The 56,995-nt window shown below is 73.7% G+C and carries 48 protein-coding genes and 1 pseudogene (1 of these 49 cut by a window edge); 22 read left to right on the top strand and 27 right to left on the bottom strand.

The genetic code is table 11. From position 1 onward, the window contains the following. Positions 1–53 precede the first annotated feature (53 nt). The gene (locus ACIRST_RS33020) at positions 54–2,771 is read right to left on the bottom strand and encodes a DUF6493 family protein (RefSeq protein ID WP_402806934.1); all 2,718 of its coding nucleotides are present in this window, start codon (positions 2,769–2,771) and stop codon (positions 54–56) included. Then, entirely contained in the window at positions 2,768–4,195 is a 1,428-nt protein-coding gene (locus ACIRST_RS33025; RefSeq protein ID WP_402806937.1) for an SWIM zinc finger family protein, read from the bottom strand. The genes ACIRST_RS33020 and ACIRST_RS33025 overlap by 4 nt, the downstream gene beginning before the upstream one ends. A gap of 136 nt (positions 4,196–4,331) precedes the next feature. Between ACIRST_RS33025 and ACIRST_RS33030 the strand changes: the two genes are divergently transcribed. Continuing rightward, positions 4,332–5,240 (top strand): acyl-CoA thioesterase, encoded by a 909-nt coding sequence (locus ACIRST_RS33030; protein WP_402806939.1) that lies wholly within the window; start codon positions 4,332–4,334, stop codon positions 5,238–5,240. A 136-nt stretch (positions 5,241–5,376) separates the two neighbouring features. Next, positions 5,377–6,027: a TetR/AcrR family transcriptional regulator gene (locus ACIRST_RS33035; protein ID WP_350525531.1), complete on the top strand. Its 651-nt coding sequence runs from the start codon at positions 5,377–5,379 to the stop codon at positions 6,025–6,027. A 130-nt stretch (positions 6,028–6,157) separates the two neighbouring features. Here ACIRST_RS33035 and ACIRST_RS33040 read toward each other — a convergent pair whose 3' ends face one another. Beyond that, complete coding sequence (locus ACIRST_RS33040; RefSeq protein ID WP_402806941.1) at positions 6,158–7,405, bottom strand: sulfite oxidase; 1,248 nt, start codon at positions 7,403–7,405, stop codon at positions 6,158–6,160. 346 nt (positions 7,406–7,751) lie between these two features. Between ACIRST_RS33040 and ACIRST_RS33045 the strand changes: the two genes are divergently transcribed. The 4 genes from ACIRST_RS33045 (at position 7,752) to ACIRST_RS33060 (ending at position 9,848) form a co-directional block, all read left to right on the top strand. Continuing rightward, complete coding sequence (locus tag ACIRST_RS33045) at positions 7,752–8,534, top strand: alpha/beta fold hydrolase (protein ID WP_402806944.1); 783 nt, start codon at positions 7,752–7,754, stop codon at positions 8,532–8,534. A 111-nt stretch (positions 8,535–8,645) separates the two neighbouring features. Then, positions 8,646–9,017, top strand: coding sequence for a MerR family transcriptional regulator (locus ACIRST_RS33050; protein WP_402806947.1), 372 nt, complete (start codon positions 8,646–8,648; stop codon positions 9,015–9,017). A 238-nt stretch (positions 9,018–9,255) separates the two neighbouring features. Further along, on the top strand, positions 9,256–9,441 hold the full coding sequence (locus ACIRST_RS33055) for a hypothetical protein (RefSeq protein ID WP_350525527.1): 186 nt from the start codon (positions 9,256–9,258) through the stop codon (positions 9,439–9,441). A 161-nt stretch (positions 9,442–9,602) separates the two neighbouring features. Next, the gene (locus ACIRST_RS33060) at positions 9,603–9,848 is read left to right on the top strand and encodes a hypothetical protein (protein ID WP_402806950.1); all 246 of its coding nucleotides are present in this window, start codon (positions 9,603–9,605) and stop codon (positions 9,846–9,848) included. A gap of 197 nt (positions 9,849–10,045) precedes the next feature. On the opposite strand, the gene ACIRST_RS33065 is transcribed toward ACIRST_RS33060, so the two are convergent. Then, positions 10,046–11,881, bottom strand: a complete 1,836-nt coding sequence (locus tag ACIRST_RS33065) for a DUF2398 family protein (protein ID WP_402806952.1) — start codon at positions 11,879–11,881, stop codon at positions 10,046–10,048. A 307-nt stretch (positions 11,882–12,188) separates the two neighbouring features. Between ACIRST_RS33065 and ACIRST_RS33070 the strand changes: the two genes are divergently transcribed. Beyond that, a complete protein-coding gene (locus ACIRST_RS33070) occupies positions 12,189–12,956 on the top strand; it encodes a lysoplasmalogenase (RefSeq protein ID WP_402806955.1) in 768 nt (255 codons plus the stop codon). 150 nt (positions 12,957–13,106) lie between these two features. Here ACIRST_RS33070 and ACIRST_RS33075 read toward each other — a convergent pair whose 3' ends face one another. The 7 genes from ACIRST_RS33075 to ACIRST_RS33105 all read right to left on the bottom strand — a co-directional run bounded on the left by ACIRST_RS33075 (position 13,107) and on the right by ACIRST_RS33105 (position 20,985). Continuing rightward, entirely contained in the window at positions 13,107–13,712 is a 606-nt protein-coding gene (locus ACIRST_RS33075) for a hypothetical protein (RefSeq protein ID WP_402806958.1), read from the bottom strand. A gap of 190 nt (positions 13,713–13,902) precedes the next feature. Beyond that, positions 13,903–14,706, bottom strand: coding sequence for an exodeoxyribonuclease III (locus ACIRST_RS33080; RefSeq protein WP_350525522.1), 804 nt, complete (start codon positions 14,704–14,706; stop codon positions 13,903–13,905). A 222-nt stretch (positions 14,707–14,928) separates the two neighbouring features. Next, the gene (ggt, locus tag ACIRST_RS33085; RefSeq protein WP_350525521.1) at positions 14,929–16,719 is read right to left on the bottom strand and encodes a gamma-glutamyltransferase; all 1,791 of its coding nucleotides are present in this window, start codon (positions 16,717–16,719) and stop codon (positions 14,929–14,931) included. Between the two features lie 258 nt (positions 16,720–16,977). Beyond that, on the bottom strand, positions 16,978–18,084 hold the full coding sequence (locus ACIRST_RS33090; RefSeq protein WP_350525520.1) for an ROK family glucokinase: 1,107 nt from the start codon (positions 18,082–18,084) through the stop codon (positions 16,978–16,980). Then, on the bottom strand, positions 18,081–18,926 hold the full coding sequence (locus ACIRST_RS33095; RefSeq protein WP_402806962.1) for an ATP-binding cassette domain-containing protein: 846 nt from the start codon (positions 18,924–18,926) through the stop codon (positions 18,081–18,083). The genes ACIRST_RS33090 and ACIRST_RS33095 overlap by 4 nt, the downstream gene beginning before the upstream one ends. Further along, a complete protein-coding gene (locus tag ACIRST_RS33100) occupies positions 18,923–19,969 on the bottom strand; it encodes an ABC transporter permease (RefSeq protein WP_350525518.1) in 1,047 nt (348 codons plus the stop codon). The genes ACIRST_RS33095 and ACIRST_RS33100 overlap by 4 nt, the downstream gene beginning before the upstream one ends. Beyond that, entirely contained in the window at positions 19,966–20,985 is a 1,020-nt protein-coding gene (locus ACIRST_RS33105) for a sugar ABC transporter substrate-binding protein (RefSeq protein ID WP_350525517.1), read from the bottom strand. The genes ACIRST_RS33100 and ACIRST_RS33105 overlap by 4 nt, the downstream gene beginning before the upstream one ends. A 361-nt stretch (positions 20,986–21,346) precedes the next feature. Between ACIRST_RS33105 and ACIRST_RS33110 the strand changes: the two genes are divergently transcribed. Continuing rightward, the gene (locus ACIRST_RS33110) at positions 21,347–22,423 is read left to right on the top strand and encodes an alpha/beta hydrolase-fold protein (RefSeq protein WP_350525516.1); all 1,077 of its coding nucleotides are present in this window, start codon (positions 21,347–21,349) and stop codon (positions 22,421–22,423) included. A 106-nt stretch (positions 22,424–22,529) separates the two neighbouring features. Here ACIRST_RS33110 and ACIRST_RS33115 read toward each other — a convergent pair whose 3' ends face one another. Further along, positions 22,530–24,122, bottom strand: coding sequence for a helix-turn-helix domain-containing protein (locus tag ACIRST_RS33115; RefSeq protein ID WP_350525515.1), 1,593 nt, complete (start codon positions 24,120–24,122; stop codon positions 22,530–22,532). A 409-nt stretch (positions 24,123–24,531) separates the two neighbouring features. On the opposite strand from ACIRST_RS33115, the gene ACIRST_RS33120 reads away from it, so the two are divergent. From ACIRST_RS33120 to ACIRST_RS33145, 6 genes are all read left to right on the top strand, one after another. Next, positions 24,532–25,419 carry an FAD binding domain-containing protein gene (locus ACIRST_RS33120; RefSeq protein ID WP_350525514.1) on the top strand — a complete coding sequence of 296 codons (888 nt, stop codon included), beginning with the start codon at positions 24,532–24,534 and terminating at the stop codon, positions 25,417–25,419. After that, positions 25,416–25,901 (top strand): (2Fe-2S)-binding protein, encoded by a 486-nt coding sequence (locus tag ACIRST_RS33125; protein ID WP_350525513.1) that lies wholly within the window; start codon positions 25,416–25,418, stop codon positions 25,899–25,901. Before ACIRST_RS33120 ends, ACIRST_RS33125 begins: the two co-directional genes overlap by 4 nt. Then, a complete protein-coding gene (gene pucD / locus ACIRST_RS33130) occupies positions 25,898–28,264 on the top strand; it encodes a xanthine dehydrogenase subunit D (protein ID WP_350525512.1) in 2,367 nt (788 codons plus the stop codon). Before ACIRST_RS33125 ends, pucD begins: the two co-directional genes overlap by 4 nt. 247 nt (positions 28,265–28,511) lie before the next feature. Further along, positions 28,512–29,993, top strand: a complete 1,482-nt coding sequence (locus ACIRST_RS33135; protein WP_350525511.1) for an NCS2 family permease — start codon at positions 28,512–28,514, stop codon at positions 29,991–29,993. A 142-nt stretch (positions 29,994–30,135) separates the two neighbouring features. Next, complete coding sequence (locus ACIRST_RS33140) at positions 30,136–31,344, top strand: XdhC family protein (protein ID WP_402806970.1); 1,209 nt, start codon at positions 30,136–30,138, stop codon at positions 31,342–31,344. 80 nt (positions 31,345–31,424) lie between these two features. Then, the gene (locus ACIRST_RS33145) at positions 31,425–31,718 is read left to right on the top strand and encodes a hypothetical protein (protein ID WP_350525509.1); all 294 of its coding nucleotides are present in this window, start codon (positions 31,425–31,427) and stop codon (positions 31,716–31,718) included. A gap of 43 nt (positions 31,719–31,761) precedes the next feature. Here ACIRST_RS33145 and ACIRST_RS33150 read toward each other — a convergent pair whose 3' ends face one another. From ACIRST_RS33150 to ACIRST_RS33205, 12 genes and pseudogenes are all read right to left on the bottom strand, one after another. Next, the gene (locus ACIRST_RS33150) at positions 31,762–32,382 is read right to left on the bottom strand and encodes a LysE family translocator (protein ID WP_402806973.1); all 621 of its coding nucleotides are present in this window, start codon (positions 32,380–32,382) and stop codon (positions 31,762–31,764) included. Between the two features lie 152 nt (positions 32,383–32,534). Further along, entirely contained in the window at positions 32,535–34,277 is a 1,743-nt protein-coding gene (locus ACIRST_RS33155; RefSeq protein WP_402806976.1) for an SDR family oxidoreductase, read from the bottom strand. Further along, complete coding sequence (locus ACIRST_RS33160; RefSeq protein WP_402806979.1) at positions 34,274–35,224, bottom strand: M24 family metallopeptidase; 951 nt, start codon at positions 35,222–35,224, stop codon at positions 34,274–34,276. Before ACIRST_RS33160 ends, ACIRST_RS33155 begins: the two co-directional genes overlap by 4 nt. A gap of 17 nt (positions 35,225–35,241) precedes the next feature. Continuing rightward, complete coding sequence (locus ACIRST_RS33165; protein WP_402806982.1) at positions 35,242–36,348, bottom strand: PDR/VanB family oxidoreductase; 1,107 nt, start codon at positions 36,346–36,348, stop codon at positions 35,242–35,244. 204 nt (positions 36,349–36,552) lie between these two features. Next, a complete protein-coding gene (locus tag ACIRST_RS33170) occupies positions 36,553–37,470 on the bottom strand; it encodes a metal-dependent hydrolase (RefSeq protein WP_350525504.1) in 918 nt (305 codons plus the stop codon). A 254-nt stretch (positions 37,471–37,724) separates the two neighbouring features. Further along, a complete protein-coding gene (locus ACIRST_RS33175) occupies positions 37,725–38,504 on the bottom strand; it encodes an IclR family transcriptional regulator C-terminal domain-containing protein (RefSeq protein WP_350525503.1) in 780 nt (259 codons plus the stop codon). Positions 38,505–38,845: 341 nt separating this feature from the next. After that, entirely contained in the window at positions 38,846–40,306 is a 1,461-nt protein-coding gene (locus ACIRST_RS33180) for a catalase (RefSeq protein ID WP_350525502.1), read from the bottom strand. 294 nt (positions 40,307–40,600) lie between these two features. Further along, positions 40,601–41,710 (bottom strand): annotated as a pseudogene (alc, locus tag ACIRST_RS33185) (allantoicase); the annotation flags it as partial. Beyond that, the gene (gene allB / locus ACIRST_RS33190; protein ID WP_402806986.1) at positions 41,658–43,091 is read right to left on the bottom strand and encodes an allantoinase AllB; all 1,434 of its coding nucleotides are present in this window, start codon (positions 43,089–43,091) and stop codon (positions 41,658–41,660) included. The pseudogene alc and the gene allB, both read right to left, overlap by 53 nt. A gap of 183 nt (positions 43,092–43,274) precedes the next feature. Further along, a complete protein-coding gene (locus ACIRST_RS33195; protein WP_350525500.1) occupies positions 43,275–44,417 on the bottom strand; it encodes a glycerate kinase in 1,143 nt (380 codons plus the stop codon). Between the two features lie 468 nt (positions 44,418–44,885). After that, positions 44,886–45,773 carry a 2-hydroxy-3-oxopropionate reductase gene (locus ACIRST_RS33200; RefSeq protein ID WP_350525499.1) on the bottom strand — a complete coding sequence of 296 codons (888 nt, stop codon included), beginning with the start codon at positions 45,771–45,773 and terminating at the stop codon, positions 44,886–44,888. Positions 45,774–45,845: 72 nt separating this feature from the next. After that, positions 45,846–46,691, bottom strand: coding sequence for a TIM barrel protein (locus tag ACIRST_RS33205; RefSeq protein WP_402806991.1), 846 nt, complete (start codon positions 46,689–46,691; stop codon positions 45,846–45,848). Positions 46,692–46,906: 215 nt separating this feature from the next. Here ACIRST_RS33205 and ACIRST_RS33210 point away from each other — a divergent pair, with 215 nt between their 5' ends. The 7 genes from ACIRST_RS33210 to ACIRST_RS33240 all read left to right on the top strand — a co-directional run bounded on the left by ACIRST_RS33210 (position 46,907) and on the right by ACIRST_RS33240 (position 52,923). Further along, positions 46,907–47,152 carry a thiamine-binding protein gene (locus ACIRST_RS33210; RefSeq protein WP_396548013.1) on the top strand — a complete coding sequence of 82 codons (246 nt, stop codon included), beginning with the start codon at positions 46,907–46,909 and terminating at the stop codon, positions 47,150–47,152. Further along, positions 47,149–47,529: a helix-turn-helix domain-containing protein gene (locus ACIRST_RS33215; RefSeq protein ID WP_350525496.1), complete on the top strand. Its 381-nt coding sequence runs from the start codon at positions 47,149–47,151 to the stop codon at positions 47,527–47,529. Before ACIRST_RS33210 ends, ACIRST_RS33215 begins: the two co-directional genes overlap by 4 nt. 226 nt (positions 47,530–47,755) lie before the next feature. Next, positions 47,756–48,259, top strand: a complete 504-nt coding sequence (uraD, locus tag ACIRST_RS33220; RefSeq protein ID WP_350525495.1) for a 2-oxo-4-hydroxy-4-carboxy-5-ureidoimidazoline decarboxylase — start codon at positions 47,756–47,758, stop codon at positions 48,257–48,259. Positions 48,260–48,403: 144 nt separating this feature from the next. Further along, positions 48,404–48,739: a hydroxyisourate hydrolase gene (gene uraH, locus ACIRST_RS33225; protein ID WP_402806995.1), complete on the top strand. Its 336-nt coding sequence runs from the start codon at positions 48,404–48,406 to the stop codon at positions 48,737–48,739. A 32-nt stretch (positions 48,740–48,771) separates the two neighbouring features. Further along, on the top strand, positions 48,772–49,692 hold the full coding sequence (gene pucL, locus ACIRST_RS33230; protein ID WP_350525493.1) for a factor-independent urate hydroxylase: 921 nt from the start codon (positions 48,772–48,774) through the stop codon (positions 49,690–49,692). A 303-nt stretch (positions 49,693–49,995) separates the two neighbouring features. After that, positions 49,996–51,459, top strand: coding sequence for a nucleobase:cation symporter-2 family protein (locus tag ACIRST_RS33235; protein ID WP_402806999.1), 1,464 nt, complete (start codon positions 49,996–49,998; stop codon positions 51,457–51,459). A gap of 78 nt (positions 51,460–51,537) precedes the next feature. After that, a complete protein-coding gene (locus ACIRST_RS33240; RefSeq protein ID WP_350525491.1) occupies positions 51,538–52,923 on the top strand; it encodes an 8-oxoguanine deaminase in 1,386 nt (461 codons plus the stop codon). Between the two features lie 190 nt (positions 52,924–53,113). Here ACIRST_RS33240 and ACIRST_RS33245 read toward each other — a convergent pair whose 3' ends face one another. Then, the gene (locus ACIRST_RS33245; protein WP_402807002.1) at positions 53,114–54,418 is read right to left on the bottom strand and encodes an MFS transporter; all 1,305 of its coding nucleotides are present in this window, start codon (positions 54,416–54,418) and stop codon (positions 53,114–53,116) included. 55 nt (positions 54,419–54,473) lie between these two features. On the opposite strand from ACIRST_RS33245, the gene ACIRST_RS33250 reads away from it, so the two are divergent. Further along, the gene (locus ACIRST_RS33250) at positions 54,474–55,493 is read left to right on the top strand and encodes a helix-turn-helix domain-containing protein (protein ID WP_402807005.1); all 1,020 of its coding nucleotides are present in this window, start codon (positions 54,474–54,476) and stop codon (positions 55,491–55,493) included. 148 nt (positions 55,494–55,641) lie between these two features. Here the strand turns inward: ACIRST_RS33250 and ACIRST_RS33255 are convergent, their stop codons facing one another. Together ACIRST_RS33255 and aceB are read right to left on the bottom strand one after the other, a co-directional pair. After that, positions 55,642–56,043: a gamma-glutamylcyclotransferase gene (locus tag ACIRST_RS33255; protein WP_350526239.1), complete on the bottom strand. Its 402-nt coding sequence runs from the start codon at positions 56,041–56,043 to the stop codon at positions 55,642–55,644. 143 nt (positions 56,044–56,186) lie between these two features. Beyond that, positions 56,187–56,995: the 3' portion of a malate synthase A gene (aceB, locus tag ACIRST_RS33260; RefSeq protein ID WP_402807008.1), read on the bottom strand. Its footprint extends 874 nt past the window's final position; 809 of the gene's 1,683 nt are visible here — the last part of the coding sequence; the start codon falls outside the window, past its right edge — the gene reads right to left on this strand; the stop codon is at positions 56,187–56,189.

The raw sequence follows: 56,995 nt of genomic DNA on the forward strand, positions 1-56,995 counted from the left end.
TCTGTTTGCTGTCGGCTGTCGGCTGCCGGCCGTGAGCCGCCCCCACCCCCACCTCACCCCGCGAGGACGTCCCGCAGTGCCCGGGCCTCCTTGACCAACCGGCTCGACCCGGCGCGCTCCGCCAGCGCCGTCACCTCGGCCAGCGGCCCGCGGGCCCCGGTGCGCCGGGCGCAGTCGGCGGCCAGCGCGACCAGGTCGCCCAGCCCCCGCAGGGACGGTTCGGCCCCGCCCAGCAGACCCGGCAGGGCCGGACCGAGCACCGACCACACCGTCGCCCGGGCACCGGTCTCCGCCGCCAGGGTGAGCGCCGCGCCCAGCCGGGTGGCCAGGACCGTACCGCAGGCCACCAGCCCACCCAGCTCCCGCCCGAGCAGGTCGCCGTCGAGCTCCCCGCGCGCGGCGAGCACCAGGAGCGCGTCCACCGCCGCCGTCCGGTCCTCGGCGTACCGGGCGCCCAGGCCGTACGCCAGTGCGAGGTGCAGCGCCGGCCCGGCCGGGCCGCCCGACTCGGCGAGCAGCGGCAGGTAGCGGCCGGTGCCGCGCTCGTCCCGGTCGGCGCCCGCGGCGAAGGGGTCGAGCCAGCGCGCGGCCAGCTCCTCCCGGTGCCAGGGCAGCATCGCGAACCAGTGCGCCAGGGGCCGCCGGCTCCAGTCGTACACCTTGCGGGCGCGGGCGACGCTGGGCTCGGTGGCCTCCAACAGGGCCCGCAGCTCGGGCCGGAGGCGCTCGCCGTCCGGCCCTGCGGGCCCGGTGCCGATGCCCGGCTGGGCGACGGCGGTCCGCTGGACGTCCTCCCACCAGCGGTCCCCGTACACGTTGGCCCGCCGCACACCCCGGCCGGGGGCGAACACGACCCGCTCGGACGGCTGTCCGGGCAGGCCACCGGTGCGCAGCCAGTGCGCCAGCCGGCGTCCGGCCGGGGAGGTGAGCGCGTCCGCCGCCCTCACCACCGCCCCGTCCGTGCGCACACCGACCCGCAGCAGGGCGGCGGACAGGTCGACCTGCCCCGGCGCGACGCCCGCCGCCTCGTACCCGGCGAGCCGTTCGACCAGTACGGCGGCGTCCAGCGCGCCGGTGGCGTCCGTCGGGGTGGCCAGCAGGTACGGCGGCCGGGTGGCGGTCACCTGCCAGGCCGCCTCCTCCAGCCGGGCGGCGATGACGGTGCCGTGGACGGTGACGTGCGCGCCGCGCAGCGGGGAGCCGCCCCGTCCGCGCAGGGCGTCCCAGAGCCGGTGCGGCGGCGTCTCGCCCGCCACCGCGGCCACCACGAACAGGACGTCCCGGGGCTCGCAGTCCCCCCACTGGTCGGTGCCGCTCCACGGGTGCGCGCGCCGGACCGGTTCCAGGGCCTCGATCAGCGCGGCCCGGTCGAGGTGGGACTGCCGGACGAGCCCGTCCAGCACCCGTTCGAAGGCCGCGACGCCGGGCTCCCGGGACGCGAGCAGGGCGGACAGCTCCTCCGCGAGCTCGGCCGCCGAGGCGAGCGGCGCGCCCAGCGGGCTCGGCACGGGGACGGGCGGGAGGACTTCGGTCCACCCGGTGTCCGGGGCGTCGTCCTCGCCGCTTCCGACCGGTGCGCCGAACAGTTCGCCCGCCCGGCGGTGGTGGACCGGGTTCAGGGCCTCGGCCGCGGACCGCAGCTCCGGCAGCACCTCCCCGCCCGCCGCCCCGAGGTGACGGGCCACCACGTTCAGCGCCCGCTCCTGGATGCCCGGGTCCGCGTGGCCGAACGCCCGGGCCGCCGCGAGCACCACCGGCCCGGAGCGCTCGGGGGCCCGCCGGGCGGCCCGCTCCAGCCGGCCGAGCTGGGCCCGCACCAGCTTCTTCTCCGTCCGGAACAGCACCACCTCCGAGGCCTCGTGGAGCACCTCGGGCTCGATCAGCCCGGCCTCGTCCAGCTCCGCGAGGACCTCCTGGGCGTGCCCGGCGATCACCGACGGCCCGTCCAGCAGGGCCACCACGTCCCGCACCCGGGCCGCGTACTCCCCCGGTGTCGGGGCGAGCGCCCGCAGCACGTCCAGGAAGGCCCGCTGGTCTGCCGGTTTGCCCCCGCGCAGCAGCCGGGCCACGCAGCGGTCGAGCACCGCCGCCCGGTCCAGCAGCCCGGCCGCGGCCAGCTCGCCGAGCGCCTCCGTCCAGACGTCGCCGGGGCGCGGGCTCAGCCGGGACATCAGCGGGTGGCCGACGTCGGCGAGTTCGAACAGCTCGGGGAGCAGCACCGGGGCGAAGGGGTCCGTGCGTGCCTTGTCGGCCAGGGTCGGACGGGGGCCGCCGGTTTCGAGGGTGCGGTTCAGCCAGGCCCGGACGAAGGCCTCGCCGCGCGGCACCGCGCAGCCGGTGCGCCGGACCACCGCCTCGATGAGCGGGTACATCGACCAGCCCCACCGGTGCGCCGGCCGGGCGGCCAGCCGGGTGACGACCTCGACCTGCCACTCCTGGGGCTGGGCCTCGACGACCGCGTTCAGCACGGGGTCGCGGGCCCAGTCGCGGACGCCGAGGTCGGCGGCGCCCAGCCAGACGGCGGCGCCGGCCGGGCCGGCGTGGCAGGCGGCCCCGGCCACCAGCAGTCGACCCTTGGTCTCGGCCGCGTCCTGCGACCAGTCCTGGCGCAGCTCCTTGCGCAGTTCCTTGAGCCCGGGCAGGCAGGCCCGCCGTTGCGCGGCGTCCAGCCCGGCCAGCAGCTCCGGTATCCGCGCCGACCGCCCGGACCGCACGGTGGTGAGCAGTTCCTCGACCGGGCCCGGCCGCCCGGTGTCCGTGGTCGTCCTCACGCTCCGGCCCCCTGCGTCTCCGCGGCCTGCGCCCCCGCCGGCTGCGCCACCTGCGACGCCCGCACCATCCCGACCGCGAGCGCGTGCTTGCACGGCCCGCGCCCGCCGCGGTACTTGCCCCACCACAGGCAGGTGCAGCCGGTCCGCCCCGCCTCGTCCGTCCGGACCCGCTGGATGTGGTCGTCGACCGTGACCACGGCCGTCGCGCCGCCCTCCTCCAGTCGCACCGCTCCCGCCTCGACCAGCGCCCGGGCCGCCCGCAGCCGCGGGTTGGCGGCCTCGGCGTGCCCGGCCTCGTAGGGGAGCTGACGGTGGAAGTACGCGGCTTCGGCGGTGTCGTACCCGATCTGCCCGCCGGTGCCGAGCCTGGTGAGCGCCGCGCGCACCCGCTCGGGGCTCAGACCGGACTGCTCGGCGAGGTCCCCGACCTCGATCCGCGGCTCCCAGGCGAGCAGGACCGACACCAGCTCGGCGTCCCGCTCGGCCGTACCGGTGGCGAGCGCGTCCAGCACCCCGCCCTCGCCGGAGAAGCCCCGCGAGGCGTCGGGCGACAGCGTCAGGGTGAGCCGCATGCCGGGCAGCACCACCTCCCAGGCGGAGGCGGTCGGCTCCCCGGTGGCCACCGGCGCGTACACCCGCAGGGCGAGCGCGTGCCGCAGCACCCTCCCCCCGCCTCCGGCCGGCGCCCCCAGCAGTGCCGCCAGCCGCTCGGGCCCGGGCAGGCAGACCGCGCCGGGCACCGGCCGGGTGGTCGGCCGCAGCGACCGCCCGGCCGGGACGACCCAGCCGACGCCGCCGCGCCCACCGCGCGGCAGCGAGCGCAGGAACCGCACCGCCTCGGCAGCGGGCAGTTCGGCGCGCAGCTCGAACCCGGCTGCGACGACCTGGGTCTCGGCGAAGCCGCGCAGCCACCGCTCCGGCAGCGGCACCTTCTTCTCGACCAGCGGGCCGTCGAAACTCGTGACCTCCAGCGCGTCCGGCCCGACCGCGAGGTGCAGCGGGTCGGCGGGGCCGATCCTGGTCAGCGCCTCGCGCAGCGGGTTGTTGACGTCCACGTTGGTGGTGCCGTGCCCGATCTCGCCGCCGTCGAGCCCGGCCTGCAGCACGTCGAGCCGGGCGTAGACGCCGCAGCAGCCGGAGAAGGACTCGAAGCGCAGCCGGTCCCCGTTGGCCGTCACCACCGGGTCGAGCGAGGCCCGCAGCTGCGGCTGGTGGTAGCGCGCGGCGGCGACGTCCGCGACCGCGAGCAGCGCCGCGGCGGCCGGCGCCGGATCGGCCAGGAAGCCCGCGAAGAAGCGCGGGTTGGCGGTGGCGCCGAGCGGGGTGGCGCCGCCGGAGGTGGCCAGGTCGAGGCGCCGGCCGTCGGCGCCGTCCAGGACGGCCGACGGACGCAGATAGGCGTACGCGTGTGCGGATTGCGTCATGGCGAACACGCTAGGTGAGGGGTCTGACAGTCCGGCGGGGCACGGCCGGACTGGAACGTGTTCTACACCGCCTTCGGGGTCGGCCGAGTTATCCAGGTCACACCACGGCACGGTTGGCTTCTGCCACTATGACCTCGTGACCGACCTGACCGCACCGCCCGCCCCGGCCGCCCCGGACACCCGACCGACCTCCCCGTTCGCCGAGCTGCTGGAGCTGGAGCAGCTGGACGAGAACACGTTCCGGGGCTACTGCCACGCCGGTGCCCCGATGCGCGCCTTCGGCGGCCACGTCGCCGCACAGGCGATCGTCGCCGCCGGGCGCACCTGCGAGGACCGCCGCCCGGTGCACTCGCTGCACGGCTACTTCCTGCTGCCGGGCACCCCGACCCGCCCGATCGACTACGTGGTCGAGCGGGTGCGCGAGGGCGTCTCGTACACCACCCGCCGGGTGACGGCGGTGCAGAAGCGGAACGAGATCTTCTCGCTCACCGTCTCCCTCAAGCACCCCGAGCCGGGCGCCGACCGCCACCGCGAGATGCCGCCGCTGCCCGGCCCCGAGTCGCTGCCGGACGCCGTCGCCAACGCGCCCGAGGAGGTCCGCCGGACGGTCGCCCTCACCGGCGGCTTCCGCGACCTCGACGTCCGCTTCGTCCCGCCGGGCGCTCCCGGGGTGCCGCCGTCCGTCCCCGGGCTGCTCCAGCACTTCGTCTGGATGCGCACCGCCTCCCGGCTGCCGGACGGCGACCCGCTGCTGCACGCCGGCGCGCTGGCCTACCTGTCGGACCTCACCCTGGCCTCGACCGCCGGGCTGGACGAGCAGCCGAACTTCTTCCAGCGCACCGAGCCGCCGACACTGCTGATGGCCTCCCTGGACCACGCGATGTGGTTCCACCGCCCGTTCCGGGCCGACGAGTGGCTGCTGTTCGCCCAGCGCAGCCCGTCCTCCTCGGACGGCCGCGGACTGGCCATCGGCGAGTTCTACGACCGGGACGGCCGACTGGTCGCCTCGGCCGTCCAGGAAGCGCTGATCCGCCGGCAGGACTAGGGCCCCAACGCCGCCCCGCAGGCGAGGGTTTGAAGACGGGCCCCGGCCCTGCCGCACCCGGGTGACCCCTGGGCGAACGGAAGGGGGCCGGTCGGCGTCATACTCCTGAGCGGCCCCGGCCCGTATCATGGTGCGGGTGACCAAGGTTGACCTGTCACCACGGCCGGTGGAGGCGATGTCTCCGCGTCAGCTCGAACGCCGCGAAAGCCTGATCGCGGCCGCGCTCGCCCTGGTGAACGAGATCGGCGTCGAGCGGCTGCAGATGAAGCAGGTCTGCGAGCGGTCCGGAGTCGCCCTGGGGACGGCGTACCGCTACTTCTCGTCCAAGGACCACCTCCTGGCGGCGGCGATCGCCGAGTGGCACCGCCTGCTGCTGGCCGACCTGGTGGCCGAGCTGCGCGGGCCACGGGCCGGGCTGGGGGACACCGACCGGGCGGTCCGGTTCGTCCGGGGCGGGATGCGGGCCTACCAGCGGCAGCCCGAACTCGCCCGGCTACGGGTGGCCGTCGCCGCCTCCACCGATCCGTTCGCCAGCGAGGCGCTGCAGGGCATGGCCCGGGCCGACAGCACCGCTCTACAGGCGGTGACGGCCGACGTGCCGGCCGCGTCCAGCGACCTGGTGCGGCACATCGTCGCCCATGCCTGGCAGGGCGAGCTGACCGCCTGGGTGACCGGCCGCACCACCCTCGGGGACGCCCGGCGGCGGCTGGAGGACGTGGTGCGGCTGGTGCTGACCCCGTACGAGACGCAGTACCCGGCCCCGTACGAGGTCCAGTCCACCGGCTGATTCCCGCCCGGCCCTGGCCGGACCGCCGACCGACCCTCAGGCGGGTCGGGTCGGCGCTCCGAGCCCGGGAGCGGGCACGGGCACGGGCACGGGCACGGGCGCGGCCGGACCGGGCAGCCGAAGCGCGCGGTCAGACCACCGTCACGGGGTGGGCCACCACCGCGCCGAACAGGTAGCCCTCCCGGTTGAGGACCGCCCGCTCGGGCTGGCCGTTGCCCCGGCGGTCCGTCGCGCGGGCGCGCAGCTCGTACCGGCCGGGCCGCCCGGGGCGCCAGTCGAAGCTCCAGCGCGTCCAGTCGTCGGCACGCGACCCGCCGTGCAGCACGGCGCGCCGCCAGGTCCGGCCGCCGTCGGTGCTCACCTCGACCCGGCGCACCGCCGCCGTGCCGGACCACGAGCGCCCGTGCAAGCGGTGGACGCGACCGGCCTCCAGCACCGCGCCCCGGGCCAGTTCGAACGCGCTCCGGACCACCTGCGCGGTGAGCGGCGCGCCGCCGCCCGGCGGGTGGTCGGGGCCGAACATCCGGTAGAAGTCGGTGTTCCACGGCGAGTGGAGCGGGTGGTCGGCGACCTCGATGCTGCCGACCCACTTGATCGAGGCGATGCCCACCCAGCCGGGCACCACCAGCCGCAGCGGCGCACCGTGGTCGGGGGTCAGCGGCTCGTCGTTCATCTCGTACGCGAGCAGCGCGTCCTCCAGCGCCTTGGCGATCGGCAGCGGGCGGCGCACCGGGCCGTGGTCGACGCCGTCGACGACGTAGTGCGCGTCCAGGCCCGTCGGCAGCACGTCGACCGCCTCGCCGGTCAGTCCGGCCGCCCGCAGCACCTCGGCCAGCCGGACGCCCCGCCAGAGCGCCGAGCCGATCGCACCGAGCGTCCACGGGGTGCCCGGAGCGCGTCGGCCCTGCTGGCGGCGGAAGTAGTCACGGCCGTTCCCGGCGCACTCGATCACCGCACTGATCCGGGTCGCGGGCAGCGCCCGCAGCGCCGCCAGGTCGAACTCCACGGGCCGTTCGGCCGTCGGGGCGCCGCGCAGACCGCTGCCGAACAGCCGCAGCCGCCAGGTGTCGGCGTCGATCAGCGGGGTGCCGGTGTGGTTGCGGACGAAGAACCGCTCCACCGGCACGTGCCGGCCGACGGTCGGCCGGCCCTCGGCGTCGCGCAGCGCCTCCCAGCGCATCTCGGCGTTGGTGCCGTGCGGGACGAACCACTCGGCGGGCAGCGGCTTGACGATCCCCGACCTGGCGTCACCGGGCGTCGCATCACCGGACGTGGCATCACCGGGCGTGGCACTGCCCGACACGGCATCACCGGGCGTGGCATCAAAGGACGGAACGCTGCCGGACGTGGCACCGCCGGACGCGGCGTTTCCGGACATGGGGCCTGGCACCTCCTCGGCGACCACCCGGCCCGGGGCAACACCGGCGCGGCCGACGCGGGCACGGTGGGCGCCCCGGCGGCGGAGAGCGTTCGTACGGTGCCCGAACCGCGCTCCGTGCTCCCAGCGTAGGCGTTCCTGCGCGGTACGTAACCACGGCGGGGGCGGCCGGCCCGCTTCCGGCGCGCCCCCGCGTCCGGCGCGCCTCCCGGCGTACCGCGCGCCCCCGGGCGTACGGCGCGGTCCCCCGGCGCCGGTCCGGTGCCCGCGCTTGACCTTCCCACCGGTGTGAACACCTACCGTCCTCGCTGTCGAAGGAATCCACCGCCCACCAAGGAGCGCCGTCATGCCGTCCACCCCCGCCCCGCTCGCCCGGATCGTCCAGGGCTCCGGCCCCGGCCTGCTGCTCGCGCACGGCGCCGGCGGCAGCGCCCGCGACAACTGGGGCCCGCTGCTGCCCGACCTGGCCGTCCACCGCACCGTCGTCGCCCCCGACTACCCCGGCTCCGGCGACAGCCCGTTCGAACCCGGCGGCCCCACCCTGGACGACTTGGCCGAGCGGCTGGTCGCGACCGCCGACGCGGAGGGCCTGGACACCTTCGACCTGGCGGGCTACTCGCTCGGCGCCGCCGTCGCCGTCCGGATCGCCACCCGCCACCCCGAGCGGGTCCGTTCGCTGCTGCTGCTCGCCGGCGTGGCCGGCGGCTCGGCCCGGATGCGGCTGCTCTCCGAGCTGATCGTCGACCTCGGCGAGCGGCCCGACGACCTCGCCCGCCTGGTGCTCACCGTCGTGCTCGGCGGGACCTGGGTGGACGCCCTGCCCGCCGAACAGCTCGCCGGGCTGCTGGAGGCACTCAAGTCCCCACTGTCGGACGGCTTCCGCCAGCAGTTCCGGCTCGCCGCCGAGGCCGACGTGCGGGCGGAGCTGGGCGCGATCGCCATGCCGACCCTGGTCGTCGGCACCGCCGAGGACATGCTCGTCCCCCCGTCCCAGCACCGTCTGCTGGCCGAGGGCATCCCCGGCGCGCGCTACGTCCGCCTCTCCAGCGGGCACCTGCCGGTGGTCGAGGCGCTGCCCGAACTGCGCGGCGTGGTAATGGAGTTCGTCAAGGGCCTGGACGAGGGCTGACCGAGCGGGCCGGGCCGCGAGAGCCGGGCCGCGAGAGCCGGTCCGCGAGAGCCCGTCCGCGAGGGCCGGGCGGGCGGGAACACCCCGACCGACCGCGACGTTCGCCCGATCATGCGCATCGGAGAACTCGCCAGCCTGACCGGGGTGTCGACCCGGCTGCTCCGCTACTACGAGGAGCAGGGCCTGCTCCGGCCCGCCCGCACGACGGCCGGCTACCGCGAGTACGGCGAGGAGGACACCGTACGGGTGTGGCAGATCCGCAGCCTGCTGGCGGCCGGACTGACCACCCGGGTCATCGGGGAACTGCTGCCCTGCGCCACCGGCCCGGTCCCGGTCCTGGAGGCCTGTCCGGACCTGCTCGCCACGCTGCGCGGCGAGCTCGCCGAACTCGACGCCCGGATCGACGACTTCACCGGCAACCGCGTCGCCCTCTCCCACTACATCGCCACCGCGCACGGCCCTGACGCGGAACACGCAGCCTGACGGGACACCCCTCCGCCGTCCCGGCCGGCCTCCGGGAAGTCGCCACCCGGGTCACCGCCCGGGTCGGCGCCCGAGTCACCGCCCGGGTCGCCGTCGGCGATCGATCGACACGGCGCTGACCAGCGCGTACGCCCCGCTCGGGAGGGGTGGGGCGTACGCGGCCAACCGACGCCCAACCCCCGTCCGGACTTCACCCGCGCGTACCGACCGTTCACGCCGCAATGGCAACCTCCGGGTCATGAACGCCAGCCCTCAGGCGCCCTACCAGGAACCGCGCTTCCCGCTCCCGCAGCGGCACCGTCGTCTGCTCGCCTGCACCGCCGTCCTCGCCTCCATCGCCCTCGGCACCCTGGGCGTCGGCGCCACCGTGGAAACCGTCGAACACGGCTCCCTCGTCAGCGCCACCGCCACCGCCGGCAAGTAATCGCACCCCGGCTCCCAGCACCGCCGCCCGCAGTCCGGGCGCGGTGCTTCCGTCTTCCTGGCCCCCGTCCTCCCGGCCCCGTGACGGAGCCGCCGTCCACGGCAGCCGTCCGCCGGCACCGTGCCATGCTGGGCCGAAACGTTCCGGTCGGGGGAGGACAGATGGTCGAGGACGGACTCCGGGGCAGTGGCAGCCCGACGGATGCCGGGCGAGCGCCGCGCTCAGGCTTCGACGTGGCCCGGCGGGGCTACGACCGGGCCCAGGTCGACGAGTACTTCGCACTGCCGGCGCAGCGGCGCCCCGACCGCCCGCAGTTCGACCTGGTCCGCCGCGGCTACGACCGGCGCCAGGTCGACGAAGCCATCACGCTCGCTCGCGCAGCCGGCCCCCATCCGCCCACCCCGTAGCCAGGCCCCATAGCCGGGCCCCGTAACCGGGCCACGTAGCCGGGCCCCGTAACCGGGCCACGTAGCCGGGCCCCGGAACCGGACGGAAGCCTCGGTCGCACCGGGCCGGCACCCACCGACCCCTGCTCGGCACCGTGCCGACCGCTACCGCCCTGCCCGTGCCGGCCGCCGGACGGATGAAGGGCGCCGGGCGGGCGCTACGCGCGCTGCCCGGCGCGGGGCCCCGGGGGCGACGGGATGAACGGGGCCGGGCGGGAGTGGCGGCCGGTGCCGGGGGTGGGCTGGAGGTCCGGGGCGGGGGCGAAGCGGGCGGCGTGGGGGCGCAGGTGCCAGGTCGGCGGGCGCTTGGGCTGGGGGGTCGGGGTGATCAGGCCGAGCCGGTGGAGGAGGTCCAGGGCGTCGCGACGCAGGGCGGTGCGGTCGGAGAGGTAGCGGGCCGGGAGGCCGTACTCGTCGGTGATGTCGCCGAGGACGCCGTCTATCAGCGCGTCGGCGATCGGCACGTCGCCCTCGCTGGTCTCCGCGGGCAGCGGGCGGACCTCCTCGACCAGGCGCTCGACCAGCAGCAGGGTGGCCTGGGCGAGGGTGCCGGCGCCGGGGAGGGCGAGGTCGGTGAGTTCGGCGGCCGGGTCGAGCAGGGCGACGCCCTCGGCGCGCAGTTCGGTCTCCAGGCCGAGGAAGTCGGCGAGCGCGGCGGGACCGCTGAGCCGGTGCTCGTGCAGCCAGGTGCGGCAGTCCTCGGGGAGGTCGGCGGCGAGGACGGCGGGCGTCTCGGCGAGGAGGCGGCGGACGGCGGTGGCGGGTTCGGCCTCGGCGGCGCGGCGGACGAGGTCGGCGGCGTCGGCGGCCAGGGCGGGCGGGCCGACCGGGACGGCGCGCGCGAGTTCGCGGTCCACGGTCAGGACGAAGGTGTCGGCGGAGGGGTCGGCAGGGGCATCGGCGGCGGGGGCGGTCGGCAGCTCGCCGAGCACCTGCCATCCGGCCAGCGCGGCCAGCGCCATGTCGAGGTCGGCCGGGTCGGCGGTCAGCCCGGGGGCGGCGGCCCGCATCGCGTCGAGCAGCCTCCGGTACTCCAGCTGCTCGGGGGCGTCGACCAACAGGGCCAGGGCGAGCGTGAGTTGGGCGTAGCCGCCGGGGGTGAACGGCGCGCCGGTGACGGGGTGTTCGAGGCGGCGGGCGGCGCCGAGGCCGAGGCCGGCCTTGCACAGCCGGGCGTGCCAGGGGCCGACGTCGAGGCGGTAACCGAGCAGCGTGTCGAAGCGTTCGGCCAGCCAGTCGCGGTGACGGCGGATCAGCGGGAAGCCGTCGGCGTGCGGACCGGAGGCGGTGACCAGCGGGTGCGCCAGCAACAGCCGGGCGGCGATCCGGCGTTCGGCGGCGGGGAGCTCCTCGCCGGAACGATCCTGCGCGACCACGGGCGGAGGCGGGCCCGCACTCGCGGCTTCCTCCGGCATCAGCGGGATGCGCTCGGGCTTGCGGTGCCTGCCGGGCCTGCCCGGCTTGGCGCCTGACCGGACGACGGGCAGCTCGGCGGAGTCGCGCCGGGCGCGGCGCAGTCCGCCGTCGGCGCGGCCCTCACGGGAGCGCGCGGACGCGAAGCCGTGGGCGGTGGGTCCGTGCCACCAGCTGACGTCGGGGTCGGCGGGCTCGGCCGGCGCGCCGAGGTGGCGGGCGGGGTAGAGACCGAAGGAGGCGGTGCAGAGGTCGTCGGCGGCGGCGGGGGTCGCGGCCGCGAACCAGTGGGCCAGCCGCAGCAGCCCCGGGTCGGGCGAGAGGGCGACATCCCGGGCAGCACCGTGGGCGCCACCGGCGGCCTGTGCGTCGTCGGCACCGTCCGCGGCGCCGGTCCCGGGTTCCACATCAGCGGTGTCGGCGGCGCCGGCGGCATCGAGGGCGTCGGCCGCATCGGCCCGCGCGGCTTCGCGTACGGCGAGGACGGCGGCGGCGGTCCCCCGACCTGCCCCGCCCGTACGTCCGTTCGGCCGACCGGCCGCCACCCGGGTGGCACCGACCGCGTACTCCTGCTGATCCATGTCGGAGTCCAGAGTAGACGGTGCCCGGGTCACCCGGTGGCAGCAACCGCCCTCCTGAGGAAGTCTCCGCAAGAGCCCTGGAATCGGCCGCTGCCCCTCCGCTCCGCGGCCCACCGCTCCCCGGCCGCGCCGTCACCCGCCCGACGCCGCCCGGGTTACGCACCGGTAACCTACCCTTCCGGCCCCCGTTCGGCTCCCTTAGGGTCGGTACGGACCCGCCACCACCGGTACGGATCCGCCACCGCCCGAGCCCCGGAGGCCACGCCGGCATGAGCGAGCCCCGCAAGCGATTCACCAAGAGGTGCACATGAGCATTCGTACGACCACCCGTGCCGTCCTCGGTGCACGCCTGCGGTCGGCCGGCGGCCTGCTGGGCGGATTCGCAGCCACCTCGGCGGCGCACCTCGGCTCGATCCTGTCCGGCGCGTCGGTGCTGCAGAACGCCACCAAGCCGGCGCTGATGCCGCTGCTGGCGGCCCACAGCGTGGCGGCGGCCAGGACCGCCGAGCGGGAGGCGCCGAAGCTGCTGGCACCGGCGCTGCTGCTGAGCGCGGGCGGAGACGTGCTGCTCCAGCTGAAGAACGACCCCGCGTTCCTGGCCGGCATGGGCTCCTTCGCCGCCGCACACGTCTGCTACGTGACGATGTTCGTCCAGCGCGGGGCACTCACCGACCGCCGGCGCGCCCTCGTCGTCGCGGCCGCGTACGCGACGGCCTGGGTGGCGCTGGTCGGTCAGCTCTGGCCGGACCTCGGGGACCTGCGGGTCCCGGTGGCCGGCTACAGCCTGCTGCTGACCTCGACGGCCGTCACCTCGGCCGGACTGGGCTGGCGGACCGGACTGGGCGGGGCGCTGTTCCTGCTCTCCGACACGCTGATCGCCACCAAGCTGGCGAAGTGGCGGGAGCTGCCGGGGCATCAGTTCTGGATCATGGCCACCTATGTGCTGGCCCAGTACCTGCTGGCCAGCGGCCTGCTCGCGCACGAGGAGGGACGCGCCCAGGAGGACGGCACCACCGAATGGAGCGGACTCGCCCGGCGGACCGGAGTCGCGCCGCTGGAGCCCCGGACCGTCTGAGCCGTTCGACCCGCCCGAACTGCGACCCGTCCGAACTACGGACCCGGCGGACCCGGCGGACCTGCCGACCCGGCGGACCGCCCGACACCGCACCGCACCGCCGGTCCCGTCAGGGTCCGGCGGTGCGGCACAGGGGTATCGGGGACGCCATCAGGCACCGCGCCTCCGGAGCAGCCAGAAGCCGCCGACGCCTCCCGCGACCAGGGCGAGGCCACCGGCCAGCTCCGCCGGGTTCTCCGCGACCGAGCCGCCGAGGCCGGTCTGCACGGCGCCGTGCGGGGCGACCTGCTGGCTGCCGGCGCCGGACTGCCCGAGCGAGCCGGCCCACTCCCCCGCCGCCTTGCCCCAGTCGCCGAGACTCTTGTCGGGGGTGGCGGGGGTGGCGGGGGTGACGGAGGTGACCGTGGCGACGGTCACCGTGGTCGAGAAGGCGCCGCCGTCCGGGCAGGTGCCGTCGACCTTGCTGTCCCCGGACTGCTGGGAGGCCAACCGGGCGGAACCGGTGTGCTTGCCGTCCTGGCCGAGGGTGAGGGTCGCCGGGCCGCCCTCGAAGGCGGCGGAGTGGGCGGTGATGGTCTTGGCGTCGGGCTTGTCCGACTTCTCGCAGGAGACCGTGACCGTCACGGTCTGGCCCGGTGCGGCCTGGGACGGGCTGACCGAGGCCGAGCCGTCCCTGGCGGAAGCGAGGGGGGCCGTCAGGCCGGTCAGCGCCGTCGCGCCGATCAGGGCGGCGGCGGCCGTACGCATGGGGCGCATGCCGGAACCTCCGGGATTCTCGGGCGCAGCCGGGGACTCCCATGTCCACGTGGTCGATCAACCGCACCCGGTCATTCACCGACGGTAGGCACCCGCCCCGCACTCAGCCAGCGCTCAGGACCGTTCGGGTTACCGCGCCGCTACCGGAGGTCACCGGCGGGCGGCCCGGCAGCCCCCGGCGATCGGGTGTTCACAGGTCGAGGTCCACCACGACCGGCGCGTGGTCCGAGGTGCCCTTGCCCTTGCGGGCCTCGCGGTCGACGTAGCTGTCGGTGACGGCGTCGGCGAAGGCCTTGTTGGCGTACGTGAGGTCGATCCGCATGCCCCGGTTCTTGGGGAAGGCCAGCTGGCGGTAGTCCCAGTAGGTGTACGGACGGTCGTACTTCAGCGGGCGCGGCACGACGTCGTGCAGGCCGATCTCGCCGAGGGCCTCCAGGGCGGCGCGCTCGACCGGGGTGACGTGGGTGAGGCCCTCGAAGGCGGCGACGTCGAAGACGTCCTCGTCGGACGGGGCGATGTTGAAGTCCCCGAGGACGGCGAACGGACGGGCGCCGGCGGCGTCCTCGACGGAGGCCTTGCGCAGCGCCTCCAGCCACTCCAGCTTGTAGTGGTAGTGCGCGTGGCCGACCTCGCGGCCGTTGGGCACGTAGACCGACCAGACCCGGACCGGGCCGCAGGTGGCGGCGATGGCGCGCGGCTCGACGTCGGGCAGCAGGGCGCCGTCGGCGAGGTAGCCGGGCTGGCCGGGGAGGTCGCGCACGACGTCCTCCAGGCCGAGCCGGGAGACGATGGCGACGCCGTTCCAGCGGCCGGTGCCGTGCGCGGCCGTCTCGTAGCCGAGCTCGCGGACCTCGTCGTACGGGAAGGCGTCGGCCGCGCACTTGAGCTCCTGGAGGCAGAGCACGTCGGGCTTGGCGCTCTCCAGCCACTCCAGGAGCTTGGGCAGCCGCGCGGTGACGGAGTTGATGTTCCAGGTGGCGATGCGGACGGTCACGGCGGGCGGCCTTCCCGGTGGTTCGGTACGGACGGGGTGCTGACGAGGTGCTGGCGGGGTGCTGACGGGGCGGGCCGACCCTCGTGAGGGAGGCCCACCCCGAACATACCGTCCGGCACTGACAATCCGGACGGCCCCGGCGTGCGGCCGCCGACCGGGTCACCGGCCGAGCCACCGCGTCACCGGCCGCACCACCGACCGGTCGGCGTTCGCACGGCCGGGTCAGCGTGCGGGCCGGACCACCGCGGCCGAGCCGCCGCCGCGCCGCACCGGTTCGGCGGCGGCCACCCAGCGCCCGTCCGGCAGCCGTTCCACGCCCGTGGCGGCGCCGATCTCCGCCACGCCGGCGAAGGCGTGCCCGAGCGCTTCCAGCCCGGCCCGCTCGGGCAGCGCCAGGAAGGCGGGCTCGGCCTGCGTCGCGGCGGTGTTGCGCTGGCTGGCGCGCGGCGCGGCGATCGCCTGCTCCAGGCTCAGGCCGCGGTCCAGCCGCCCGAGCAGCACCTGCAGGGTGGTGGTGATGATGGTCGCGCCGCCGGGGCTGCCGGTGGCGAGGAAGGGCTCGCCGTCGCGCAGCACGACGGTCGGCGACATCGACGAGCGCGGCCGCTTGCCCGGGCCCGGCAGGTTGGGGTCGGGGACGCCGGGGGCGAGCGGGGTGAAGTCGAAGTCGGTCAGCTCGTTGTTGAGCAGGAAGCCGCGGCCGGGGACGGTGATGCCGCTGCCGCCGGTCTGCTCGATGGTGAGCGTGTAGGAGACGACGTTGCCCCAGCGGTCGGCGACCGTCAGATGGGTCGTGTTGGGGCCCTCGTACGGTTCGGCCACGGCCTGGCCGGTGTCGGCGCAGTCGGCCGGGTGGCGCGGGTCGCCGGGGGCGAGCGGGCTGGTCAGCGCGTGGTCGGGGCTGATCAGGCAGGCCCTGGAGGCGGCGTAGCGCTCGGACAGCAGTTGCCTGGTGGGAACGTCGACGGAGGCCGGGTCGCCGACCCAGCGGTTGCGGTCGGCGAAGGCGATCCGGGAGGCCTCCAGGAAGTGGTGGTAGTACTGCGTGCCGCTGTACGCAGAGACGTCGCCGCCGTCCTCCAGGATGTTCAGCGCCTCGCCGACGGTGGTGCCGCCGGAGCTGGACGGGGCCATCGAGTAGACGTCGTAGGCACCGTGGGCGACGTGGGTGGGGGCCTGGTCGCGGACCCGGTAGGCGGCGAGGTCGGCGGCGTCCACCTTGCCGGGGCGGGCGTTGCGGCCGGAGGCCGGGTCGACCGGCGGGTGCTGCAGGGTGTTGACGACGTCCTCGGCCAACTTCCCCCGGTAGAAGGCCTTCACGCCGTCCTTGGCGAGCAGCCGGTAGGTGGCGGCGAGGTCCGGGTTGCGCAGGACGCTGCCGACCTCGGGGGGCTTTCCGCCGGGCAGGTAGAGCGCGGCGGTGGCCGGGAAGTCCTTGAACCTGGCCTGGTTGTCGGCGGTCTGGCCGCGGAAGGTCTCGTCCACGACGAAGCCGTTGTCGGCGATCCGCTCGGCGGGTTCGAGGGCCCGGGCGAGCGAGCGGGTGCCCCACTGGCGGAGCGCGGCGTCCCAGGTGGCCGGGGTGCCGGGGACACCGACGGAGAGGCCGCTGGTGACGGCGTCGGCGAAGGGCAGCGGCTTGCCGTCCTCCAGGAACAGCCCGGTGTCGGCGGTGCGGCCGGCGGTCTCCCGGCCGTCGATGGTGTGCACCCGGCCGGTGGCGTGGTCGTAGTAGACGAAGTACCCGCCGCCGCCGATGCCGGAGGAGTACGGCTCGGTGACCCCGAGGGCGGCCGCGGCGGCGATCGCCGCGTCCACGGCGTTGCCGCCGTTGCGCAGCACCTCGATCCCGGCGGCGGTGGCGTCGGCGTCGACGGTGGCCACCGCTCCGCCCCAGCCGACCGCCTCGGGCACCTTCGGCGGCGGGGCCGCGGCCCCGGCCGGCAGCGCGGTGGACCAGACCAGTGCGGTGGTGAGCAGCAGTGGTGGTGCCAGACGGGTCAGAGCCCTCATCCGAGTCCTCCTGAGTCGACGTCAACTCAGTTGTTCCACAGGAGGGATGATCCGACAACCACACGGTGCCGCTACCGGCGGGTAGTTGACGAGACGGAAGCACGGACGACAGAGTTCGGCGAACAAAGTTCAGCGGACAAAGTTCAGCAAACAGAGTTCAGCGAACAGATTTCATCATCTGTCCGCTGAACTCTGTCGCCCCCGGGCAGCACCCGGCATCCCCCACCACCGCCCCGCAGCCCCCACCACCACGGCGCACTACAGCGCGCTGCGCTCCACCCGCCGCCGCTTGATGGTGCGGAAGCGCCGGGCCACCTGCCGGGCGAGGTCGGCGGCGCCGACCAGGCCGGCCTCGTTGCCGAGGGCGGCGTGCACGATGGCGGCCTCCGGGCGGAAGCCGCGGCCGGTGAGGGTGCGGCGGAAGGTGTCGCGGGCCGGCCCGAGCAGCAGGTCGCCGGCCTCGGAGACGCCGCCGCCGATGACGAAGCGGCCCGGGTCCAGCCCGGCGGCCAGATTGGCGATGCCGACGCCCAGCCAGGTGCCGACCTCGTACAGCAGCTCGATGGCGGTCGGGTCGCCGTCCTGCGCGGCCTCGGTGACCAGCGGGCCGGTGATGCCCTCGACCGTCCCGCCCGCCCGGGCCAGCAGCGGCTGCACCACCGGGGACTCCTCGGCGACCAGTTCGCGCGCGTCACGCACCAGCGCGTTTCCGGAGGAGTACTGCTCCCAGCAGCCGCGGTTGCCGCACGGGCAGCGGTGGCCGCCGGGCAGCACCTGCATGTGCCCGAACTCGCCCGCCAGCCCGTACTTGCCGCGGTCGACGTAGCCGTCCCGGACCACCGCGCCGCCGATGCCGGTGCCCAGGGTGAGCATCACCATGTGGTCCTCGCCGCGCCCGGCGCCGAAGCGCCACTCGGCCCAGGCCGCCGCGTTGGCGTCGTTCTCCACGATCACGGGGAACCGCAGCCGCTCGCTGAGCGCCTGCTGCAGCGGCTCGTTGCGCCAGTTGAGGTGCGGGGCGAACAGCACCCGGGAGCGGTCGGCGTCGACCCAGCCGGCCGCGCCGATGCCGACGGCGTGGACGTCGTGACGGTCGGAGAGCTGCAGCACCAGCTCGACGATGACGTCCTCGACCACCTTGGGGCTCTTGCTCTTGTCCGGCGTGTCGGTGCGCAGCTTCTCCAGCACCTTGCCCTCGCCGTCCACCACCCCGGCGACCACCTTGGTGCCGCCGATGTCGACGCCGATGGTGGGCAGTCGCAGTATCCCCGCGGGCAGGGCACGGCGGCGGCGCTCGGCGCGCGGACCGAGGCCGAGCAGGGTGGGCAGGACGGGCGGCCGGGTGCTGCCTTGAGGGCTGGTCACGGCTGCGGACGCTCCTCATGGGAGTCGGGGACGGAGGGACGGGCCAGCTCGTGCGAGAGCTCGGCGAGGTCGGAGCCGCCGGCCATCTCGGTGGTGAGCTGTTCCAGGCTGATCTCGGCGCGCGGGTGGCTGCCCGCCATCCGGCCGCGCTTGAGCAGGGTGAAGTGGTCGCCGACCAGGTACGCGTGGTGCGGGTTGTGGGTGATCAGCACGACCCCGAGCCCGGCGTCGCGCGCCGCGGTGACGTACTTGAGCACCACTCCGGACTGCTTGACGCCGAGCGCGGCGGTGGGCTCGTCCAGGATCAGCACCTTGGCGCCGAAGTGCACGGCGCGGGCGATCGCCACGCACTGCCGCTGGCCGCCGGACAGGGTGCCGATCGGCCGGTCGACGTCGTGCAGGTCGATGCCCATCCTCGCGAGGGCCTCGCGGGTGGTGGCGCGCATGCCGTCGGCGTCCAGGCGCAGGCCGCCCCAGCGGCGCGTGCCCCGCTCGGAGCCGAGGAAGAAGTTGCGCCAGACCGGCATCAGCGGGACGACGGCGAGATCCTGGTAGACGGTGGCGATGCCGCGGTCCAGGGCCTGGCGCGGGGAGTCGAAGGCGACCTCCTCGCCACCCACGGTGTAGCTGCCCGCGTCGTGCCGGTGCAGTCCCGAGATGATCTTGATCAGGGTGGACTTGCCGGCCCCGTTGTCGCCGAGCACGCAGCTGATCTCGCCGGTCCGCAGGGTCAGCGAGACGTCCTGCAACGCCCGGACGGTGCCGTAGCTCTTGCCGACGCCGTCGAGGGAGAGCAGTTCGGTGCCCGCCGGTTCGGTGCTCGTCACGTGTTCGGTGCTCATCGCGGCCCCCGCTCGGCCCGGCGCTTGACGTAGGCGTTCAACAGCGCGGCCAGCAGCAGCATCGCGCCGAGGAAGAACTTGAACCAGTCCGGGTTCCACTCCGCGTAGATGATCCCCTTGCTGGCCATGCCGAAGATCAGCGCACCGAGCGCGGAACCGACCACCGAGCCGTAGCCGCCGGTGATCAGGCACCCGCCGATGACGGCCGCCACGATGTAGATCAGCTCGTTGCCGACGCCCTCGCCGGACTGCACCGTGTCGAAGGAGAACAGCAGGTGCTGGCCCAGCACCCAGGCGCAGAAGCCGACGCCCAGGTACAGCAGGGTCTTCGTCCGGGCGACCGGCACGCCGACCGCGCGGGCGGCGTCCGCGTCACCGCCGACGGCGAAGATCCAGTTGCCGAAGCGGGTGCGCAGCAGCACCCAGCTGCCGACCACCAGCAGGCCCAGCCACCACCACACGGTGGCCTTGACGGTCAGTCCGCCGATGGTGACCTCGGAGGCGAACAGCCAGCGACAGGACTCGAAGCCCTCCATGTCGGCGATCGGCTTGGTGGAGACGGTGCCCGAGACCGCCTTGGTGACGCCCAGGTTGGCGCCGGTCAGCATCAGGAAGGTGCCGAGGGTGACGATGAAGCTGGGCAGCCTGGTGCGGCCGAGCATCCAGCCGTTGAACCAGCCGATCGCCAGCGTGGTCGCCAGCGAGACCACGACGCCGACCCAGGTCACCGCGGTGAACTGGTACGAGACCATCGAGGAGGTCAGCGCGGCGGTGGTGACCAGCACGCCGGCCGAGAGGTCGAACTCGCCGCCGATCATCAGCAGCGAGACCGGCACCGCCATGATGCCGATGGTGGACGCCGCGTAGAGCACGGTGCCCAGCGAACCGAGCCGCAGGAAGGGCCCGGCGGCGACGGCGAAGACCGCGAACACCGCGACGGCGGCGATCAGCGAACCCAGCTCCGGGCGGGCGAGGAGCCGCCGCAGGGCCGCCGGACGGTCCTGCAGCAGGCCGTCCTGGGCGAGGAGGTCCGAGCTGCTCACCGGGTCCCCCTCGCGACGTACTCGGCGAGCGCGTCGGCGTTCTCCTTGGTGAGGATCTGCGGGCCGGTCTCGACCGGCTTGCCCCCGCCGAGCATGTCCAGGTTGGACTTGTAGAGCCAGAGCAGGTCGACGCCCTCGTAGCCCTGGAGGTAGGGCTGCTGGTCGACGGCGAAGCCGACGCTGCCGGACTTGAGCCCGGCCACCACCTGCTGTCCCAGGTCGAAGGTGTCCAGCTCCACGGGGCGGCGGGCGTCCTGGATGGCCTGCAGACCGGTGGCCGCCATGGGGCCGGAGAGGGTGAGCACGGTGTCGATGCTCGGGTCGGCCTGGAGCTTGGCGGAGACCGCGGCGCGGGCGTCGGGCATGTCGACGCCGTTCACGTAGAGCACCTGGAAGGACCCGCCGGCCTTGGACTGGGCGCCGGAGCAGCGCTGCTCCTGACCGACGTTGCCCTGCTCGTGGATGACGCAGAGCACGTTCTTGCGCCCGCGCTTGGCCAGCTCGGCGCCGGCCGCCTGGCCGGCCGTGGACTCGTCCTGGCCGATGTGGGTGAGCGCGCCGAACTTCTGGGAGTACTCCTGGCCGGAGTTGATGGTGATGACGGGGATGCCGGCGGCCTTGGCCTTGGCGAGGACGTCGGCCATGGCGTCGCCCTTGGCGAGGGTGACCAGCAGGCCGTCGACCTTCTGGTCGATGGCGGCCTGGACGAGCTGGACCTGGTTCTGGGTCTGCGCGTCGTTGGAGTACAGGAAGGTGATGTTGTCCTTGGCGGCGGCCTGCTCGGCCCCCTTGCGCACGGTGTCCCAGAAGGCGTCGCCGGCCCCGGAGTGGGTCACCATGGCGACCTTCCAGCGCGGGGTGGTGACGGCGCTGCCGCCGGCGGCCGCGGCCTTGGCGCGGGCCTCCTCGGCGCGTCTGCCTCCGGTACTGCTGCAGCCGGCCGCCGTGACCGCGAGGGCCAGGACGGCGCACACGGGCCAGAGGCGTCGGGACGGGCGAAAGCGGGTGATGCTCATCCCCATAGTCTCCCTGGCCCGCCCGTGCGCGATCGCACCGCCTCGCCCGGCGGCCGGAACGCCCTGGGAGGTAAGGTGCCCCGGGGGACCTTTCCTGGAAGTTCGCTGAACATCTGGTCCGGACGACCTTCGTCCGGATGACAGACTAGGCGCCGATCCGAATGGGGTTCATCACGCGAACGTGATGTTCCTCTCAGGTTCCGCACAGATTCGGACGGCAACCGATCCCCGGTTCTCCCCGTCTGATGACATTGACGTGCGTTCGGGCGACTGGGGCCCGGGCGGCGAGCGACCCGGATACGAGAACGCGATGGAACTGACAGGTACGCCATTCCTCATCCTCACCGTCATCCTTGTGCCGGTGTCCATCACAGTGGCGTTGCTGTTCTGGGGGAAGGTCGGCGGCCCGCAGCCGGTGAAGGCCCTCACCCGGATCGTCATGATCATGTTCTGCCAGGTCACGGCCGTGCTGATGGTCTTCGTGATGGTCAACAACGCCAACCTGATCTACGGGAGCTGGGACGACCTGCTCGGCACCGGCAACCACGTCCGCGCGGTGCCCCCGGTGCCGCCGGCGGACGCGGCCGGCGCGGGCGGGAGCGGTGACGCCGCCAAGGAACCGCCGAAGGTGAAGCAGAGCTTCGGCGGCGTGAACGACCCGGCGGTGCCCAACGACGTGCAGAAGACCACCCTCAAGGGCCAGGTCTCCGGCGTCGACGGCGAGGTGCTGGTCTGGCTGCCGCCGCAGTACAACGACCCGGCGTTCAAGGACAAGAAGTTCCCCGTGGTCGAGCTGATCCCGGGCTTCCCGGGCTCCTCCTCCACCTGGTACGGCACGCTCAAGGTCTCCGAGCAGCTCAAGCCGCTGATGCAGCAGGGCAAGGTCGCCCCGTTCATCCTGGTCTCGCCGCGCACCCTGCTGCTCGGCCAGAGCCAGGACGCCGGCTGCACCGACATCCCCGGCAAGATCAACGCCGACGCCTGGATCACCCGCGACGTCCCGCAGATGGTGCTGGACAACTTCCGCGCCGACCCGTCCGCGGACCGCTGGGCGATCGCCGGCTACTCGGCCGGTGCGCACTGCGCGGCCAAGCTGTCGCTGGCCCACCCCAACCGGTACCGCGCCGCCATCGCGATGTCCGGCTACAACGACCCGGCGACCGAGAAGGACTCGCTGGTCGGCAAGGACCCCAAGCTGCGCGAGGCCAACAACCCGGTCACCATCCTGAAGGCCGCCCAGCAGCCGCCGAAGGTCGCCATGCTGATCAGCGGCGCCAAGGGCGACGGCTACGAGGACGGCGAGGCGATCCGCGGCGCCGCCAAGGCCCCGACCACCGTCCAGGTCGAGGAGGGCACCGGCCCGCACACCACCGAGATGTGGAAGAAGATGGTCCCCGGCGCCTTCCAGTGGCTGACCTCGATCATCCCGGCCCAGTAGCGGCCGACCGCACGACCACCGGACGACCGGACCGCCCGGCGACCGCACGACGAGGGCCCGCCGCGACATCGATCGCGGCGGGCCCTCGCACGTGCCGGAGCCCCCGTCAGGCCAGTTCGAGCGCCAGGTAGAAGTCCACCCGGTCCTCCAGCCGGGAGAGGTCACGCCCGGTCAGTTCCTCGATCCGGCCTATCCGGTACCGCAGGGTGTTCACGTGGACGTGCAGCTGCGCGGCGCAGCGGGTCCAGGAGCCGTCCGAGCGCAGGAAGGCCTCCAGGGTGCGGACCAGGTCCGCCTGGTGCTCGATGTCGTACGCGATCACCTTGTCCAGCAGCCGGCTGCGGAACGCGCGGCGGACCTCGTCCGGGACGGCCGCCAGCAGCAGGACGTGCGAGGCGAGTTCCTCGGGGCCCGCGACGCAGACCCGGCCGACCCGGGAGGCGGCGATCCGGCGGGCGTGCCGAGCCTCCTCCAGGGCGCCGCGCAGGCCGCCGGCCTCGGAGGCGGGGGCGGAGACCCCGAGGGTGATCCGGCCCTCGGAGCCGAGCCCGGCCTCCAGCGGGGCGAGCAGGTCGCGCAGGGCGTCGGCGGGCACCGGGCTGTCCGGGGCCGGCAGCACCACGACGGCGCCGGCGCCCGTCCCGGCGACCAGCGCGCGGTCGGAGGTGGTGCCGAGCGCCTCCTCCAGGACGGCCCGGACACTGCCCTCGGGCAGGCCGGTGCCCTCGGCGCTGAGCACCAGCCAGGAGGCGTCCTCCGCCGGGGACTTGGACTCGGGGCCCTCGTAGCGGGCGGCCATCGCCGAGGAGGCGTACAGGGTGCGGCTGATCTCGGCCGGGTCGGCGTCGCGGCGCAGCAGTGCGAGCACCTCGTCGGCGAGGCGGCGGCGCAGCCGGCGTCCCTCGTCGCGGCGGTGGCGCTCGGCGGCGACCAGCCGGGCCAGGTTCTCGGCGAGCTGCTGGCGCTTGGTGGTCCACTCGGTGATGTCGCCGGCGACCGCGAGCATCCAGTCGGCGAGCGGCACCTCGTGCTCGGCGGAGGCCGCGGCGGGCAGCAGCGAGTAGGAGCCGGCGGCCAGACGGACCCGGTGCGGGGGGCGGCGGCGCTGGCGCTGGGCGGCGAGGTGGGCGCGCACCAGCTGGTCGCGGTCCTCGGCGGAGAGCCGGTCGGCGGGGCCGGCGATCACCGCGCCGGTGGGGGCGAGGACCCAGCAGTCGAGGTCGAGGTCGCCGCCGAGCAGGTCGAGCACCGCGTCCAGCCCGCCGCCGCCGGCCGCCGAGACGAGCAGCCGGTGCCGGTCGACCAGGGCGGCGAGGTCGGCGGCGCGGTCGGCGGAGACCTGACGGCCGATGAACTCGGTGACGGTGCCGAACGCGATGTCGTCGGGGACGGCCAGCAGCGGCATCCGGTGGCGGCGGCAGGCCTCGACCAGGTCCTCGGGCACCGGGCCGACCTCGGCCTCGCCGGCCGCGAGGGCGACCGCGCCGCCGGCCGCGAGGGTCCGCACGAAGCGTTCGGAGTCGGCCGGGACCGTGCGCCAGAGCATGCCGGTGAGCACCAGCTCACCGCCGTGCAGGTAGCGGCCGGGGTCCTGCAGGTCCGTCGTCATCACGCCGCTGACCTGCCGGTCCAGCTCTTCCTCGGCCGCGAGCAGGCGCAGTCGCGGGGCGCCGGGGGCGAGCAGGTCACGGACACGCATCCGCGGACTCCTTAGGGGCTGGATCGAGGGGATCGAGAGGGGGGATCAGGGGGTCGAGCGGGGGGATCGGCAGGGGGTTCGGGCGGGGGGATCGGGGGGAAGGGGGCACCGGACCGTCGGTCCGGGGGTCACAGTGTGCCCGAACATCCGTGCTCGGTGTTACGCACCAGCGGGCGGCCGGATCACGGGCCCGTAGCCCGTCCGTCACGGCCGGATTACGGTCGTAGGTAGCACCCGGCGAACACCTGGGCTGCGAGATTCTGCTCCTTAGAGGAACGTACAGGATGCCGGGCGGGACCACAGCCGGGGCTTCATGCCATCGGTGACTGCCAGTGGGCCGCGTCACAGGGGTTCACTGGGCGACACGCCGCCGGACACCCGGCGGGCGACGACTTGAGGAGACACCCGCATGGAGTTCCTTCGGCCCGCCACCTGGGACGAGGCACTCGCGGTGAAGGCTGAGTACCCGACCGCACTGCCCATCTCGGGCGGGACGGACGTCATGGTCGAGATGAACTTCGACGTGCACCGGCCATCCGCGATTCTCGATCTGAACCGCATCACCGAGCTCACCGAATGGTCCAACGACGGCAGCGTCGTCAAGCTCGGCGCCTCGGTCCCCTACACCCGGATCATCGACGAGCTGTCCGGGCCGCTGCCCGGCCTCGCCCTGGCGGCCCACACCGTCGGCTCGCCGCAGATCCGGAACCGCGGCGGCGTCGGCGGCAACCTCGGCGGCGCCTCGCCGGCCGGTGACGCGCACCCCGCGCTGCTGGCGGCCGGACGGGACGTGTTCGTCGAGGCGGCCTCGGTGCGCGGCACCCGGATGATCCCGATCGACGAGTTCTACGTCGGCGTGAAGCGCAACAGCCTGGAGGCCGACGAGCTGATCCGGGCGGTGCACATCCCGGTGGCGGACGGCCCGCAGCAGTTCTCGAAGATCGGCACCCGCAACGCGATGGTGATCGCGGTCTGCGCCTTCGGCTTCGCCCTCCACCCCAGGAACGGCACCGTCGGCACCGGTATCGGTTCGGCTGCCCCCACGCCGCGCCGCGCCGTCGAGGCCGAGGAGTACCTGCAGGGCGTGCTCGCCGAGCGCGGGCTCTGGGAGTCCGGCGAACTGCTGGGCGCCGAGGTGATCCAGCGGTTCGGCGAGCTGGTGAAGGACGCGGCCTCGCCGATCGACGACGTCCGGGGCACCGCCGACTACCGGCGCCACTCCCTGGCCGTGATGGCCCGCCGCACCCTCACCTGGTGTTGGAACGACTACGGCAAGCAGATCAGGAGCGCGGCATGAGGGTCACTTTCACCGCCAACGGCAAGCCCGTCGAGGCCGACGACGTGTGGGAGGGCGAGAGCCTGCTCTACGTGCTGCGCGAGCGGGTCGGCCTGCCGGGCTCGAAGAACGCCTGCGAGCAGGGCGAGTGCGGCTCCTGCACGGTCTACCTGGACGGCGTCCCGGTCTGCTCCTGCCTGGTCGCGGCCGGCCAGGTGCAGGACCGCGAGGTCCGCACGGTCGAGGGGCTGAGCGAGGAGAACGGCGAACTGGGTCTGGTCCAGCAGGCGTTCATCGACGCCGGCGCCGTCCAGTGCGGCTTCTGCACCCCCGGCCTGCTGGTGCAGACCGACGCCCTGCTGGAGCACGACGCCCAGCCGAGCGACAACGACATCCGCGAGGCGCTGTCCGGCAACCTGTGCCGCTGCACCGGCTACGAGAAGATCATGGACGCGGTGCGGCTCGCCTCGGCCCGCAAGTGCGCCGGGAAGGGTTCGGCATGACCACCAGGACCATCCAGGGCCAGAAGAACCTGCAGAACATCAACCAGGCGTCCAAGGACGGCATCGGCGGCTCGCCGCTGCGCCCGGACGGCAACCTGAAGGTCAAGGGCGAGTTCGCCTACTCCTCGGACATGTGGCACGAGGACATGCTGTGGGGCATGGCGCTGCGCTCGCCGCACCCCCGCGCCAACATCCTCTCGGTGGACATCTCCGAGGCGCTCAAGGTGCCCGGCGTGTACGCGGTGCTGACCCACGAGGACATCCCCGGCTCGAAGTACTACGGCCTGGAGATCCAGGACCAGCCGGCCCTGGCGATCGACAAGATCCGGTACCACGGCGAGGCGATCGCGCTGGTCGCCGCCGACCACCCGGAGACGGCCCGCCGCGCGGTGAAGAAGATCGCGGTCGAGTACGAGGTGCTCACCCCGATCGTCACCGAGGAGCAGTGCCTCGACCCGGAGACGCACGGCTACGTCCACGAGCCGCACGAGTACAAGTCGCACGCGTACGGCAACATCTGCCACGAGCAGCGGCTGGTCTCCGGCGGCGGCGTGACCGACGAGGTACGGGCCCTGGCGGACGTCATCGTCAGCGGCGACTACGAGGTCGGCATGCAGGACCAGGCCTTCCTCGGGCCGGAGTCCGGCCTGGCGGTGCCCGCCGAGGACGGCGGCATCGACCTCTACATCGCGACCCAGTGGCTGCACGTGGACCGCGAGCAGATGGCCCCGGTGCTGGACCTGCCCGAGGAGAAGGTCCGGCTCACGCTGGCCGGCGTCGGCGGCGCCTTCGGCGGCCGCGAGGACATCTCGATGCAGATCCACGCCTGCCTGCTGGCCCAGCACACCGGCAAGCCGGTCAAGATCGTCTACTCCCGGGACGAGTCCTTCTACGGCCACGTGCACCGCCACCCGGCGAGGATGCACTACGAGCACGGCGCGACCCGCGACGGCAAGCTGGTCTTCGCCGACTGCCGGATCGTGCTGGACGGCGGCGCCTACGCCTCCGCCTCGCCGGCCGTGGTCGGCAACGCGGCCTCGCTCGGGCACGGCCCGTACGTCATCCCGAACGTCCGGATGCACGCCATCGCGCTCTACAGCAACAACCCGTCCTGCGGGGCGATGCGCGGCTTCGGCGCGGTCCAGGCGGCGTTCGGCTACGAGTCGCAGATGGACAAGCTGGCGGCCGAACTGGGCATGGACCCGGTGGAGTTGCGGCAGCTGAACGCGATGTCGGAGGGCGACTTCATGCCCACCGGCCAGCAGATCGACTCGCCCGCTCCGGTGGCCGAACTGCTGCGCCGGGCCAAGGAGATGCCGCTGCCGCCGCCGCTGGACACCGAGCACCTGGACGTCCGTGCGCTGCCCGGCGCGCTGTCCAACACCTCGCACGGCGAGGGGATCGTGCGCGGCGTGGGCTACTCGGTCGGCATCAAGAACGTCGGCTTCTCCGAGGGCTTCGACGACTACTCCACGGCCCGGGTGCGGCTGGAGGTCATCGGCGGCGAGCCGGTCGCGATGGTGCACACCGCGATGGCCGAGGTCGGCCAGGGCGGCGTCACCGTGCACGCCCAGATCGCCCGCACCGAGCTGGGCGTCGAGCAGGTCACCATCCACCCGGCCAACACCGAGGTGGGATCGGCCGGTTCGACCTCGGCCTCGCGCCAGACGTACATGACCGGCGGTGCGGTGAAGCTGGCCGCCGAGGCGGTCAAGCGGGAGCTGATCGACAAGGGCCGGCGGCGCTACGGCTGGAGCCACAAGGACATCGTGCTGGCCGGCGGCAAGGTCGTCTCGGAGAGCGCCGGCGTCCTGGTCTCCATGGTGGACCTGCTCGGCGACGAGGCCATCGACCTCACCCGCGAGCACCACCACCGGCCCACCCAGCCCTTCGACAAGGAGACCGGCCAGGGCTTCGGCCACGTCCAGTACACCTTCTGCGCCAACCGCGCCGTGGTGGACGTGGACGTGGAGCTGGGCCTGGTCAAGGTGGTCGAGCTCACCGCCGTCCAGGACGTCGGCAAGGCGCTCAACCCGCTCTCCGTGGTCGGCCAGATCCAGGGCGGCTGCACCCAGGCGCTCGGCCTCGCGGTGATGGAGGAGATCATCGTGCGGGACGGCAAGGTCCGCAACGCCTCCTTCACCGACTACCTGATCCCCACCATCCTGGACACCCCGCCGATCCCGGTGGACGTCCTCGAACTTCCCGACCCCCACGCACCGTACGGGCTGCGCGGGGTCGGTGAGGCGCCGACCGTCTCGGCGACGCCGTCCATCGTGGCCGCCATCCGCAACGCCACCGGTCTCGCGCTCAACCGGATCCCGGTCCGCCCGGAGCACCTGACCACCGAACAGCCCGGCTGATCCCGGCAGTTCACGCTTCCCCGGGGCGGCGACCGTCTTCCCCGCCGCCCCGGGGGCACCACCCCCCACCCGCTGCCCTGCCCACGCCGGGGTCAGCAGCGGTGCGCACCACCCTCCAAGCACCGCCGGCACTCCCCCTCATTTCGAGTGCCCCCCAGTGAGTCGATGCGTCCCCCTACGCCGCTTCGTTGACCGGCAGTCAGGTCGGCTCGCCCACCCCAACCCCCTTTGACACTTGGGAGTGGACATGACCAGGATCCCCACGGAGCCCGGCACCACCGAAGACAGACCCGCCGGGGGCGACACCCACCCGTCGTCCCCGGCCCCCCGCCCGTCGAGCGCACTGGACGCCTACTTCAAGATCTCGGCCCGCGGCTCGACACTCGCCAACGAACTCCGCGGTGGTCTCACCACCTTCATGGCGATGGCGTACATCATCCTGCTCAACCCGCTCATCCTGAGCGGCGCGGACGTCACCGGCGTCAAGCTGGACCACGCCGCACTGACCACCGCCACCGCGCTGGCGGCGGCCGTCACCACCATCCTGATGGGCGTGGTCGGCAACGTGCCGCTCGCCCTCGCCGCCGGCCTCTCGGTCTCCGGCGCGGTCTCCGCGCTGGTCGTCCCCCACACCACCTGGGCGCAGGCCATGGGCCTGTGCGTGATCTACGGCCTGCTGATCGTGCTGCTGGTGGTCTCCGGACTGCGCGAGAAGATCATGAATGGCATCCCGCTGCCGCTCAAGCACGCCATCACCATCGGCATCGGCCTGTTCGTCACCGTGATCGGCCTCTACAAGGCCGGATTCATGCACACCGGCGGCCCCACCCCGCTGTCCCTCGGCCCGACCGGCGAACTGGCCGGCTGGCCGGTCCTGGTCTTCTGCGTCACGCTGTTGTCGATCTTCGTCCTGATGGCCCGCGGCGTCCGCGGCGCGATCCTGATCGGCATCGCCGGCGGCACCGTGCTCGCGGTGATCGTCAACAAGGCCGCCCACGTACCCGCCGACGCCTGGAAGAACTCCGTGCCGGTGTGGCCCGGCAGCCCGGTCTCCGCGCCCGACTTCAGCCTGTTCGGCCACGTCGACCTGTTCGGCGCCTTCGGCGCCCGGGGCATGGGCGCGATCAGCGCCTCGGTCGCGGTGTTCACCCTGGTGCTGGCCGGCTTCTTCGACGCGATGGCCACCATCATCGGCGTCGGCACCGAGGCCGGACTGGCCGACAAGCAGGGCCGGATGCCCGGTCTGTCCAAGGCGCTGTTCATCGACGGCGCCGGCGGCGCGGTCGGCGGCCTGGCGGGCGCCTCCGGCCAGACCGTCTTCGTCGAGTCCGCGACCGGCGTCGGCGACGGCGCCCGCACCGGCCTCGCGTCCACCGTCACCGGCGGGCTGTTCGCGCTGATGCTGTTCTTCTCGCCGATCGCCGGCATCGTCCCGGTCGAGGTGGCCTCCGCCGCCCTGGTCGTGATCGGCTCGATGATGATGAGCCAGGCCCGGCACATCGACTGGTCCGACCGCGAGGTGGCCATCCCGGCCTTCCTCACCTGCGCACTGATGCCGTTCACGTACAGCATCACCGCGGGCGTCGCGGCCGGCGTCATCTCGTACACGGTGATCAAGGCCGGGGTCGGGCGCTGGCGCGAGCCCGGGGCGCTGATGTGGATCCTCACCGGGGTGTTCGTGCTGTACTTCGCGCTCACGCCGATCAAGTCCTGGCTCGGCGTGCACTAGCCGGCCCGCCGGCCCCGTTTCGCGGCCGGCCCCGCCGGTTCCGTGGGTGCGACCGGCCCCTCGCAACACCGCCGCCGTACGGGATCGTTTCCCGTACGGCGGCGTCCACCGCTACTGTCGAACCGTGTAAGGAGCCTCCGCCATGCAGGACATCGCCGAGCAGCTGCAGGCCTGGCACGCGGCCGGGCGTGCGTTCGCCGTGGCCACCGTGGTCGGCGTCTCCGGCAGCGCACCGCGCGATCCCGGGGCGGCGCTGGCCGTGGACGCGGGCGGCGAGGCGATCGGCAGCGTCTCCGGCGGCTGCGTCGAGGGCGCGGTGTACGAGCTGTGCCAGGCCGCGATCGAGAGCGGCGAGCCGGTGCTGGAACGCTTCGGCTTCAGCGACGAGGACGCCTTCGCGGTCGGCCTGACCTGCGGCGGAGTCCTGGACGTGTTCGTCCAGCCGGTCGTGCCGGGGGCCGACGCCGGACTGGACGCGGGGATCGCCCACATCGCCGCCGGGACACCGGTCGCGCTGGTGCGGGTGATCGCCGGACCGGCCGCGCTGCTCGGCGCCACCCTCGCGGTCACCGCCGACGGCCTCTCCGGGGCGCTGTCCGTCGGGCCGTCCACCGTCGGCGGGCTGGAGCGGGCGATCGTCGCGCAGGCCCGGGCGATGCTGGAGGCCGGACGCACCGGCCGGCTCGTCCTCGGCCTGGACGGGCGCCCCTGCGACGAGCACGAGCTGGGCACCGTCACCTGCTTCGTCGAGTCCTACGTGCCCCCGCCGCGGATGCTGGTGTTCGGGGCGATCGACTTCGCGGCTGCGGTGGTACGGATCGGCAAGTTCCTCGGCTACCACGTCACCGTCTGCGACGCCCGGCCCGTCTTCGCCACCACCCGCCGCTTCCCGGAGGCCGACGAGGTCGTCGTCGACTGGCCGCACCGGTACCTGGACTCCCAGCTCGGCCGGATCGACGGACGCACCGTGCTCTGCGTGCTCACCCACGACGCCAAGTTCGACATCCCGCTGCTCGAACGCGCCCTGCGACTGCCGGTCGGCTACGTCGGCGCGATGGGCTCGCGCCGCACCCACCGGGACCGCGAGGCGAAGCTGCGCGAGGTCGGGCTCACCGAGGCCGAACTGGCCCGGCTGCGCTCCCCCATCGGCCTCGACCTGGGCTCGCGCACCCCCGAGGAGACGGCGGTCTCGGTCGCCGCCGAGATCATCGCCCACCGGCGCGGCGGCAGCTGCCTGCCGCTGAGCACCGGCGACGGACCGATCCACCACGACACGGCCCGGGCCGCGGCGGACGACGGCGCCCGCACCGGTGCGGAGGAGGCGCGGCCGTCGCGGACCCACGCCGCCTGAGCGTGACGTTGCGTGCCCACCGGGGCGGCGGGACATTGGAGTTGCGGACTCGCCCCGAGCCCGGGGAAGGAGCGGGGACCATGCGCGCCCTGCTGGAAATCGAACTCGACACGGCCACCGCCAACCAGGCCATCACCAGTGGAGAGATGGCGGACGGCCTCCGCGAAGCACTGGCCGAACTCAAGCCCGAGGCGGCCTACTTCTTCGCCCGCAACGGGAACCGCGCCCTGATCGCCGTGATCGACGTCGCGGACGAGGCCGCGGTGCCGTCCATCGCCGAGCCGTTCTGGCTACGCATGAACGCCAAGGTCGACCTGCACATCTGCATGAACGCCGACGACCTCATGACGGGCCTGCAGCGACTGGCCTCCTGACGCCCCTCGGCCCCGCCCCCGGGCCCCGCCGGCGGGCCCCCGGTCAGTCGCCCAGCGCCAGCTTCACGCCGAAGCCCACCACGACCGCACCGGTCACCCGGTCCATCAGCCTGCGGGTCGCCGGCCGGCGCAGCCAGCCCCGCAGCACCCGGGCGAAGCCCACCAGCACCGTCGACCAGAGCACCCCCTCCACGACGTGGACGCAGGTCAGCGCCACGCCGGCGGCGAAGTGCGGGGCCCCGGCGGGGATGAACTGCGGGAGCACGGCCACGTAGAAGACCCCGACCTTGGGGTTCAGCAGATTGGTCAGCGTGCCCCGCCGCCAGCCGTGCCCGAACCCGCCCTCCGCCGGCTCGTCCTCGACCGCCACCCGGGCACCCCGGTCGCGGAGCATCCCGATGCCCATCCACACCAGGTACGCCGCGCCCGCCCAGCGCAGGACGTCGTACGCCAGCTGCGAGGCGGTGAGCAGCGCCGTCACCCCCGCCGAGGTCAGCGTCCCCCAGATCAGCGTGCCGGTCTGGATGCCGAGCACGACCCCCCACGCCTGCCGCCGCCGCCCCAGCGCCGACGTCCGCAGGACCAGCGCGGTGTCGATCCCGGGCGTCAGCGTGAGCAGCCCCACGACGAGGGCGAAGGACCACAGCGCGGTTGTCATCTCCATGGCCCTGGATGCTCTCACAGGGCCCGGACACCGCCCCGGGCGGCGTCAGTCCGCGGCACCGGACGGCACGACCCACCGGGTCGGCCGGCCGGTGAGACCGGGCAGCCCGCCCGCGGCCGACCGGTCGATCCGTTTCGGCGACGTTCACCCGGTCAGGTGACGTTGAGGCGGGCGGCGAGGCGCAGCAGGCCGGGGCTCAGGCGGGACAGGAAACGGGCCGCCTTGGCCTCGGGGGTGACGGGGACGACGGGCTTGCCGGTGCGGACCGCGGCGAGGACGGCAGTGGCGACCTTCTCCGGGGGGAAGCCGCGGCGGGCGTAGAGCTTGGCGGCACGGGCCTGCTTGGCGGCCTGTTCGGCGGCGGTGGTGGCGGAGAAGGTGGAGGTGCGGGTGATGTTGGTGTTGACGATGCCGGGGCAGATGGTGGAGACGCCGATGCCGTGGTCGACGAACTCGGCGCGCAGGCAGTCGGAGAGCATGAACACCGCGGCCTTGCTGGTGGCGTAGGCGGTGAGCGCCTTGGAGGGCAGGTAGGCGGCGGCCGAGGAGACGTTGACGATGTGGCCGCCCTGGCCGCGGTCGGCCATCAGGGTGCCGAACGCGCGGCAGCCGTGGATCACGCCCCAGAGGTTGACGTCCAGGACGCGCTGCCACTCCTTCTCGGTGGTCTGCAGGAAGGTCCCGGAGTGGCCGATGCCCGCGTTGTTGACCACCACGTCGGGCACCCCGTGCTCGGCGGCGACGGTCTGCGCGAAGGCGTCCACCGCCGCGCCGTCGGAGACGTCCACCCGGTAGGCGTGCGCCGTAGGGCCGACCAGCGAGGCGAGTTCGGCGGTGCGCTCGGCGGACGCGAGGTCCAGGTCGCAGACCACCACCCGGGCACCCTCCTCGGCGAAGGCCAGCGCGGTGGCCCGGCCGATGCCGCTGCCGCCGCCGGTGACGACCACCAGCCGGCCGTCGTCCAGGGCCGGTCGCTCCCCCGCGGCCTCGCCGGCGCGGCGGGCCTCCGTGCGGGCGGTGAACTCGCGGACCATTCCGGCCACGGTGGCTCCCTTCTCCAGCAGCGCCGACCAGTGGCCGGCGTGCAGCGTCCTGCGGGTGAGGTCGGGCACCCAGCGCTCCAGGCCCTCGGAGAGGTAGGTGCCGACGTAGCGGTCCCGGGTGAGGGTGATCAGCTGGACCGGCACGAGGGTCGGCCGCTCGCGCGGACTTCCCATGGTGGGGCGGAAGTTGGCCCGGTACAGCTCGATGCCGCGCACGGCGTCACGGCGCAGGCTGCGCTGCGGGTGGTCGGCGCGCGGGGTGACGTGCTCCAGGTCGCGCAGCACCCTCGGCCAGGCCCGGGCGAGGCCGAGGCGCCAGACGCCGGGGGCCAGGTAGGGCAGGTGGAAGGCGGTGATGTACCAGGAGTGCAGGCCCTGGTGGAGCAGTTGCCGCAGGTGGCGCGGGGTGGGGCGGCGCAGCCGGTGGCGCAGCCAGTACCCCATGTGGTCCAGGCTGGGGCCGGACATGGTGGTGTACGACGCGATCCGGTGCTCGGCGCCCGGCGCGGTGACGGCTTCCCAGGACTGTATCGAGCCCCAGTCGTGGGCGACCAGGTGGACCGGGCGGTCCGGGCTGACCGCGTCGGCGACGGCGAACAGGTCCTCGGCCAGCCGCTCCAGGCGGTAGCCGTCACGGTCCGCGGGGACGCCGGACTCGCCGGCGCCGCGGACGTCGTAGCGGACCACGTGGTGGTCGCGGGCGAGGTCGGCGGCGATGTCGTCCCAGACGGCGTGGGTGTCGGGGTAGCCGTGGACGAGGAGGACGGTGGGGGCGGCCGGGTCGCCCTGCTCGAAGACGGCGAGCGGCAGGCCGCCGGAGTGGACGGTCCGGCGGCGGGTCGGGGTCGTCATCGGGTGGCCTCCAGGGTGCTCGGCTCGGCGGTCGTTGCGGCGGGCGCGGGCGCGGCGGCTCCGGGCCCGGCGGGCGCGGGCGTCGAGGTCGAGGTCGCGGTCGCGGTCGCGGTCGCGGTCGCGGTCCAGCGGCGGACGTGCGGCAGGTCGTCGTCCAGCCAGTAGGCGTCGTCCTCGGTGACCACCAGCAGCTCCTCGAACTTGATGCCCACACCGCGGAAGCCGATGTGCGGCTCGACCGCCCACAGGCCGGGGGTGGGCGCGTGCCGGGACGACCGCCCGTCCGCCCAGAGCGGTGAACGGCCTTGCAGGCGCTCGGAGATGAGCTCGCGGCCGAGGGTCTGCAGGGTGCGCACGCCGAAGCCGAAGACGTTCACCCCGGCCGGGCCGCGGGCCACGGTCCGGGTGACCTGGTGGCCGATCACCCGACCCGGGTAGACCTGGTGGCGGTTGTCGTAGCCGTGCGCGGCGAGCTGCGCGTCCACCGCCGCGTACACCTCGTCGAGGGGCTTGCGGGCCCGCACCTCGGCGAGGATCAGCTCGCGGTAGACCCGCAGGTCGGCGGCGAGCCGGTCCCAGACCCGGTTCTCGCCGACCTTGCCGCCGTAGCCGATGTCGGCGGTGTAGCCGTCCACGACCGGCGCGCAGTCCAGGACGTACGGCATGCCCTCCTCCAGGCGGCGGTTGCCGGCGAAGAACTGCAGCGGGGTGTGGAAGTACCGGAACGCCGTGCGGTCCCCGAACCAGGCGAACGGGACGTGGAAGAAGTCCTGTACCCCGGCGGCGACCAGACGGCGGCGCAGCTCGGCGGTGGCCTGCCGCTCGGTGACGCCGGGTTCGATCCAGGCGGCGACCTGTTCGGCGCAGTGGTAGGCGAGTTGCTGGGTCTCGCGGAAGCGGGCGAGGTCGCGCTCGGTGTAGCGGAAGGCGGGGGTCGCTTTCGCCATGGCGGGGGCTGCTCCTTCTAGAGGTCGAGCACGAGGGTCTCACCCTCGGCGGCCCGGGAGACACAGGGCAACAGGGCACCGGCGGCGCGCTGCTCGGGGGTGAGGCGGCGGTCCCGGTGGTCGGGCGAGCCGGCCAGCAGGCGGACCTCGCAGGTGCCGCAGAAGCCCTGGTGGCACGAGTACGGGAGGCCCGGGCGGGCCTCCCGCAGCACGTCCAGGGCGGACCGGTCGGCGGGCACGGCGAGGGTCGGGCCGTCCGTGCCGAGGCGGACGGCGAAGGACTCGCCATCGGTGATCGGGGCGGCGCCGAAGCGCTCGAAGTGCAGCGCACCGCTGGGCCCGTCGGACCCCTCCGGGCGGCCGTCCAGGGCCCGCTGCACGGCGGCGAGCATCGGCGCCGGGCCGCAGCAGTAGACGGCGGCACCGCGCGGGGCGTGGGCCAGCAGCTCGGCGCCGGTGGGGACGCCGCCGTGCTCGTCGTCGGTGCGCAGGACCACCCGGCGCGGATCGAGGGCGCGCAGCTCGTCCGCGTACGGGAGGGTGTCGGCACTGCGGCCGACGTGCACCAGGCGCCAGTCCAGGCCGTGGCGCTGCGCCTCGCGGGCCATCGGGAGCAGCGGGGTGATGCCGATGCCGCCGGCCAGCAGGAGGACGGCGGGTTCGGCGCAGAAGGCGAAGCCGTTGCGCGGGCGGCGGGCGGTGAGGCGGGCGCCGGGGTGCAGGGCGTCGTGGATCTCGACGGACCCGCCACCGCCCCCGGGCAGCCGCCGGACGGCGATGCGGTAGGCGGTGCGGTAGGCCGGGTCACCGGTGAGGGAGTAGTGGCGCTCGCGGCCGGAGGGCAGGGCGAGGCGCAGGTGGGCACCGGGCTGCCAGGCCGGCAGCAGGCCGCCGGAGGGGTCGGCGAGCTGCAACTCGACGACGTCGGCGGCCAGTTCGCGGCGGGCGGTGACGACCAGCTGCAGCTGCGGGGTGGGGCGGCTGAACGGGCGGCGGGGGTTGCGGCGCAGCAGGGGGCCGCCGAGGGCCGGGGAGTAGCGGTCGCCGAAGGCGGTGAGCCAGCGCATGAACGCGTCGGCGCGCGGGCGGCCGTAGAGGTCGGGGGGCGGGGTGAGCAGGTCCATCCGGCGGGGTTCCTTGGCGTCGGGAGAGGCGTCGGGCGGGGCGTCGGGCGCGGGGCGGATGACGGGTGACAAGTGACGGGTCACAGGCGACGGAGGACGGCTGACAGATGACAGATGACAGATGACAGATGACAGATGACGTTCTCTGAAATCTGTTCGCTGTCATCCGTCCGCTGTCATCGGTTCACTGAACCCTGTCCGCCGTCAGCCGCGCGCGGCGGCCGCGCGGGCGGCCGGCGAGGTGGCGAGGTAGCCCAGCGCCTGGCTGGAGGACCCCTCCTGGGTCGGGTGGTAGCCCGGCCGCAGGTACCGCAGCCCGGAGCGGATCGACCCGATCGGGTCCGGCAGCAGGCCGCGCTTGGCGATCCGCCCGGCCTCGCGCCAGCTGGGCTTGAGTCGCCCGGCCAGGGTCGGGTCGGCCGCGAGCAGGAAGCGGGCGCCGCGCACCCAGAGGTGCACCAGCAGCGGCCCGGACACCGCCATCCCGCGGATCCGCCGGAAGTAGCCCGGATCCAGGTGGACCATCAGGTCGTAGGCGACGCTGCGGTGCTCGACCTCCTCGGCGCCGTGCCAGCGCAGCAGGTCGAGCATCGTCGGGTCGGCCTTGGCCCGGTCCAGGCCCGGGGAGTTGAGGGCCCAGTCGCCGAGGAAGGCGGTGAAGTGCTCGATGGCCGCGATGAACGCGACCCGCTCGATGATGTTCTCCCGCCGCCGCGCCGGCGTCAGCCCCGGCTTGTCGCCCAGGACCCGCTGGAACAGCCAGGAGACCTGTCGGACGTACGGACGAGGGTCCAGCCCCTGGCCGAGCAGGTGGTCCAGGACTTCCTGGTGCGCCTCGGCGTGGATGGCCTCCTGCCCGATGAACCCAAGGACCTCTTCGCGCAGTTGGTCGTCCCGGATGAGCGGCAGCGCCTCCTTGAACACCTTGACGAACCAGCGCTCGCCCTCGGGCAGCAGCAGGTGCAGCACGTTGATGACGTGGGTGGCCATCGGCTCGTCCGGGATCCAGTGCAGTGGCAGCTGGGCCCAGTCGAAGCGGACGTCCCGGGGCTCCAGGACGAGGCTGTCGTGCACGCGTGCGGCGGGGGCGGCGAGGGCGGGGACGGGGGTGGATCGGGGCATGGCAGGCCCTCCTGACCTGGGGGCGGCGGCTCGGCTCAGGGAAACGTACTCGCGGGTAGCGGCCGGGACAAGGGTTTCGGCGACCCTTATCGACATCGAGTCTAATAAGTGATGTGCACCGCTGGACGCCCCCGGAAACATCCCGGGAACCACGCGGGAACCGCGCGGCGGAACACGCGAAGGAAACGTTCGGCGAGAAACACGCGGGCCCCGCCGGACGCGACACGTCCGGCGGGGCCCTTCGGGCGGACGGCTCAGACCGCCATCGCCAGCATCAGCGGCGCCGCCCGGGCCGCCAGCAGTTCGGCGGCGGCCTTCAGCTTGTGGATGTTGTCCGCCGACATGGAGGTGGCCAGGCAGCCGACCGTGCTTCCCGCCGTGATCGGCACGGCGGCGCACACCGTGCCCAGCGCGTACTCCTGGATGTCCAGCACCGGCACGGTGGCCGGCTGCCGCTCCAGACGGTGCATCAACTGGTCGGCGTCGGTGACCGTTCGGGAGGTGAGCCGGGCGACCGGGTGCCGGGAGAGGTGGTCGCGCCGGGCGTCCGAGTCCAGCTGGCTGAGCAGGCACTTGCCGATCGCACTGGCGTGCGCCGTGGCCCGGAAGTCCACCCATTCCTGGACCGCCGGGGCGTAGTCGGCCGCCGAGACCGCCTCCACCGACAACTCGCCGTCGTGGTAACGGCTGAAGTACACCGCGGCGCCCAACTCGTCCCGGAGTTCGGCCAGTTTGCGGTTCAGTCGGGCATTGACCAGCTGCTCGCGGTTGTTCTGCCCGAGCAGGGCGAAGGTGCCGCCGAGCACCCAACCGCCGTCCTGGCACTGGAGATAGCCTTCGATCTCCAGGATCTCCGCGAGCCGCCGCACGGTCGGCAGCCCGAGCGAGGTCTCCCGCGCGAGGCCCACCAGGGTGGCGCCGTCGGGGTGGCGGTCGACCGCCTCCAGCAGTCTGAGGGCGTGCTGCAGGGAGGTGAACGGGCCGGTCAGGCCCTGGTCCAGCGCGGCGTGACGACCCGGGGCTGGTGTCGACATGTCGTCCCCTTCCGATGTCCCCCCACGGAGCGACCGCGGGCACGCACCAGCCTATCGACCCGGCGGGCCCGACGACTGCCGTCCGTGAATATCCGTGAACATTCCGTGGAGCAACCTCCGGTCGACCTGGGGAAACGCGCCCCGGAGGTCACGGTTCGGCGGTTACGGCCCGGTAGCGACAACCGGCAGTGACGAAGCAGACGGTGACGACCCGACAGCCCGCCCCGGGCGAACGCCGCGACGGGCCCCTCCCCCACTGCCCAGGGGGGAGAGGCCCGCCGTGCGGCCACCGGGTGCGGGCCCGGTGGCCGGGGAGGGTGGTCGGTCGGCCGCGGCGGCCGTCAGCCCTCGTCGCCCGCGCGCAGCTTGGCGACGGCGGCGGCCAGGCGGGCGCCGTACTCCTCGTCCGCGGCGTGGAAGTGGGCGAGGTTCTTCTCGACGATGTCGTCGCGGGTCACCTGCGCCAGGAAGCCGGCGATGTTGTCGATCAGACGGGTCTTCTCCCCGGCCGACATCAGCCGGTAGAGCTCACCGGCCTGGAAGAAGTCGTCGTCCTTGCTGTGGGCCGGCGTGGTGTAGGTGCCGGTGTGGCCGTCGACCTTCACCGGCGCGGCGAGCGCGGCGTCGGTCTGGGCCGGGCCGTCGTACGAGTTGGGCTCGTAGTTCTTGCCGCGGCCCGCGGTGTTGGCGGCCATGAGGCCGTCCCGGCCGTAGTTGGCGGCCTCGGTGGCGCGCGGGGCGTTCACCGGCAGCTGGGTGTGGTTGACGCCGAGGCGGTAGCGCTGGGCGTCGGCGTAGGCGAACAGCCGGCCCTGGAGCATCTTGTCCGGGGACGGGCCGATGCCGGGCACGAAGTTGTTCGGCGAGAACGCGGACTGCTCGACCTCGCCGAAGACGTTCTCCGGGTTCCTGTTGAGCACCAGGCGGCCGACCTTGACCAGCGGGTAGTCGGCGTGCGGCCACACCTTGGTCAGGTCGAACGGGTTGAAGCGGTAGTCCGCGGCCTCGGCGACCGGCATCAGCTGGACGTAGAGGGTCCAGGACGGGAACACCCCGCGCTCGATGGCCTGGTGGAGGTCGCGCTGGTGCGAGTCGGCGTCGGCGCCGAGCACCTCGGCGGCCTGGTCGCCGTCCAGGCAGCGGACGCCCTGGTTGGTCTTGAAGTGGTACTTCACCCAGTAGGCGTCGCCCTCGGCGTTGACCCACTGGTAGGTGTGCGAGCCGTAGCCGTTCATGTGGCGGTAGGAGGCCGGGATGCCGCGGTCGCCGAACAGCCAGGTGATCTGGTGGGTCGAGGCGGGCGAATGGGCCCAGAAGTCCCAGACGTTGTCCGCCTCCTGCACGCCGGTGTACGGGTCGCGCTTCTGCGAGTGGATGAAGTCGGGGAACTTGATCGGGTCCTTGATGAAGAACACCGGGGTGTTGTTGCCGACGAGGTCGTAGTTGCCGTCCTCGGTGTAGAACTTCAGCGCGAAGCCGCGCGGGTCGCGCACCGCGTCGCCGGCGCCCAGGTTGCCGGCCACGGTGGAGAAGCGCAGGAAGACCTCGGTGCGCTTGCCGACCTCGGAGAGGAAGCCCGCCCGGGTGTAGCGCGACACCTCGTCGGTGACCTCGAAGTAGCCGTAGGCGCCGGAGCCGCGGGCGTGCACGACGCGCTCCGGGATGCGCTCCCGGTTGAACCGGGCCAGCTTCTCCAGCAGCTGCTGGTCCTGGATCAGCAGCGGGCCGTACTCGCCGGCCGAGGCCGAGTTCTGGTTGTCGGCGATCGGGGCGCCGGACTCCGTGGTCAGGATCTTGGACATGGAGGGTCCTTCAGGTGTCGATAAGGGCGGTGCGTGGAGGGTGGGCTGACGATCCGTCGGGCTGTTGCGCCGACCGGGGGGTCAGGCCCCGAGCAGGCGCCAGGCGGCCGCGCGGCGGCGGGAGGAGTGCTCGCCGTCGGGGCCGTCGGTCGGCCGGAGCGCCGCGACGGCGGCGCCGACGGCGGCCGGGTCCGCCAGCGGGCGGGCGGCGGTCAGCGCGGCGGCCTCGTCGGCGGTCAGCCCGGCCTCGGTGAGGGCGGTGGCGGCCTCGTCGGCCGGGACGGCGTTGAACCAGCGCAGCGCGAGGGCCGCGCGGCCGGCCTCGGTGAGGCGGCCGGTGAGCCGGAGGCGGGCGAGGCCGCCGTCCGGGTAGACGTTGATGCGCACGTGGGTCACCGGGCGGCCGGTGTCGAGCCGGAAGCGGTGCCGGGTGTCGGGCTGGAGCCGGGTGCGCGGCAGCAGCTCGAACCACTCGCCGTCGGCCGGGTCGGCCCCGGTCGAGGCGTCGAAGCCGATCAGGTCGGCCCAGCCGGGGGCGTTGGCGACGAAGTGGGACGTGTCCACCTCGGCGGCCAGGACCTCGCCGCCCCCGGCCAGGGCGATCTGCACCCAGTCGTTGGCCTTGTCGCGCCGACGCCGGGTCTCCCAACCGTCGCCCATGACGGAGGCGCGGCCGGGAGCGTTCAGGTTGTGCGGGGAGGAGAAGTAGCGGTCGGACGCCGCCTCGGCCACGCCGCCGTACTCCTGGGCGGCCAGGTCGAAGGTGAGGCCGTCCAGCTCGCGCGGGTCGGGCAGCACCTCGCCGTGCACGCGCAGCCGGGCGACGCCGCCGTCCGGGAAGATGTTCAGCCGTACGTGGGTGTAGCGGGCGTCGTCGTCGACGGCGAACTCGTGCGCGGTGTTCCCGCGCAGCGGGGTGCGCGGCACGATCGTGGTCCACCGGGCGGCCTGCAGCTCCTCCGGCGAGGGGTGGCCGGGGACGGACACGGCCTCGACCGAGCCGGATTCCGGGTAGTTGCCGGTGAAGTGGGCGGTGTCCACGATCACGCCGCGGATCGCACCGGCGACGCCGAGCCGGACGATCGCCCAGTCGTGGTCCTGGTCGGTGGGGTGCGGCTGCTCGGCGGAGACGCCGCGGCGGCGCTTGGACTCCCAGCCGTCCATGATCTGGCCCTTGTGGCCGAAGGTGTGCGGGCGGAACTCGGCCGGCTTGGCGACCAGCAGGTTCTCGGCGTCCGCGAAGGTGTCCTCGTTGGTGGCGACGACGCCCGCGCCGAGCAGTCGGGAGGCCAGGTCGACCAGCTCGGTGAACGGAGCGCTCGGGGTGTCGGCAGTGGTCACTGACTCTCCTTCAGGAGCGATCGGACGGGGTGGCGGTACGCGCGGCGGTACGGTCGATGGCAGGAGCAGCGACAGGAGCGGCGGCCGGGGCGGCGGGCCGGGCGAGCTGCCGGCCGAAGGGGCGGGCCGCGGTGTCCACCTCGCGGCCGCGGAGCCAGGTGGTGCGCACCGCGCCGGTGAGGGTCCGGCCCGCGTACGGGGTGACCGGGTTGCGGTGGTGCAACCCGCTCGCCCGGACGGCGAACTCGCCGTCGGGGTCGAAGGCGACCAGGTCGGCGTCGTGGCCGGGCGCGATGGCGCCCTTGGTGCCGGTGAGGCCGACCAGTTCGGCCGGTCCGGCGGACATCCAGCGCACGATGTCGGACAGGGTGTGACCGCGGCGGCGGGCCTCGGTCCAGACGGCCGGCAGGCCGAGCTGCAGCGAGGCGATGCCGCCCCAGGCGGCCGCGAAGTCCCCGCTGCCGCCGTACTCGGGCAGCAGCTTGAGGTCGGGGGTGGACGGCGAGTGGTCGGAGACGACGGCGATGAACTCGCCGTTCGCCAGGGCCTCCCAGAGGGCGTCCCGGTTGGACTCGTCGCGGATCGGCGGGCAGCACTTGAAGGCGGTGTCGCCGTCGGGCACCTGCTCGGCCGCGAGGGTCAGGTAGTGCGGGCAGGTCTCGGCGGTCACCCGGACGCCGTCCTCGCGCGCCCGGCGCAGCAGGGGCAGCACGGCGGCGGAGGAGACGTGCAGGATGTGCACCCGGGCGCCGGTGCGCCGGGCGGTGTCGAGCAGGTGGGCGACGGCCGCGGTCTCGGCGTCGGCGGGGCGGGAGGCCAGGAAGTCCCGGTAGTGGACGCCGGGTTGCTGCGGGGCGGCGGCGAGGACGGTCGGGTCCTCGGCGTGGATGATCGCCAGCGCCCCGATCCGGGCCTGCTCGGCCAGCGCGGCCTCCAGGTCGGCGGCCTCGACGTGCGGGAACTCGTCCACCCCGGAGGGGGCGAGGAAGCTCTTGAAGCCGAACACGCCCTCGCGGTGCAGGGGTTCGAGGTCGGCGACGTTGCCGGGGACGGCCCCGCCCCAGAAGCCCAGGTCGACCCAGGCCTGGCCCTCGGCGGTCTTCCGCTTGACCAGCAGTCCCTCCACCGTGGTGGTGGGCGGGATCGAGTTGAGCGGCATGTCGATGATCGTGGTGACGCCGCCGGCCGCGGCGGCCCGGGTGGCGGTGGCGAAGCCCTCCCACTCGGTGCGGCCGGGCTCGTTGACGTGCACGTGGGTGTCGACCAGGCCGGGCAGCAGGGCGGTGTCGCCGAGGTCGGCGAGTTCGCGGTCGCCTGCCGGGAGCGAGCCGTGCGCGGCGACCTGCTCGATCTTCCCGTCCCGGATCAGCACGTCCGCGGGGCGCTCGCCGTCGGGCAGGACCGCCCGTCGGGAGCGGATCACCGTCGGCTGACTGAAAGGCATGGGAGACCTCCGGGACCAAGGAGTCGGGGGTGGCGGTTGGGGGGCGCTTCGCAACGGTTCGCCGGGAAGGGTTCGCGGGAGGGGCGAAGGAGGAGGCGAGGAGGGAGGCGAGGGAGGAGGCGGGGATTGCGGGGAGCCTAGGCCCGCCTTCAACAAAACGTCAATGGATGAACCTACGAGGGTTCAGCGCGGCAGCAGCACACCGGCCAACCGCTCCCCCGCGACCTCGGCCAGCTCGGCGGCCCTGGCCATGCTGTCCCCGGGCTGTTCGGCCAGGTCGGTCAGCGCGATCGCGGCGGCGAAGCCGGCCGCCCGCCACTGCGGCTCGGCGAGTTCCAGCCGGCCCGCCACGGCAGCCACCCGAACCCCCGCCCGGGCGGCCGCCGCGGCAACCCCGGCGGGGGCCTTGCCGTGGAGCGTCTGCGCGTCCAGGCAACCCTCGCCGGTCACGACGAGGCGTGCCCCACGCACGGCCTCGTCGAAGCCCAGCAGGTCGAGCAGCAGCTCGATGCCGGGTCGCATGGTGGCGCCGAGCAGGGCGAGGGCGGCGAAGCCCACCCCGCCCGCGGCGCCGGCGCCGGGAGCCTCCCGGACGTCCCGTCCGGTGGCTTCGGCGACGAGGTCGGCGAACCGGGTGAGTCCTTCCTCCAGGACCACCAGGTCGTCGCCGTCCGCGCCCTTCTGCGGACCGTAGACGGCGGTGGCGCCGCGCGGCCCGAGCAGCGGGTTGTCCACGTCGCAGGCCACCACGATCTCGACACCGCCCAGCGCGTCGGCCAGCGGGCCGAGCTCGATCTCCGCGAGCCTGCGCAACGCGGCACCGCCGGGCGGGAGTTCGGCGCCGTCGGCGTCCCGCAGGCGCACCCCGAGCGCCTGCACCATGCCCGCACCGCCGTCCGTACAGGCGCTGCCGCCGAGGCCCAGCACGATCCGCTTGACGCCGAGCGAGACGGCCCGGGCGATCAGCTGGCCGACCCCGAAGGATCCGGCCGCGAGCGGGGCGGTCCGGCCGCCGGGCAGCCGGGCGAGGCCCGAGGCCTGCGCCAGTTCGACGACGGCGGTGTCGCCCCGGACGGCGAGCGCGGCGTCCACCGGCAGACCGGTCGGACCGGCCACCTTGGCCGGGACGCGGTCGAAGCCGGCCGCGAGCGCGGCGGCCAGGGTGCCCTCGCCGCCGTCGGCGACGGGCAGCTCGCGCACCTCGGTGCCGGGCGCGGCGCGGCGGATGCCGGCGGCGATCCGGGCGGCCACCTCGGCGCCCTCCAGGCTGCCCTTGAACTTGTCGGGGGCGACGACCACATGGCCCTGGCGGGGGGTGGGGGGCATGGTGCGGTCCTCGCTTCCGTACGGGTGTGGCGGTGGTACTGCGACGTGCGTCAAGCATGTGCCCGGAGGTCCGGGGGTGCGAGCCCCTCGGCCGGACCGGTGTGAACGGGCCCTGCCCGGACCGGTGTGAACGGGCCCGGTGTGAACGGGCCCCTCTGAACGGGCCCGGTGTGAACGGGACCTGCCCCGGGAGGGTGCGGCCCCCTCCCCGCCGTTCCCCCCGTCCCGCTTCCGACGTACGGGGGGCTCCCCTCGGCGGGGAGGGGGCCGGGCGACGCGCAGGCACGACCGAAGTGCCCCCTGGTGGGAGTACGCGTCACCGGCTGGATCGACCGGCGGGCGGGCGGATGAGCCCCAGCCCGCACGCCGGTCGGGTTCGACCTCCTGGCGGCGCGGGCACGACCGGATGGGTACACGCCGCCAGGAGGAGTCAGGGACGGGGGCTCCGCGCGGGAGCCCCCGAGGGTGTTACGCGACCTCGCGGCCGGAGAGCCGCTCGACGCCGCGCAGCAGCGCCGAGTGGTCGAGCGAGCCGTCGCCGTTGGCCCGGGCGGAGGCGACCAGCTGGGCCACCACGGCGCCGACCGGCAGCGCGGCGCCCACGGCGCGGGCGGCGTCGGTGACGATGCCCATGTCCTTGTGGTGCAGGTCGATCCGGAAGCCCGGGGCGAACTCGCGGTTCAGCATGTTCGCCTTCTTGCGGTTGAGCACGGTCGAGCCGGCCAGGCCGCCGCCGAGCACGTCCAGCGCGGCCTGCAGGTCGACGCCGGCGTTCTCCAGGAAGACCACGGCCTCGGCCAGCACCTGGATGTTGACGGCGACGATCAGCTGGTTGGCGGCCTTGACGGTCTGGCCGGCGCCGGCCGGGCCGACGTGGATCACGGTGGTGCCCAGCGCGTCGAACAGCGGCTTGGCCTCGGCGAAGTCCTCGGCGGCGCCGCCGACCATGATCGACAGGACGGCCTCGACGGCACCGGCCTCGCCGCCGGAGACCGGGGCGTCCAGCGTGCGGACGCCCTTCTCCTTGGCGGCCGCCTCGACCTTGATCGAGGTCTGCGGGGTGATCGAGGACATGTCGATCACCAGGGTGCCGGGCTTGGCGTTCTCCAGCACGCCGCCCTCGCCCAGGATGACCTGCTCGACGTGCGGGTCGGCCGGGACCATGGTGATGACGACCTCGGCGTCCTGCACCGCGTCCGCGATGGAGGCGGCGCCGTGGCCGCCGGCCGCGACCAGGGCGTCGATCTGCGGCTGGGTGAGGTTGAAGCCGGTGACGTGGTGGCCGGCCTTGACCAGGTTGGCGGCCATCGGGCTGCCCATGATGCCGAGGCCGATGAAGGCGATCTTGCGGCTCATCGCGTCGAGTTCCTTACGTGTGCGGGGTTGGAGGGTGGGTCGGCGGCGCGTCGCGTCGCGGCTCGGCGAGCGCTACGCGGCGGCGCGCAGCTCGCGCGGCAGCCACCCGAAGCTGTCGGCGCTGACGCCGGTGGAGGGGCGGTACTCCAGGCCGATCGGGCCGGTGTAGCCGGCGGCGGTGAGCCGGGCGAACAGGTCCTCGAAGTCCAGGCCGCCGGTGCCGGGCTCGTTGCGGCCCGGGTTGTCGGCGATCTGCACGTGGCCGATGCGGTCGGCGTACGTGTCGATGACCTGCGCCAGGTCCTCGCCGTTCTTGGCCAGGTGGTAGAGGTCGCACAGGAACCGGGCGTTGCCCAGGCCGGTGGCGGCATTGACCTTGTCGACGACCTCGACCGCCGCGGCGGCGGAGACCAGCGGGTAGTCCGGGGACTCGGCCCCGTTCAGGGCCTCGATCAGCAGGACCGCGCCGATCCCGTGCGCCGCCCGGGCGGCGAGCACCAGGTTCTCCAGCGCGAGGGCGTCCTGCTCGGCCGCCTCGACGCCCGCCACCCGGTTGCCGTACAGCGCGTTGAGCGCCTTGGTGCCGAGCGAGCCGGCGATCCCGGCGGCGACCGGGACGTTGGCCCGGAAGCGGTCCCGCTCGGACGGTACGGAGACCGTCCCGCGGGCGCCCCTGCCGAGGTCGTCCAGGAAGTTGAGGCCGGTGAGCCGCACCCCGGCGTCGGTGAACGCCTTGCGGAGCGCGTCGATCTCGGCCTCCGAGGGGTCGTGCTCCTCGCCGAAGGGCCACCAGAGCTCGGCGGCGGTGAAGCCGGCCGCGGCGGCCGCGGCGGGGCGCTCCAGGAGGGGCAGCTCGCCGAACAGGATCGACAGGTTGACCGTGAAGTGGTGCTTGGCAGCGGCCGTCACGTCAGTCACCTCTCATCTCTCTTCCGTCATCCGCAACTTCCACGATCCGGAAGAGGGATTCTGTGTGGTGGAAGCATCTCCGGACGGCGAAGCGAGTGTCAAGGGCGCCGCAACAATTTGTTGAAGACGCTCGGAGCGCACTCCGCCACCCTGGACCCGGCTGTTCGATCACCCAGCCCCTGCCCGCCCGCACCCCCGCTCGATACAGTGATCCCGTGCGATTGATGGTGGAGTTCACGACAGAACCGTTCGAACTGGACACGTTCCCGGAGCACGCCGCGGCGGCCCGCAAGGCGGTCGACGACGCCGGCCTGGCCGTGTCGGTCGGCCCCTTCGGGACCGGCGCCGAGGGCGAGGCCGACCAGGTCCTCGCCGCGGTGACCAAGCTGCTCCGGGAGACCCTGGACGCGGGCGCGACCCGCATCTCGGTCCAGGTCAGCGTCCTGGACGAGGAGGGCGGTACGCCGTGACCGAGCACGTGGAACACCCGCTCGCCGCGGCGATAAAGCCGCTGCTGGACGCGGTCGGCGCGACGCCCGTCCCGTTGGACGAGGCGAAGCCCGAGGACGTCGTCCTGGAGTGGGAGGGCACGCCGGCGCTGGCCGTCCGGCTGCCCCACCTCAGCAGCGCGCTGGACCGACTGCTGGCCGAGATGACCCGCCAGTTCGACGGCCGCCCGCTGGCCGAGCTGGACCGGCTGGAGAAGCAGCGGGTCGTCGCCCTGCTGGAGGAGCGCGGCGCCTTCACCGTCCGCCACGGCGTCGAGACGGTCGCCTCGGCCCTGGGCGTCAGCCGCTTCACGGTGTACAACTACCTGAACCGCCAGGACGGCTCGAAGTCCTCCTGACGGGCTTCCCGAAGCCCCCTCGCGGGGGCTTCCGAACGGGTGACCCCGTCGGTGCGGCCAGTCTGGATCGGCCCGCGGCGGGGCACACTTGGCGAATCGCACACGAAAGGGCCCGGCACGGCGGGCCGGTTCAAAACGTAACCACCAACCGTTCAACAAAGTGTTGACGACCGGGTGGGGTCGATCTAGCTTTTCCGGGTGGCACCACTCTTCAGGAGGTCCACCCGTGACCAACCACCCCCACGCCCTTGACGCCCTGGCCGCGGCCGACGCCGCCGAGCTGGAAGCGATCCTGCTGGAGGTATGCTCCAGCCCCCGCTGGGCCGCCGCGGTAGCGGAGGCCAAGCCGTGGTCCGACCGCGGGGCCCTGCTCGCCGCCAACGCGGCGGCCATGGCGTCGCTGACGGCCGAGGACCTGCGCGACGCGATGGCCGGCCACGCCCGGATCGGCACGCCCAAGCCGGGCGACGCCACCTCCGAGCGCGAACAGGCCGGGATCCAGGGCGTGGACCAAGCGGTCCTCGACGAACTGCGCGAGGCCAACGCCGCCTACGAGGCGAAGTTCGGCCACGTGTTCCTGATCTGCGCGACCGGCCGCACCGCGACCGGCATGCTCGCCGCCCTGCGCGAGCGCCACCCCAACGACGCCGCCACCGAGGCGGAGATCGTCCGCGGGGAGCTGCGCAAGATCAACGACATCCGGCTCAACCGTCTGATCGACACCGCCTGATCGACACCGCCCGATCGACACCGGCCCGACAGCAACACCTCTGATCGACCGTCAGCCCGTGTCGCTCCCGCACCCGGACAGGCCGGCATGTCACAAGGAAACTGACGCACTATCACCTCTGCCATCAGTAAGGTCACTTCACCCATGACTGGCATCTCCACCCACGTGCTCGACACCAGCCTCGGCCGCCCGGCCGAGGGTGTCCCGGTCGAGCTCGCACTGCACACCGAGGGTGGCTGGCAGGTGCTCGGCACCTCCGCCACGGACTCCGACGGCCGGGTCAAGGACCTCCCGGCCGTGGAGGCGGGCTCGGTCGTCCGGCTGCTCTTCGACACCGGCGCCTACTACGCGCTCAAGTCCACGGAGCCGCCGTTCTTCCCCGAGGTCTCGATCGTCTTCACGGTCGCGCCCGAACAGCACCACTACCACGTGCCGCTGCTGCTCAACCCGTTCGGATACTCGGTCTACCGCGGAAGCTAGTAGACCGACCTGGAAGCTCTAGGAGCCACGTCATGGCCCACGTGCTCGGTCAGAACCAGTACGGCAAGGCGGAGAACCGCATCGTCCGGATCTCCCGCGACTCCACCCGGCACGAGATCAAGGACCTGAACGTCTCGGTCTCCCTCCAGGGTGAGTTCGAGGACGTCCACCTCACCGGGTCCAACGCCAACTGCCTCCCCACCGACACCACCAAGAACACCGTCTACGCCTTCGCCAAGGAGTACGGCATCGAGTCGGCCGAGGCCTTCGGCATCGTCCTGGCACGCCACTTCGTCGACAACACCGAGCGCGGCGTCGTCCACGGCGCCCGGATCCGGATCGAGGAGTACTCCTGGGACCGGATCAAGACGCCGGACAGCTCGGCCCGCTTCATCGGCTCGGAGGAGGTCGGCCACTCCTTCGTCCGCACCGGCCAGGAGGTCCGCACCACCGAGATCTCCTACGACGGCGAGACCGTCCGGGTCATCTCCGGCCTCAAGGACCTCGTGGTGATGAACTCCACCAACTCGGAGTTCTGGGGCTACATCAAGGACAAGTACACCACCCTGCAGGAGGCGTACGACCGCATCCTCGCCACCCAGGTCACCGCCCGCTGGAAGTACGGCTACAGCGGCAGGGACGGCGAGGCCCAGCCCAACTGGAACCGCTCCTACGCCCACGTGAAGCGGCACATGCTGGAGGCGTTCGCCGAGACCTACTCCTACTCGCTGCAGCAGACCCTGCACGCGATGGGCACCCGGGTCCTCAACAACCGCGCCGAGGTGGACGAGGTACGCCTCGAACTGCCCAACAAGCACCACTTCCTCGTCGACCTGGAGCCCTTCGGCCTCAAGAACGAGAACGAGGTCTACTACGCCGCGGACCGCATGTACGGCCTGATCGAGGGCACCGTGCACCGCGAGGGCGTCGTCCCGGTCATCCCGGTCGTCTGACCTCCTCCGCCCGTGGACACCGCCCGGAATCGCCGCACCCTCCGGCCCTCGCAGGCCGGTCGAGCCCGGGCGGGCAGGTCCACGCGCACCACCCGCACCACCCGCACCACCCGTTTCTCCACCCGCACCACCCGCACCACCAGTTTCTCCACCCCCACCCACCGGAGTTCGTGTCTGCCTCGCGGCGGCCGGCCCGGGGCACTGGAGAAGCACCCCGAGGAATCCTTGCTCCGCCGTCCCGTCCTCGGGGGGTCTCCAGCGCCGCGGGCGCGCCGGGAGCCACGGGCACAAGAGGGGCTCGACATGGCACCCAGCAACACCAGCAGTACAGACGGCGGTTCCACCCCTGAAAGAACCCACGGCCCGGAGGGCTCACCGGCACACCTCCCCGGTGATCCCTCCGGCCACGGGCCCCACCCCGTGGACGAGTTGCTGCCCCCGGTGAAGCTGGTCTCCACCGGACTCCAGCACGTCGCCGCGATGTACGCGGGAGTCGTCGCACCCCCGCTCATCGTCGGCGCCGGCGTCGGGCTCTCCCCCGCCGAACTCGCCCTGCTCATCTCGGCCAGCCTGTTCACCGCCGGACTGGCCACCCTCCTCCAGACGCTCGGCGTCTGGAAGATCGGCGCGCGGCTGCCGTTCGTGAACGGCGTCTCCTTCGCGGGGGTCGCGCCCATGATCGCCATCGCGAAGGAGCACGGACCGAAGGACGCCCTCCCGGTGATCTTCGGAGCGGTGATCGTCGCGGGGCTCCTGTGCTTCCTCGCGGCGCCGTACTTCTGCAAGCTCATCCGGTTCTTCCCCCCGGTCGTCCAGGGCACCGTGATCACCCTCATCGGGGTGTCCCTGCTCCCGGTGGCGGTCAACTGGGCGCGCGGCGGCTCGCCGAGCGCCCCCGGGTACGGCTCCATGCGGGCCATCGGCCTCGCCGCGACCACCCTCGTCGCGGTGGTGCTCTGCAACCGGCTGCTGCGCGGCTTCTGGCAGCAGCTGTCCCTGCTCATCGGCCTGGCGTTCGGCACCCTGACCGCCCTCCCGCTGGGACTGGCCGACTTCGGCGCGGTCCGGGACGCGAAGGTCTTCGCGCTCCCCTCCCCGTTCCACTTCGGCGCGCCGATGTTCGACGCTGCCGCGATCGCCTCGCTCTGCATCGTCATGGTGGTCTCGATGACCGAGTCCACCGCCGACATGCTCGCGCTCGGCAAGATCGTCGACCGCGAGGCCGACGAGCCCACCCTCGCCGCCGGCCTGCGGGCCGACGGCCTGGCCACCGCGCTCAGCCCCGTCTTCAACGGCTTCGCCGCCAGCGCCTTCGCCCAGAACATCGGGCTGGTGGCGCTGACGAAGATCCGCAGCCGCTTCGTGGTCGCGGCCGGCGGCGGCATCCTGGTCCTGCTGGGGCTGTTCCCCGTGCTGGGCTCGGTCGTCTCCCTGGTGCCGCAGCCCGTCCTCGGCGGCGCCGGGATCGTGCTCTTCGGCACGGTCGCGGCGAGCGGCATCCGCACTCTCGCGGAGGCGGGCATGGAGTCCAGCTCCCACACCATCCTGGTGTCGGTCTCCCTCGGCGTCGGCATCATCCCGATCGCGGTGCCGACGTTCTACGACTCCTTCCCGGAGGCCGTCCGGACCCTGATGCACTCGGGGATCTCGGCCGGCTGCGTGATGGCCGTCCTGCTCAACCTGCTCTTCCACCACGTCGGAACCACCCGCCGGTCCAGATCCGGCCAGGCCTCCGGCGCGACGGTGCCGACGGCGACACCGTCCTGACCGGCCCGGGAGGGGCGCGTGCCACCCGCACACGCCCGACGCGCACCCCTCCCGGCCCTCCCCCCTAGGAGTGACACCATGGCAGTCCAGCCCCCACCCGCCGACCAGCGGATCGTGATCGAGAACGTCGCGATCGCCACCGTGGACGCGAACGACACCGAGTACGCCCGCGGACACGTGGTCATCCTCGGCAACACGATCGAGGCGGTCGGCTCCGGCCCCGCCCCCGCGTGGCTGGACAACGTGGTGCGCCGGATCAACGGCGAGGGCCACCTGGTCACCCCCGGCCTGGTCAACACCCACCACCACTTCTACCAGTGGATCACCCGCGGCCTCGCCCAGGACGACATCCTGTTCGACTGGCTGGTCGCCCTCTACCCGACCTGGGCCCGGATCGACGACAAGCTCGTCCACGCCGCCAGCCAGGGCTCCGCCGCCGCCCTGCTCAAGTCCGGCTGCACCACCGCCTCGGACCACCACTACGTGTTCCCCAGGGACGGCGGCGACATCCTCGGCGCCTCGATCGAGGCCGTCCAGGAACTCGGCCTGCGCTTCACCGCGCTGCGCGGCTCGATGGACCGCAGCAAGAAGGACGGCGGCCTGCCGCCGGACCACGCCGTCGAGGAGCTGGACGACATCCTGGCCGCCTCCGAGGCCGCCGTCGACCGGTACCACGACTCCTCCTTCGGCTCGATGCTGCACGTCGCCATCGCGCCCTGCTCGCCCTTCTCGGTCTCCACCGACCTGCTCCGCCAGTCCGCCGAACTCGCCCGCCGCAAGGGCGTCCGGCTGCACACCCACGGCTCGGAGACCGCCGAGGAGGAGCAGTTCTGCAAGGAGCTGTTCGGCATGGGCCCGACCGACTACTTCGAGTCGGTCGGCTGGCTCGGCGAGGACGTCTGGATGGCGCACTGCGTCCACATGAACGACTCCGACATCGCCAAGTTCGCCGAGACCGGCACCGGCGTCGCCCACTGCCCGTCCTCCAACGCCCGCCTCGCCGCCGGCATCGCCCGCGTACCCGACATGCTCCGGGCCGGCGTCCCGGTCGGCCTCGGCGTGGACGGCACCGCCTCCAACGAGTCCGGCGAACTCGGCACCGAACTGCGCAACGCGCTGCTCATCAACCGGCTGCACGGCTCCCCCAAGGCCCTCACCGGGCGGCAGGCGCTGCGCCTCGGCACCATGGGCGGCGCCCGGGTGCTCGGCCGGCAGGACGAGATCGGCTCGATCGAGGTCGGCAAGCTCGCCGACCTGGCGCTCTGGAAGATCGACGGGGTCATGCACTCCTCCATCGCCGACCCGGTCGCCGCCCTCACCTTCGGCGCGCTGCCGCCGCTGTCGGTGCTGTTCGTCAACGGCAACGCGGTGGTCGAGAAGGGACAGCTGACCACCGTCAACGAGGACCGCATCGCGCGCGACTGCGCCCGTGCCGCCAGGGAGCTGGCGGCCCGGCCGGTCTGACGCACCCTCGGACTCCGGGGCGCCCAGGGACGGTGCGCACCCGGACTCCGCGCACCCCGCCGCGGGTGCGCGGACCGCGGCCCCGGACCCACGGCGAGGGTCCGGGGCCGCGGCGCGCCCGGCCCGGCCGGCTCCCACCCCCGTGGGGAACCGGCCGGACGATCAGGAGGGCTCCGGAGCGCTCCCGGGGTCAGTGGACGGCGGTCGGCTGCTCCCCGCCGCTCGCTCCGGCTCCGGGCCCATGTCCGTGTCCGGCCTCGCTCCGGGTCCGGGTCCGGGTGACGGCCGGGAGCGCGGCACCCGCGAGGGCGAACACGCCCGCCAGGACCGCCCAGCCGACCGCACCGTGGTCCACCACCGTCAGGCCGACCACCACCGGACCGAGCACGTGCGCCGCCGCCTGACCGCTCATGAAGACGCCCTGGTACTCACCGTGGGACCGCGGATCGGCCAGGTCCAGGCTCAGCGTCCAGCCGCCGGCCGAGGTGAGCAGCTCGCCGAGGCTGTGGACCAGGGCGCCGAGCAGGATCGCCGCCGTGGCGACCGCCGCGGGGCCGAGCTGCGCCGCCGCGTACAGCAGGCAGCCGACCGCCAGCAGCAGCGCACCCCGCAAACAGGCCCGCGCCGCCGACGGGACGTCCACGACGCCCCGGCTCGCCCGCACCTGGAACACCACCACCAGCAGGCAGTTGACCACGTTGACGGCGGCCACCACGGCGGCGGGCGCATCCGTCGCGAGGACGGTCCAGAGCGGTATCCCCACGCTGAGCAGCGCGAGCTGCAGCTCCAGGACGGCGTGCAGCGCGGCCACGAGCAGGTAGCGGCGGTCGCGCAGGGCTGCGCCCCGGGTCCGCACCGGAGCGCCGGTGCCGGCGTCCCGACCGTCCGTCACGTCGGCGACGGGCAGCCCCGCCAGGAGCACCGCGGCACCGAGGAAGCTGACCGCGTCCAGGACCATCACGGTCACGTAGCCCGTGTAGCTGTCCGCCTGCAGGGCCAGGGCCGCGCCGCCCGAGCCGACCACCAGACCGGCGTTCATCACCGACCGCAGCAGCGCCCGCGAGTGGACCTGCCGCTCCGCCGGGAGCACCCGGGCGATCAGCGCGCTGCGCACCGCCGCCGCGCCGCGCTCCAGCAGCGTCGCCACGCAGGCGAGCGCGACGAAGGCGGCGAAGGAGTGCACGAAGGCGTACCCGAGGACGGCGACGGCCTCCAGCGGCCCGACCACGAGCAGCAGCCGCTTGCTGCCGACCCGGTCGGCGAGCCGCCCCGCGGGCACCCCGGCGAACACCCCGCAGATGCCGGCCGCGGCGAGCCCGAGCGCCGTCCGGCCCGGGGTCAGGCCGACGGAACGGGTCAGGAACAGCACGCTGACCGTCACGAACAAACCGTTGCCGATGTTGGTCACCAGGCTCATCAGGGCGAGTCGGCGCACCAGCGGGTCATGACGGAGGAGGCGTCCGGAACTGGCCGGACGCACGGCGGTCGTAGTCATGGCAGAAGGAGACCGGGGTTCCCGAAGCCGCGGAACTCTTTTACCGTTGCGGTCAATGTTCGAGTTCCGCTTGGGCGTCGACGACCTCGCCGCCACCTGGTTCGGCTACTCCGCCCTGCAGGAGGCGGTGTTGAGCATGCGCGCCCGCCTCTGGCCGGGCCGCTACCCGGAGCAGCAGCCGTGGATCGCCGGCTGGCAGGAGCGCTACCAGACCCTGGACACAGCGCTGTTGGAGTCGATGATCGCGCCGGTCGGCTTCGTGCCCGATTTCCTCACGCCACGCCCGCTCGGCCCCCGCCCGGACTTCGCGACGGAGGTGGAGCGGCTGGCGGCCACGCCGGCCGAGGTGGTGCGGGCCGACGTGCTGGAGGCGTACCGGGGCGGCGGGAACCCGAGCCCGCTGCCGCCGGTGCTGACCGCGCTGATCGACGACCCGGCGGCCCTGGCCGTCCGGCTGGCCGAGGCGCTGGACGCGTACTGGACGCACTGCCTCGCCCCCGCCTGGTGGCCGCGCGCCCGGTCGGTGCTGGAGGCGGACATCGCCTATCGGGGGCGGATGCTCTCGGAGCGCGGGGCGGAGGGGCTGTTCGCGGACCTCGACGCCCGGCTGACCTGGCACGCCGGGGTGCTGCGGCTCGTCGACCCGCACCCGGCCGTGAAGGCGGTGGGCACCACGGTGGACGTCGCGGGGCGGGGGCTGGTGCTGATCCCCACGCTGTTCGGGCTCGGCGCGCAGACCGACGTCACCCAGGCGGGGCCGCCGCTGGTCTGCTACCCGGCCCGCGGCAAGGCGACGATGGCGGAGGGGCTGGGTGCGCAGCTGCCGTCGGCGCGGGCGGGCGCGGCGCTGGTGGGGCTCATCGGGGCGCCGCGGGCGCGGCTGCTGGTGATGCTGGAGACCCCGGCGAGCACGACGGAGCTGGCGCAGCGGCTCGGGGTCACCCCGGGTGCGGTCAGCCGCCACCTCGGCGCGCTCGCCGCGGCGGGGTTGCTGGACCGCACCCGGCACGGCCACCGCGTCCTGTACCGGCGCAGCCGGCTGGGCAACGCGCTGGTGGCGGGCGGGGACGGGTGACAGGGGTGGGACCGGCGAACAGGATTCAGCTGACAACTTTCATCATCTGTCAGCTGTCATCTGTTATCCGTCGGTCGTCGGTCGTCGGTCGTCGGCTGAAGGTTGCCGGCCGCCGACTGCTCCGCCTCCACCCCCCGCCCCGCCGCCGTCAGGCCGAGCGCCCGATCGTCGCCAGGTAGGCGCGCCAGCCGCCGTGGTGGGTGATCTCGCGGTGCACCCCGCGCTCGACCTCCCCCCGGGCGAGCAGCATGGAGAAGCAGGCGGAGCCGTCCGCCAACGTGATGACGCCCAGCTCCAGTTCGCGCGGCTCGCCGGGCAGGATGACGTCCCGCAGCCGCTCCAGGCCGACGTCGTACAGCTCGCCCTCGATGGCGGTGTCGACGTTCGGGTCGGGCAGCAGCCCCGGGCAGACGTCCGTGCCGCCGCTGTGGTCGATGGAGAAGAAGCGGTAGCCGGGTGCGGTCCGTACGGGCCCGATCAGCGCGTCGGCGACCTTGGCGTGGAACGGGCCGCCGACCATCGCCTGGCCGTTGAAGAAGATGCGCGGCATGGGTGGACTCCTCGTGGGAAAGGCCGTTCCGTACGGCGACGAGAGGACAGGTGGATTCGTCGCCGTACGGAACGGAGTAACGGGCCGCCGGAGTGCTACAGCCTGGCAGGCGTCGGCGCCGGCAGCGGCGGACTACGTTGGTCTCAGCCCAGCAGGGGCAACGCGGGGAGGGTCAGGAAGTCCGCGAACTCCTCGGCCAGGGCGACCTGTTCGAAGAGCTTGGCGGCCTCGCGCCAGCGGCCGGCGCTGTAGGTGTCCTCGCCCAGCTCGGCGAGGAGTTCGGCGAGCTCCGTGGCGACGAGCGCGCGGACCAGCTCGGCGGTGGCCTTCTCGCCGGTGTCGGACAGCACGACCCCGTTGTGGATCCACTGCCAGATCTGCGAGCGGGAGATCTCGGCGGTGGCGGCGTCCTCCATCATGTTGAAGATGGCGACCGCGCCCAGCCCGCGCAGCCAGGCCTCGATGTAGCGGATGCCGACCTGGACGGCGTTGTGCAGCCCCGCGTGGGTGCAGGTGCCGCCGGCGCCGGCGACGTCGAGCAGCTGGGCGGCGGTGACCGGCTCGGACGGGCCGGGGTCGTCCTTCTGGTTGGGCCGCTCGCCGAGGACCGCGTCGAAGGAGGCGCGGGCGACGGGCACCAGGTCGGGGTGGGCGACCCAGGAGCCGTCGAAGCCGTTGCCGGCCTCGCGGTCCTTGTCGGCCTTGACCTTCTCCAGTGCGGCCGCGTTGACCTCGGGGTCCTTGCGGCTGGGGATGAACGCGGCCATGCCGCCGATCGCGTGGGCGCCGCGCCGGTGGCAGGTCTGCACCAGCAGGCGGGTGTAGGCGGCCATGAACGGCGAGGCCATGGTGACGCTGTTGCGGTCCGGCAGGATGTAGTGCTCGCCGGCGTCGCGGAAGTTCTTGACGATCGAGAACAGGTAGTCCCAGCGCCCGGCGTTGAGGCCGGCCG

The organism is Kitasatospora sp. NPDC101447 (genome assembly GCF_044767225.1).
GTDB lineage: Bacteria > Actinomycetota > Actinomycetes > Streptomycetales > Streptomycetaceae > Kitasatospora.

Excerpts from the sequence above, each read along its gene's own strand:
- ACIRST_RS33095 (WP_402806962.1), bottom strand. The coding sequence starts at position 18,926 with ATGAGCACCGAACACGTGACGAGCACCGAACCGGCGGGCACCGAACTG.
- ACIRST_RS33135 (WP_350525511.1), top strand. The coding sequence starts at position 28,512 with ATGACCAGGATCCCCACGGAGCCCGGCACCACCGAAGACAGACCCGCC.
- ACIRST_RS33025 (WP_402806937.1), bottom strand. The coding sequence starts at position 4,195 with ATGACGCAATCCGCACACGCGTACGCCTATCTGCGTCCGTCGGCCGTC.
- ACIRST_RS33120 (WP_350525514.1), top strand. The coding sequence starts at position 24,532 with ATGGAGTTCCTTCGGCCCGCCACCTGGGACGAGGCACTCGCGGTGAAG.
- ACIRST_RS33060 (WP_402806950.1), top strand. The coding sequence starts at position 9,603 with ATGGTCGAGGACGGACTCCGGGGCAGTGGCAGCCCGACGGATGCCGGG.
- ACIRST_RS33050 (WP_402806947.1), top strand. The coding sequence starts at position 8,646 with ATGCGCATCGGAGAACTCGCCAGCCTGACCGGGGTGTCGACCCGGCTG.
- ACIRST_RS33075 (WP_402806958.1), bottom strand. The coding sequence starts at position 13,712 with ATGCGCCCCATGCGTACGGCCGCCGCCGCCCTGATCGGCGCGACGGCG.
- ACIRST_RS33125 (WP_350525513.1), top strand. The coding sequence starts at position 25,416 with ATGAGGGTCACTTTCACCGCCAACGGCAAGCCCGTCGAGGCCGACGAC.
- ACIRST_RS33250 (WP_402807005.1), top strand. The coding sequence starts at position 54,474 with ATGTTCGAGTTCCGCTTGGGCGTCGACGACCTCGCCGCCACCTGGTTC.
- ACIRST_RS33040 (WP_402806941.1), bottom strand. The coding sequence starts at position 7,405 with ATGTCCGGAAACGCCGCGTCCGGCGGTGCCACGTCCGGCAGCGTTCCG.
- ACIRST_RS33140 (WP_402806970.1), top strand. The coding sequence starts at position 30,136 with ATGCAGGACATCGCCGAGCAGCTGCAGGCCTGGCACGCGGCCGGGCGT.
- ACIRST_RS33235 (WP_402806999.1), top strand. The coding sequence starts at position 49,996 with ATGGCACCCAGCAACACCAGCAGTACAGACGGCGGTTCCACCCCTGAA.
- ACIRST_RS33180 (WP_350525502.1), bottom strand. The coding sequence starts at position 40,306 with ATGTCCAAGATCCTGACCACGGAGTCCGGCGCCCCGATCGCCGACAAC.
- pucL (WP_350525493.1), top strand. The coding sequence starts at position 48,772 with ATGGCCCACGTGCTCGGTCAGAACCAGTACGGCAAGGCGGAGAACCGC.
- ACIRST_RS33105 (WP_350525517.1), bottom strand. The coding sequence starts at position 20,985 with ATGAGCATCACCCGCTTTCGCCCGTCCCGACGCCTCTGGCCCGTGTGC.
- ACIRST_RS33165 (WP_402806982.1), bottom strand. The coding sequence starts at position 36,348 with ATGGACCTGCTCACCCCGCCCCCCGACCTCTACGGCCGCCCGCGCGCC.
- pucD (WP_350525512.1), top strand. The coding sequence starts at position 25,898 with ATGACCACCAGGACCATCCAGGGCCAGAAGAACCTGCAGAACATCAAC.
- ACIRST_RS33255 (WP_350526239.1), bottom strand. The coding sequence starts at position 56,043 with ATGCCGCGCATCTTCTTCAACGGCCAGGCGATGGTCGGCGGCCCGTTC.
- ACIRST_RS33145 (WP_350525509.1), top strand. The coding sequence starts at position 31,425 with ATGCGCGCCCTGCTGGAAATCGAACTCGACACGGCCACCGCCAACCAG.
- ACIRST_RS33115 (WP_350525515.1), bottom strand. The coding sequence starts at position 24,122 with ATGCGTGTCCGTGACCTGCTCGCCCCCGGCGCCCCGCGACTGCGCCTG.
- ACIRST_RS33200 (WP_350525499.1), bottom strand. The coding sequence starts at position 45,773 with ATGAGCCGCAAGATCGCCTTCATCGGCCTCGGCATCATGGGCAGCCCG.
- ACIRST_RS33045 (WP_402806944.1), top strand. The coding sequence starts at position 7,752 with ATGCCGTCCACCCCCGCCCCGCTCGCCCGGATCGTCCAGGGCTCCGGC.
- ACIRST_RS33065 (WP_402806952.1), bottom strand. The coding sequence starts at position 11,881 with ATGGATCAGCAGGAGTACGCGGTCGGTGCCACCCGGGTGGCGGCCGGT.
- ACIRST_RS33150 (WP_402806973.1), bottom strand. The coding sequence starts at position 32,382 with ATGGAGATGACAACCGCGCTGTGGTCCTTCGCCCTCGTCGTGGGGCTG.
- ACIRST_RS33245 (WP_402807002.1), bottom strand. The coding sequence starts at position 54,418 with ATGACTACGACCGCCGTGCGTCCGGCCAGTTCCGGACGCCTCCTCCGT.
- allB (WP_402806986.1), bottom strand. The coding sequence starts at position 43,091 with ATGCCTTTCAGTCAGCCGACGGTGATCCGCTCCCGACGGGCGGTCCTG.
- ggt (WP_350525521.1), bottom strand. The coding sequence starts at position 16,719 with ATGAGGGCTCTGACCCGTCTGGCACCACCACTGCTGCTCACCACCGCA.
- ACIRST_RS33055 (WP_350525527.1), top strand. The coding sequence starts at position 9,256 with ATGAACGCCAGCCCTCAGGCGCCCTACCAGGAACCGCGCTTCCCGCTC.
- ACIRST_RS33175 (WP_350525503.1), bottom strand. The coding sequence starts at position 38,504 with ATGTCGACACCAGCCCCGGGTCGTCACGCCGCGCTGGACCAGGGCCTG.
- ACIRST_RS33155 (WP_402806976.1), bottom strand. The coding sequence starts at position 34,277 with ATGACGACCCCGACCCGCCGCCGGACCGTCCACTCCGGCGGCCTGCCG.
- ACIRST_RS33070 (WP_402806955.1), top strand. The coding sequence starts at position 12,189 with ATGAGCATTCGTACGACCACCCGTGCCGTCCTCGGTGCACGCCTGCGG.
- ACIRST_RS33210 (WP_396548013.1), top strand. The coding sequence starts at position 46,907 with ATGGTGGAGTTCACGACAGAACCGTTCGAACTGGACACGTTCCCGGAG.
- ACIRST_RS33195 (WP_350525500.1), bottom strand. The coding sequence starts at position 44,417 with ATGCCCCCCACCCCCCGCCAGGGCCATGTGGTCGTCGCCCCCGACAAG.
- uraH (WP_402806995.1), top strand. The coding sequence starts at position 48,404 with ATGACTGGCATCTCCACCCACGTGCTCGACACCAGCCTCGGCCGCCCG.
- ACIRST_RS33170 (WP_350525504.1), bottom strand. The coding sequence starts at position 37,470 with ATGCCCCGATCCACCCCCGTCCCCGCCCTCGCCGCCCCCGCCGCACGC.
- ACIRST_RS33160 (WP_402806979.1), bottom strand. The coding sequence starts at position 35,224 with ATGGCGAAAGCGACCCCCGCCTTCCGCTACACCGAGCGCGACCTCGCC.
- ACIRST_RS33240 (WP_350525491.1), top strand. The coding sequence starts at position 51,538 with ATGGCAGTCCAGCCCCCACCCGCCGACCAGCGGATCGTGATCGAGAAC.